Annotated in this window: 47 protein-coding genes and 3 pseudogenes (1 of these 50 only partly in view); 25 read left to right on the forward strand and 25 right to left on the reverse strand. The window is 73.2% G+C overall.

All coding sequences use genetic code 11. From position 1 onward, the window contains the following. Positions 1-115: 115 nt before the first annotated feature. Positions 116-1,069, reverse strand: a complete 954-nt coding sequence (locus ACIRQ9_RS17165) for a ScbA/BarX family gamma-butyrolactone biosynthesis protein (RefSeq protein ID WP_404173220.1) — start codon at positions 1,067-1,069, stop codon at positions 116-118. 394 nt (positions 1,070-1,463) lie between these two features. Here ACIRQ9_RS17165 and ACIRQ9_RS17170 point away from each other — a divergent pair, with 394 nt between their 5' ends. The 5 genes from ACIRQ9_RS17170 (at position 1,464) to ACIRQ9_RS17190 (ending at position 5,490) form a co-directional block, all read left to right on the forward strand. Next, a complete protein-coding gene (locus ACIRQ9_RS17170; protein ID WP_404173223.1) occupies positions 1,464-2,195 on the forward strand; it encodes an HAD family phosphatase in 732 nt (243 codons plus the stop codon). Continuing rightward, the gene (locus ACIRQ9_RS17175) at positions 2,192-2,965 is read left to right on the forward strand and encodes an SDR family NAD(P)-dependent oxidoreductase (RefSeq protein WP_404173226.1); all 774 of its coding nucleotides are present in this window, start codon (positions 2,192-2,194) and stop codon (positions 2,963-2,965) included. The genes ACIRQ9_RS17170 and ACIRQ9_RS17175 overlap by 4 nt, the downstream gene beginning before the upstream one ends. A 142-nt stretch (positions 2,966-3,107) precedes the next feature. Continuing rightward, complete coding sequence (locus ACIRQ9_RS17180; protein ID WP_351323222.1) at positions 3,108-3,773, forward strand: ScbR family autoregulator-binding transcription factor; 666 nt, start codon at positions 3,108-3,110, stop codon at positions 3,771-3,773. A gap of 160 nt (positions 3,774-3,933) precedes the next feature. After that, on the forward strand, positions 3,934-4,548 hold the full coding sequence (locus ACIRQ9_RS17185) for a ScbR family autoregulator-binding transcription factor (protein ID WP_404173230.1): 615 nt from the start codon (positions 3,934-3,936) through the stop codon (positions 4,546-4,548). 123 nt (positions 4,549-4,671) lie between these two features. After that, positions 4,672-5,490 (forward strand): BTAD domain-containing putative transcriptional regulator, encoded by an 819-nt coding sequence (locus tag ACIRQ9_RS17190; protein WP_404173233.1) that lies wholly within the window; start codon positions 4,672-4,674, stop codon positions 5,488-5,490. Here the strand turns inward: ACIRQ9_RS17190 and ACIRQ9_RS17195 are convergent. Next, positions 5,474-5,608 carry a hypothetical protein gene (locus tag ACIRQ9_RS17195; protein ID WP_404173236.1) on the reverse strand — a complete coding sequence of 45 codons (135 nt, stop codon included), beginning with the start codon at positions 5,606-5,608 and terminating at the stop codon, positions 5,474-5,476. The genes ACIRQ9_RS17190 and ACIRQ9_RS17195 overlap by 17 nt on opposite strands. A gap of 56 nt (positions 5,609-5,664) precedes the next feature. Continuing rightward, positions 5,665-6,936 carry an FAD-dependent oxidoreductase gene (locus tag ACIRQ9_RS17200; protein WP_404173239.1) on the reverse strand — a complete coding sequence of 424 codons (1,272 nt, stop codon included), beginning with the start codon at positions 6,934-6,936 and terminating at the stop codon, positions 5,665-5,667. A 554-nt stretch (positions 6,937-7,490) separates the two neighbouring features. On the opposite strand from ACIRQ9_RS17200, the gene ACIRQ9_RS17205 reads away from it, so the two are divergent. Further along, on the forward strand, positions 7,491-8,456 hold the full coding sequence (locus ACIRQ9_RS17205; RefSeq protein ID WP_404173242.1) for a DMT family transporter: 966 nt from the start codon (positions 7,491-7,493) through the stop codon (positions 8,454-8,456). 281 nt (positions 8,457-8,737) lie between these two features. Next, positions 8,738-9,595, forward strand: coding sequence for a BTAD domain-containing putative transcriptional regulator (locus ACIRQ9_RS17210; protein WP_404173245.1), 858 nt, complete (start codon positions 8,738-8,740; stop codon positions 9,593-9,595). 103 nt (positions 9,596-9,698) lie between these two features. On the opposite strand, the gene ACIRQ9_RS17215 is transcribed toward ACIRQ9_RS17210, so the two are convergent. Both ACIRQ9_RS17215 and ACIRQ9_RS17220 read right to left on the reverse strand, forming a co-directional pair. Further along, positions 9,699-11,642, reverse strand: a complete 1,944-nt coding sequence (locus ACIRQ9_RS17215; RefSeq protein ID WP_404173248.1) for a glycoside hydrolase family 5 protein — start codon at positions 11,640-11,642, stop codon at positions 9,699-9,701. Between the two features lie 56 nt (positions 11,643-11,698). Further along, entirely contained in the window at positions 11,699-12,403 is a 705-nt protein-coding gene (locus tag ACIRQ9_RS17220) for an alpha/beta fold hydrolase (protein ID WP_404173251.1), read from the reverse strand. A gap of 191 nt (positions 12,404-12,594) precedes the next feature. On the opposite strand from ACIRQ9_RS17220, the gene ACIRQ9_RS17225 reads away from it, so the two are divergent. Beyond that, positions 12,595-13,284 (forward strand): DUF6215 domain-containing protein, encoded by a 690-nt coding sequence (locus tag ACIRQ9_RS17225; RefSeq protein WP_404173253.1) that lies wholly within the window; start codon positions 12,595-12,597, stop codon positions 13,282-13,284. Positions 13,285-13,380: 96 nt separating this feature from the next. On the opposite strand, the gene ACIRQ9_RS17230 is transcribed toward ACIRQ9_RS17225, so the two are convergent. Continuing rightward, entirely contained in the window at positions 13,381-13,953 is a 573-nt protein-coding gene (locus ACIRQ9_RS17230; protein WP_404173256.1) for a hypothetical protein, read from the reverse strand. 416 nt (positions 13,954-14,369) lie between these two features. Beyond that, the gene (locus ACIRQ9_RS17235) at positions 14,370-16,403 is read right to left on the reverse strand and encodes an NAD(+) synthase (RefSeq protein ID WP_404173259.1); all 2,034 of its coding nucleotides are present in this window, start codon (positions 16,401-16,403) and stop codon (positions 14,370-14,372) included. A gap of 315 nt (positions 16,404-16,718) precedes the next feature. On the opposite strand from ACIRQ9_RS17235, the gene ACIRQ9_RS17240 reads away from it, so the two are divergent. Beyond that, positions 16,719-19,088, forward strand: a complete 2,370-nt coding sequence (locus tag ACIRQ9_RS17240; protein ID WP_404173262.1) for an ATP-binding cassette domain-containing protein — start codon at positions 16,719-16,721, stop codon at positions 19,086-19,088. Positions 19,089-19,340: 252 nt separating this feature from the next. Here the strand turns inward: ACIRQ9_RS17240 and ACIRQ9_RS17245 are convergent, their stop codons facing one another. Together ACIRQ9_RS17245 and ACIRQ9_RS17250 are read right to left on the reverse strand one after the other, a co-directional pair. Next, positions 19,341-19,778: a universal stress protein gene (locus ACIRQ9_RS17245; RefSeq protein ID WP_404173265.1), complete on the reverse strand. Its 438-nt coding sequence runs from the start codon at positions 19,776-19,778 to the stop codon at positions 19,341-19,343. 213 nt (positions 19,779-19,991) lie between these two features. Then, complete coding sequence (locus ACIRQ9_RS17250) at positions 19,992-21,218, reverse strand: glycoside hydrolase family 88 protein (RefSeq protein WP_404173268.1); 1,227 nt, start codon at positions 21,216-21,218, stop codon at positions 19,992-19,994. Between the two features lie 388 nt (positions 21,219-21,606). Between ACIRQ9_RS17250 and ACIRQ9_RS17255 the strand changes: the two genes are divergently transcribed. The 4 genes from ACIRQ9_RS17255 to ACIRQ9_RS17270 all read left to right on the forward strand — a co-directional run bounded on the left by ACIRQ9_RS17255 (position 21,607) and on the right by ACIRQ9_RS17270 (position 26,561). Further along, the gene (locus ACIRQ9_RS17255) at positions 21,607-22,032 is read left to right on the forward strand and encodes a PPOX class F420-dependent oxidoreductase (protein WP_404173273.1); all 426 of its coding nucleotides are present in this window, start codon (positions 21,607-21,609) and stop codon (positions 22,030-22,032) included. A gap of 79 nt (positions 22,033-22,111) precedes the next feature. Next, complete coding sequence (locus tag ACIRQ9_RS17260) at positions 22,112-23,035, forward strand: NADP-dependent oxidoreductase (RefSeq protein WP_404173277.1); 924 nt, start codon at positions 22,112-22,114, stop codon at positions 23,033-23,035. A gap of 171 nt (positions 23,036-23,206) precedes the next feature. Beyond that, complete coding sequence (locus ACIRQ9_RS17265; RefSeq protein WP_404173280.1) at positions 23,207-23,995, forward strand: hypothetical protein; 789 nt, start codon at positions 23,207-23,209, stop codon at positions 23,993-23,995. 169 nt (positions 23,996-24,164) lie between these two features. Next, positions 24,165-26,561 (forward strand): glycoside hydrolase family 65 protein, encoded by a 2,397-nt coding sequence (locus ACIRQ9_RS17270; protein WP_404173282.1) that lies wholly within the window; start codon positions 24,165-24,167, stop codon positions 26,559-26,561. Between the two features lie 65 nt (positions 26,562-26,626). Here ACIRQ9_RS17270 and ACIRQ9_RS17275 read toward each other — a convergent pair whose 3' ends face one another. Continuing rightward, complete coding sequence (locus ACIRQ9_RS17275; RefSeq protein ID WP_404173285.1) at positions 26,627-27,145, reverse strand: adenylate kinase; 519 nt, start codon at positions 27,143-27,145, stop codon at positions 26,627-26,629. 202 nt (positions 27,146-27,347) lie between these two features. Between ACIRQ9_RS17275 and ACIRQ9_RS17280 the strand changes: the two genes are divergently transcribed. Then, positions 27,348-27,992, forward strand: a complete 645-nt coding sequence (locus tag ACIRQ9_RS17280) for a dihydrofolate reductase family protein (protein WP_404173288.1) — start codon at positions 27,348-27,350, stop codon at positions 27,990-27,992. Positions 27,993-28,319: 327 nt separating this feature from the next. Here ACIRQ9_RS17280 and ACIRQ9_RS17285 read toward each other — a convergent pair whose 3' ends face one another. Continuing rightward, positions 28,320-29,234: an SDR family oxidoreductase gene (locus ACIRQ9_RS17285; protein ID WP_404173290.1), complete on the reverse strand. Its 915-nt coding sequence runs from the start codon at positions 29,232-29,234 to the stop codon at positions 28,320-28,322. A gap of 84 nt (positions 29,235-29,318) precedes the next feature. On the opposite strand from ACIRQ9_RS17285, the gene ACIRQ9_RS17290 reads away from it, so the two are divergent. Then, the gene (locus ACIRQ9_RS17290) at positions 29,319-29,882 is read left to right on the forward strand and encodes a TetR/AcrR family transcriptional regulator (protein WP_404173293.1); all 564 of its coding nucleotides are present in this window, start codon (positions 29,319-29,321) and stop codon (positions 29,880-29,882) included. Between the two features lie 32 nt (positions 29,883-29,914). Here the strand turns inward: ACIRQ9_RS17290 and ACIRQ9_RS17295 are convergent, their stop codons facing one another. The 3 genes and pseudogenes from ACIRQ9_RS17295 to ACIRQ9_RS17305 form a co-directional block, all read right to left on the reverse strand. Next, the gene (locus tag ACIRQ9_RS17295; protein ID WP_404173296.1) at positions 29,915-31,111 is read right to left on the reverse strand and encodes a glycoside hydrolase family 64 protein; all 1,197 of its coding nucleotides are present in this window, start codon (positions 31,109-31,111) and stop codon (positions 29,915-29,917) included. A 341-nt stretch (positions 31,112-31,452) separates the two neighbouring features. Beyond that, positions 31,453-32,097, reverse strand: coding sequence for a DUF2993 domain-containing protein (locus ACIRQ9_RS17300; protein WP_404173299.1), 645 nt, complete (start codon positions 32,095-32,097; stop codon positions 31,453-31,455). Positions 32,098-32,210: 113 nt separating this feature from the next. Next, positions 32,211-34,579 (reverse strand): annotated as a pseudogene (locus ACIRQ9_RS17305) (MMPL family transporter). A 159-nt stretch (positions 34,580-34,738) separates the two neighbouring features. On the opposite strand from ACIRQ9_RS17305, the gene ACIRQ9_RS17310 reads away from it, so the two are divergent. Together ACIRQ9_RS17310 and ACIRQ9_RS17315 are read left to right on the forward strand one after the other, a co-directional pair. Next, positions 34,739-35,428, forward strand: a complete 690-nt coding sequence (locus ACIRQ9_RS17310; protein ID WP_404173302.1) for a response regulator transcription factor — start codon at positions 34,739-34,741, stop codon at positions 35,426-35,428. Beyond that, a complete protein-coding gene (locus ACIRQ9_RS17315) occupies positions 35,425-36,825 on the forward strand; it encodes a sensor histidine kinase (RefSeq protein ID WP_404173305.1) in 1,401 nt (466 codons plus the stop codon). Before ACIRQ9_RS17310 ends, ACIRQ9_RS17315 begins: the two co-directional genes overlap by 4 nt. A gap of 139 nt (positions 36,826-36,964) precedes the next feature. On the opposite strand, the gene ACIRQ9_RS17320 is transcribed toward ACIRQ9_RS17315, so the two are convergent. After that, positions 36,965-37,501, reverse strand: a complete 537-nt coding sequence (locus ACIRQ9_RS17320; RefSeq protein WP_404173308.1) for a phosphodiester glycosidase family protein — start codon at positions 37,499-37,501, stop codon at positions 36,965-36,967. Between ACIRQ9_RS17320 and ACIRQ9_RS17325 the strand changes: the two are divergent. Beyond that, positions 37,414-37,767 (forward strand): annotated as a pseudogene (locus ACIRQ9_RS17325) (hypothetical protein); the annotation flags it as partial. The gene ACIRQ9_RS17320 and the pseudogene ACIRQ9_RS17325 overlap by 88 nt on opposite strands. Positions 37,768-37,872: 105 nt before the next feature. Here the strand turns inward: ACIRQ9_RS17325 and ACIRQ9_RS17330 are convergent. Genes ACIRQ9_RS17330 through speB form a run of 4 tightly spaced genes read right to left on the reverse strand, consistent with a single transcriptional unit; the run spans position 37,873 to position 41,465 of the window. Then, the gene (locus ACIRQ9_RS17330; RefSeq protein ID WP_404173311.1) at positions 37,873-38,277 is read right to left on the reverse strand and encodes a nuclear transport factor 2 family protein; all 405 of its coding nucleotides are present in this window, start codon (positions 38,275-38,277) and stop codon (positions 37,873-37,875) included. After that, positions 38,274-38,927: a cyclase family protein gene (locus ACIRQ9_RS17335; RefSeq protein WP_404173314.1), complete on the reverse strand. Its 654-nt coding sequence runs from the start codon at positions 38,925-38,927 to the stop codon at positions 38,274-38,276. Before ACIRQ9_RS17335 ends, ACIRQ9_RS17330 begins: the two co-directional genes overlap by 4 nt. 4 nt (positions 38,928-38,931) lie before the next feature. Further along, positions 38,932-40,500 carry a purine-cytosine permease family protein gene (locus tag ACIRQ9_RS17340; protein WP_404173317.1) on the reverse strand — a complete coding sequence of 523 codons (1,569 nt, stop codon included), beginning with the start codon at positions 40,498-40,500 and terminating at the stop codon, positions 38,932-38,934. Continuing rightward, entirely contained in the window at positions 40,497-41,465 is a 969-nt protein-coding gene (gene speB, locus ACIRQ9_RS17345) for an agmatinase (RefSeq protein WP_404173320.1), read from the reverse strand. The genes ACIRQ9_RS17340 and speB overlap by 4 nt, the downstream gene beginning before the upstream one ends. Positions 41,466-41,618: 153 nt before the next feature. On the opposite strand from speB, the gene ACIRQ9_RS17350 reads away from it, so the two are divergent. Then, complete coding sequence (locus tag ACIRQ9_RS17350) at positions 41,619-43,118, forward strand: PucR family transcriptional regulator (protein WP_404173323.1); 1,500 nt, start codon at positions 41,619-41,621, stop codon at positions 43,116-43,118. Between the two features lie 55 nt (positions 43,119-43,173). Here ACIRQ9_RS17350 and ACIRQ9_RS17355 read toward each other — a convergent pair. Continuing rightward, a pseudogene (locus ACIRQ9_RS17355) lies at positions 43,174-43,257 on the reverse strand (DNA-binding response regulator); the annotation flags it as partial. 109 nt (positions 43,258-43,366) lie between these two features. Next, a complete protein-coding gene (locus ACIRQ9_RS17360) occupies positions 43,367-43,831 on the reverse strand; it encodes a cyclic nucleotide-binding domain-containing protein (protein WP_404173326.1) in 465 nt (154 codons plus the stop codon). Positions 43,832-44,147: 316 nt separating this feature from the next. Here ACIRQ9_RS17360 and ACIRQ9_RS17365 point away from each other — a divergent pair, with 316 nt between their 5' ends. Next, positions 44,148-45,032 (forward strand): universal stress protein, encoded by an 885-nt coding sequence (locus ACIRQ9_RS17365; RefSeq protein WP_404173329.1) that lies wholly within the window; start codon positions 44,148-44,150, stop codon positions 45,030-45,032. A 17-nt stretch (positions 45,033-45,049) separates the two neighbouring features. Here ACIRQ9_RS17365 and ppk2 read toward each other — a convergent pair whose 3' ends face one another. Beyond that, positions 45,050-45,853, reverse strand: coding sequence for a polyphosphate kinase 2 (ppk2, locus tag ACIRQ9_RS17370; protein ID WP_404173332.1), 804 nt, complete (start codon positions 45,851-45,853; stop codon positions 45,050-45,052). 47 nt (positions 45,854-45,900) lie between these two features. On the opposite strand from ppk2, the gene ACIRQ9_RS17375 reads away from it, so the two are divergent. Then, positions 45,901-48,282 carry a phosphoketolase gene (locus ACIRQ9_RS17375; protein ID WP_404173335.1) on the forward strand — a complete coding sequence of 794 codons (2,382 nt, stop codon included), beginning with the start codon at positions 45,901-45,903 and terminating at the stop codon, positions 48,280-48,282. 23 nt (positions 48,283-48,305) lie between these two features. Here the strand turns inward: ACIRQ9_RS17375 and ACIRQ9_RS17380 are convergent, their stop codons facing one another. Next, entirely contained in the window at positions 48,306-48,680 is a 375-nt protein-coding gene (locus ACIRQ9_RS17380; RefSeq protein WP_404173338.1) for an STAS domain-containing protein, read from the reverse strand. 129 nt (positions 48,681-48,809) lie between these two features. Beyond that, on the reverse strand, positions 48,810-49,274 hold the full coding sequence (locus tag ACIRQ9_RS17385; protein WP_404173341.1) for a pyridoxamine 5'-phosphate oxidase family protein: 465 nt from the start codon (positions 49,272-49,274) through the stop codon (positions 48,810-48,812). A gap of 332 nt (positions 49,275-49,606) precedes the next feature. Between ACIRQ9_RS17385 and ACIRQ9_RS17390 the strand changes: the two genes are divergently transcribed. After that, positions 49,607-51,334: a GAF domain-containing protein gene (locus ACIRQ9_RS17390; RefSeq protein ID WP_404173864.1), complete on the forward strand. Its 1,728-nt coding sequence runs from the start codon at positions 49,607-49,609 to the stop codon at positions 51,332-51,334. 133 nt (positions 51,335-51,467) lie between these two features. On the opposite strand, the gene ACIRQ9_RS17395 is transcribed toward ACIRQ9_RS17390, so the two are convergent. Beyond that, complete coding sequence (locus ACIRQ9_RS17395) at positions 51,468-54,074, reverse strand: PA14 domain-containing protein (RefSeq protein ID WP_404173344.1); 2,607 nt, start codon at positions 54,072-54,074, stop codon at positions 51,468-51,470. Between the two features lie 156 nt (positions 54,075-54,230). On the opposite strand from ACIRQ9_RS17395, the gene ACIRQ9_RS17400 reads away from it, so the two are divergent. The 3 genes from ACIRQ9_RS17400 to ACIRQ9_RS17410 all read left to right on the forward strand — a co-directional run. Beyond that, entirely contained in the window at positions 54,231-55,244 is a 1,014-nt protein-coding gene (locus ACIRQ9_RS17400) for a LacI family DNA-binding transcriptional regulator (RefSeq protein WP_404173347.1), read from the forward strand. Between the two features lie 143 nt (positions 55,245-55,387). Beyond that, a complete protein-coding gene (locus tag ACIRQ9_RS17405) occupies positions 55,388-56,485 on the forward strand; it encodes an ABC transporter substrate-binding protein (protein ID WP_404173350.1) in 1,098 nt (365 codons plus the stop codon). Then, positions 56,454-56,697: the 5' end (the start) of a sugar ABC transporter ATP-binding protein gene (locus ACIRQ9_RS17410; RefSeq protein WP_404173353.1), read on the forward strand. It continues 1,307 nt past the right edge of the window; the window shows 244 of its 1,551 coding nt (coding positions 1-244); its start codon is at positions 56,454-56,456; the stop codon falls past the right edge of the window. The genes ACIRQ9_RS17405 and ACIRQ9_RS17410 overlap by 32 nt, the downstream gene beginning before the upstream one ends.

A 56,697-nucleotide genomic window follows, 5' to 3' on the forward strand; every position in this document is an offset into this window, starting at 1 on the left:
GGGGGGGGGGGGGGGGGGGCGGCGCGGGGGGGGGGGGGGGGGGCGCCCCCCGGCCCCCCCCCCCCCGCCGGCGCGGCCCCGCCCGGCCCCCCCCCCGCGGCCGTCGCGCGCCGCCTCAGCCGACGACGGGACCGCGCACGGTCGAGGTGAAGACGGTCTCGCCGCCCTGCCGGCCGACCACCCGCACGGTCACCGTCCCGTCGCCTCCCGGGACCACCTCCGCCACGTCGACCCAGCACGGGCTGTCGAGTTCGACGTAGCGGTCGAAGGTCGTGGACGTGCTCGCCGGTATCAGCGCACGGGGGGCCAGCCGGGCGCAGGCGGCCTGCCGGGCGCCCTCCAGCAGCACCATGCCGGGCAGATGGTCGCCGCCGTGGTCGAACAGGATCGGATGGGTCAGGTCCGGGGTGAGCAGCCACCGGCCGGGCGTGTCCGTCGCGGTCAGCACCACGTCCGCGGGGGAGGTGCGGCCGACCGCCGACGGCGGCATCGGACGGGCCGCGACCGCAGGGTCCGCGGAAGCCGTCTGCCGCGTCGGCCGGTTGGCCCGCAGACGCGCGTAGACGGACGGCGTGACGATCGAGTACACCCCGTCCCCGTACGCCACGGGCAGGCCGTCCCGGCGCAGCGCGAACCCGATGCCCATCCGGCGCGCCGACGCCCTGCCGCGCGGGGCGGTGTCCGGGCACGTCACGTCGAGTTCGAAGTCCGTCGGCCGGGACCCGATGCGCAGTCGCTCCAGGTCGGTGTGGCAGCTGAGGGACCACAGCACGAAGTGGTGCCCGAGCGGGACACCGTGTTCGGCGTGCGTCACGAACATGCCGGCCTGCCGGAACGTCTCCGCGGCCTGGAGCGGGTCATGGCTGGAACCGTCGGCGCTGTTGAAGAAGGTGTGGGCGCGCGGCCACTGTCCGGTGAGGGAGAACCGCAGCCCGTCGTCCTGCGCGGTGCAGCCGGTGAGGAACACCTCGGCCAGGGACGCCCGGTGGACGTACTCCTTCGGCACCGTGGTGGTCAGCCGGGGCAGTACGGGCAGAACGGCTCCGATCTCGCTGGCGGACAGGCTCATCGACAACCCCCCGTCGGAAAGCTCTTCGCTGGCTGAAGCTCTGTTCGACGCCTATAAGATACGGACCTACCGGTTTTCTCGGGTCGGCCACCAGGTAAAGGATTCGCCAAGTGTGATGAGACTCGATCCATGCATGACTCCGCTCAGTTGTGGTCTGGCCAAGTATTTTTGCGCTCAAACAAGATGAGGGTACGGCGAAAAACGGACTAACAGGCAGATGTCGGCGGCCGGTTGTCGATACATGAGCGGTGCGGCCGGCCCGGTTCAAAACCTCTGCAGCGGTCTCTTTCGGCCATCCACCCCGGGGAGTTCGCCGTCCGCCGGGCCACCCGCGCCACTGCCGGGACCGACGACCACTGCATGATGTTCGAACGGCCCGCGAGAGGAAGACCCGATGGAACCACTGCGCACCCTGCGCCTCGCCGCCGTCAACATCGACGGCGTCCTGCTCAACGACAGCTTCAGCCCCGTCCTGCACCGACTCGTCCTCAAGTACGGCGGTGCCTACACCCGGGAGCTGGAGCAGCGGCTCTTCTCCCAGTCCCGGCTCGCCGCGGCCCGGGTGCTGCTGGAGGAGACCGGCGCCGAGGTGAGCGAACAGGACGTCATCGCGGACTACTTCGCGGAACGCGAGCGCCATCTGCGCGCCCATCCCGTCCATCCGCTCGACGGCGCCGAGGAGCTTCTGCGCCGGCTGCGCGCCGCGGGCCTGGACGTCATCTGCTACGGCGGCCTCGACGAGGACCACTTCCGCCGCCATCTCGGCGTCTGGGAGCACCTGTTCACCGCCCCGCACTACATCTGCACCAACGACTTCCGCCCCGGCATCCGCGAGATCACCGAGGACCACTTCGGCCTCGGCCGGCACCAGGTCCTCTTCATCGACGACGTGGCCCGGTTCGCCGCTCACGCCAAGGAGCTGGACGTGCCCTTCGTCGGCCACCCCAGCACCTTCGAACACGGCTTCCAGCGCGAGCTGATGCGGGAGCTCGGCGTCCGCCACCTGGTCGACGGCCTCGCCCAGATCGACGAACAGCGCCTGCGCACCCTCGACGAGGAAGCCGCGCTCGACGTCTTCTGGCACGACGCCGACTCCCTCTCCGTCACCGCCGGGGTGAGCGCGTGACCGCGCCGGAGGGAGCCGCGCTGGCGGGCCGGGTGGCCCTCATCACGGGCGCCAGCAGCGGCATCGGAGCGGCGGCCGCCCGCGTGTTCGCGAGCCAGGGTGCCGTCGTCGTCCTGACCGCCCGCCGCGAGGACAAGCTGCGCGACCTCGTCGACGAACTGCGCGCCGAGGGCGCCGAGGCCAGTCACCGCACCCTGGACGTGCGGGACACGCAAGAGGTGCGCCGTACCGTCGAGTTCGTGGTGGAGCGGTACGGCCGTCTCGACGCGGCCTTCAACAACGCGGGGGTCGCGCTGCCGAAGACGCCGATGCACCTCATCGACGACGCCGACTACGAACGGGTCACCGAGACCAACGTGCGGGGCGTGTGGAACTGCCTGCGCCACGAGATCACGGCCATGCTGGAGACCGGGGGCGGCTCGATCGTCAACACCAGCAGCGTGGGCGGCCTGGTCGCCTCCTCGACGGCCGCGCCGTACATCGCCTCCAAGCACGCGGTGATCGGACTGACCAAGGCCGCCGCCGTCGAGTACGCCCCGCACCGCATCCGCGTGAACGCCATCGCCCCGGGGCTGACCCGTTCCGAGATGATCGACGACTGGTTCGCCAGGTCGCCCGAGAACGAGGCGCGGGCCTACCGTTCCGCTCCGCAGGCGCGCGCCGCCGATCCGGCGGAGGTGGCGGAGGCCGCCGCCTGGCTGTGCAGCGACCGGGCGAGCTTCGTCACGGGTGCCACACTTACCGTGGACGGCGGGCGCACGGCCTGGTGAACTGCCCGGACGGCTCCCGTGCCGGCGCCCGGCGCCGGCACGGGAGCCGTCCGGGAATCGGCCCCGCACGGCCGAAATACCGCCCCCCGATTGGGGTAAGGTACGTCACGTCCGGTTTTGTTTTGACCGAGGAGGGGTCCCCATGGCGCGTCAGGAGCGTGCGATTCGGACCCGCCGTGCTGTTGTCGAGGCCGCGGCCGCGGTCTTCGCCGAGCGCGGATACACGGCGGCGACCATCGCCGAGATCCTCGAACGGGCCGGAGTGACCAAGGGTGCCCTGTACTTCCACTTCGACTCCAAGGAAGCCCTCGCGCGCGGCGTGATCAACGCCCAGATCAGCGACGACTACTGGGTGCCGCGCGAGCTGAAGCTCCAGGAGTGGGTGGACATCGGCATGACGCTGGCCCACCGCATCCCCAAGGAGGTCATCCTCCTCGCCGGCATACGGCTGTCGGCGGACCTCCAGGGCCGTTCGCTGTTCGGCAGCGCCTGGCCGGCCTGGACCGAGGTGGTGACCGAGAAGCTGGTGGAGGCCAAGGAGCGCGGCGAGGTGCTGCCGCACGTCACGCCGCAGGAGACCGCGGAGTGCTTCCTCGGCGCCTGGATCGGGACCCAGTTCATGTCCGAGGTGGTCTCCGACTGGACGGATCTCAACGACCGCATCTCCGTGCTCTACAACCACGTACTGCCGGCCATAGCGACCCCCGCGGCCCTGATCCGGCTGGACACCGCGCCCGACCGGGGCGCCCGGGTCGTCGAGGAAGTCGAGCGCCGACGGCAGGAATCACCGGTGGCGACCGAGGCCTGACCCGCCCCGGAACCCGGACATCCCGGGCCGCCCGTACTCCTTGCTCGGACAAACCTACCAAGCGTGCTCTTTGCTAGGGTTCTCGAATCGCAATGTTGCAGGCCCAGGGGGAATCGGACCGTCCAACTCCGGATTCTCCCGGATCACCAGGGGGATCGCGATGGTCAAGCAGCTCCGGGCGGCCCGAACCCGCCAGGCCCTCGTCCATGCCGCGGCCGAGACCTTCGCCGACGACGGATACGCCCTCTCCTCGCTGCCCGCGATCAGCCGGCGGGCCGGAGTGAGCGCCGGAGCGCTGCACTTCCACTTCCCCAGCAAGGACGCCCTCGCGGTCGAGGTGGAGGGCGCCGCCCGCCGGAGCATCGAGCGCATGGTCGCCGACCGTCGGCCGTCGGCCGCCTCCGCCCTGCACCTGCTGATCACGGTCACCGGGGACCTGCTCGTCATGGCGACCACCGACGTCGTCGTCCGCGCGGGCTTCAAACTGAGCGTCGACCCCTCGCGCAAGAACGGCGCGGGGTTCGCCTGCTGGTGGCGCACCTGGGTGCGCGAGCAACTGCTGCGGGCCCAGCACCAGGGCGAGCTGGCCGAGGGGGTGTCGCCGGACCGGGTCGCCGCGGTGGTCGTGGCCGCGACGGTCGGGTTCGAGGTGCTCTGTGCCACCGACCGTGACCGGATCTCGCCCCAGCACGCCGAGCACTTCTGGTCATTGATGCTCCCTCAGCTCACGGCGCACACCGACGAGTTCGCCGGGCTCGCCCTCTCCGACTCCTGACCGGAAGTCAAGACCCGACAAAGGGCACCGAGTTCGGTTTGACAAACCGTCCATGCCGTTTTTGACTCGGGTGCCGGGGACTCGCCGCGGAGCACCCGAGGAGCCGACGGGCAGGGAGACGGCGTGGACATCGGCATACTCGGCGCGTTCGACGTGCGCGAGAGGGGCGTCTCCATCACACCGACCGCGCCCAAGCCGCGTCAGGTGCTGGCCCTGCTCGCCCTGCACGCCGACCGGGCGGTGGCCGTGGCCACGCTCACCGAGGAACTCTGGGGCCGGCGGCCGCCGCGCAGCGCGCGACCGACCCTGCAGACCTACGTCATGCACCTGCGTGAGCTGATCGCGGAGGCGTCCGCGGCGGGCGGCGACGGCGGGCGGCCGCCCAAACAGGTACTGCGCACGATGCCCGGCGGCTATCTGCTCGACAGCGCCGAAGGCACCAGTGACGTGAAGGAGTTCGAACGGATCGCCAGGACCGGGTACCGGGCGATGGACGCGGGGGACCACCGCGAGGCCGCGCGACTGCTGCGCAGCGCCCTGGACCTGTGGACCGGTCCGGCCCTGGCCGACGTCCCGGCCGGGGACTGCCTGCGCGCCGAGACCAGCGGACTGGAGGAGAGCCGGCTGTGCGCGCTGGACCGGCGCATCGAGGCCGACCTGCGGCTGGGCCGGCACCGTGAACTGATCGCCGAACTCACCGTGCTGGTCACCCGGCATCCCACCCACGAGAGCCTGTGCGGGCAGCTGATGCTCGCCCTGCACCGCTCCGGCCGGCGCGGCGAGGCCCTCGCCGCCTACCAGCGCCTGCGCACCACCCTCGTCCGTGAATTCGGCCTGGAACCCTCGGCGGTGCTCGGCCGGATACGGCAGTCGGTGCTCACGGCCGCCGAGGACGATCCGACGGCCGACGACGCCACGGGCCCGCTCACCCAGGCCGGATGAGACCCGGCGCGGCGCGCGGCCGGCGGCCCGCGAGCAGGACGGCGAGGGCCCCGGCCGTCAGCAGGCCGCCCGCCAGGAACACCGCCCGCACCCGCCCGTCGCACCTGGTCCACGACACCGTCCACGGCACCAGCTCGCGGGGTCGGTGGGGCGGCCGCAACCGCGTTCCGCCGCTCAACGGCTCCCGAGGTGCCGGGCGATCCGGACGGCCGCGAACTCCGTGCCCGCCACGAACCGCATCATCGGCCCGAACATCGGCGCCGCGAGCGAGCCGGTGAAGTACAGGCCCGGCACCGACGACTCGAACGACCCGCGCAGCGCGGGCGCCCTCGAACCCGGGACGCACGCCACCGCGCGGCGCACCGTGGGGGAGAGGAACGGCAGGGCGTCCAGGTCCAGCCGGTAACCGGTGGCAGCCAGCACATGGTCGACGGTCAGCGACTCCCGCCCGCCCCCGGGACCCGCGACCTCCAGGCGCACCGCGGACCCGGAGAGCGCCGCGCCGGTGACCCGCCGCGAGGTGAGCACGGGGACGACGCCCTCCACCCGGTCCCGCAGCCACCAGCCGCCCGAGGGGCCGAGTGCCCGCCGGAACAGCAGCAGCCGGGCCGCCGCCGGGAACCACCGCACACCGCCGGGTGCCGCGCACACCCCGGCCAGGATCCAGCCCGTGCCCAGCGGAGAGGACGGCTTGGCCAGCCGCTGGGTCCAGGGCCGGGCCAGGTCCGGGGCCATGCCCCAGAGCACCTTGCGTTCCCGCACCAGAACCTGTGCCTCGGCGCCCGCCTCGTGCAGCAGGGCGGCGCTCTCCAGCGCGGACTGGCCACCGCCGACGACCGCCACCCGCCGGCCCGCGTACACGGACAGATCGGTGTGGTGACTGGTGTGCGAGACGGGGGCCGTGGGGCCGGGACCGCCGGGGGCCAGGCGCCGCAACTCGTCCGGGACATGGGCCAGTCCGTTCAGCCCGGTCGCCACCACGACGGCCGCCGCCGCCGTCTCCTGCCCGTCGTCCGAGCGGACCGTGAAGCCAGTCCCGGAGGCGGGCCGCTCCACCGCGGTCACCCGAGCCGGCTCCACCTCGCCGACGTACCGCTTCCTGAACCACTGCCCGTACCGTACGAAGACGTCGCACGGGATCGGGGTCAGCTCGGTCAGCTCCGGCTCGCCGTGCTCGCGCCGGAAGTCCGACAGCCGGGCGCCCGGTGCGGGCGCCGACAGGTCCGTCGCGGCCGGTGTCGATTTCAGGAACATCCCGGTGGCCATGGCGTGCCGCCAACTGCCCATCACATCGCCGAAGACGCGGACCGGTGCTCCGGCCGCCCGTAAGTGGGCGGCCACCGACAGTCCGTACGGTCCGGCGCCGATCACGACGACCGGTGGCCGCCCGTGCCCGGCGCGCGCCTGCTCCGGGGCAGGCCGCCGCCCGGGAAGCGACTGCGTCATGGATTCCTCCGCTGGTCTGCTCGCCGCCCTCCCCAGGACGACGCGACACTGCGGGATGGCACGCCCGGCGTGACACGGCCGTGCTCGTCCCCCTCCGCGGGTGAGTCTGTCCCACGCGGCCGACCCGGGAAACGATATCCATACACGTTGGCCAAAACTTGGTCGAATCATACGACAAGCGGATCAGGGTGGGTCATTGACGTGCAGCGGGGAGCCTGCGACGACCACGGTGCGGGCGGGATCGGCGGCGGCGGCGCGCGCCGGGCCCGGCTCCGACGGCCGCACCGCCGTCGCGAGGCGTCGTGCCGACCGACGCCCCGCGGCCGTCCCGAGGTCCGGACGGACCACCCGCCCTCCGGACCGCCCCGCTACCATCGCCGTGTGAACACCTACTGGCACGTCGTCCTGCCGCCGCTCAGCGCCTGACGGGCGCACCCGCGACGGCTCGAACCCGCGCTCCCGGCCCTCCGCCTTGGCGGCCGCCCGGGGACCGTGTCGTGCGCCCGTTCCGAAACCGGACCGCAGACGGTATTCGACGACGGAAGTTCACGACTGTGCCGAACGACACCTCATCCCGCTCCTCCCTGCCCCGCACCGGCCGGACCCTCGCGCGTCCCCGCCCGGCCGTGCCGCTCGCCGGGCCGGTCCCGATCCTCACGGCCGCCGTGCTGTGGGGCACCACCGGGACCGCCGGCTCCTTCGCTCCCGCCGGGGCTCCCGCCGCCGCCGTCGGCGCCGCCGGCCTGGCCCTCGGAGGCCTCCTGCTGTTCCTGACCGCACCACGCGCCCGCGCCCTGCCCCGTACCTGCACCCTCCGCGAACGCGCGCTGCTCGTCCTGGGCGCCCTGGCGGTGGCCGGATACCCGCTCGCCTTCTATCCCGCCGTGGCCCGCACCGGCGTCGCCGTGGCCACCGTGGTCGCGCTCGGCGCCGCTCCCGTCCTCGCCGGCCTCCTCGGCCTGCTCACCGGCCGGTCCCGGCCCACCGTCCGCTGGGCGCTCGCCACCGCCGTGGCCGTCCTCGGCTGCGCTGTCCTCGTCCTGGGACCCCGGCTGGCCGGCGACGGCGCCCCCGTGGACGCGGCCGGCGTCCTGCTGGCGGGCCTCGCGGGGCTCTCGTACGCCTGCTACGCCCTCGTCGGCCGGCGGCTCGTCGAAGGCGAACACGCCTCGGGCGCGGTGATGGGCGCGATGTTCGCGGGGGCGGCGCTGCTCGTGCTGCCCGTGCTGCTGCGGGAGGCCGGACCGTGGCTGCCGACGGCACGCGGCGCGCTGGTCGTCCTGTACCTCGGAGCGGTCACCACCTTCCTCGGCTACCGGCTCTTCGGACACGGGCTCGGGCACACCCGCGCGCAGACCGCGACGGCCCTGACCCTGGTGGAGCCCGCGGTGGCGGCCGTGCTCGGCGTCGTGGTCCTCGGCGAACGAATGCCGGTCGTCTCCTGGTGCGGACTCGGCGTGATGGCGCCGGGGATCGTCCTGCTCACGCTTCCCGACGGTGTCCGCGGCCGACGACGGTGACCCGAGACCAGGCCAAGTAACCGACCGAATGACCTCGTTCGGACTGTTCTTCGAACGGGGAATCGGTGTGCCCCGCGGCCCGGCCGGACCGTCCGGTCGGTGTCGAGCCGGGCCGCGGATCGCCGAAAGACGCCGCACAGCGGCCACTTGGACACGTCTCGGGGTGGTGGGCGGCCCTGTGGGCCGCCCACCGCGCCCGGGTCGGCGGGTGGTCTGTTGACAGACCGGTTGTGCTGTTTTCTACTGGCGGAGTGTCAGGTGAGAGGATCAGGGAGACGCGTGTGGACATCGGGCTGCTGGGCGCGCTGGACGTGCGGGAGAACGGGGTCTCCATCGCCCCGACCGCCCCGAAGCCCCGCCAGGTGCTGGCCCTGCTGGCACTGCGCGCCGACCGGATGGTGTCCGTCAACGCCCTGGTCGAGGAACTGTGGGCCGGTGCCCCGCCGCGCAGCGCCCGCACCACCCTGCAGACCTATGTGCTCCAGCTCAGGGAACACATAGCGGCCGCGCTGCGCGGCGGATCGGGCGCGGGCGACGCGGCCGCACCGTCCGCGAAGGACGTCCTCACCACCCTTCCGGGCGGCTACCTGCTGGCCTCCGGGGGCGGCGGCAGCGACATCCGCGAGTTCGAGCGGCTGCGCGAACGGGGCTGCCGGGCCATGGACGACGAGGACTTCGCGGGGGCCTCCCGCACCCTTCGCCAGGCGCTCGACCTGTGGACCGGGCCGCCCTTCGCCGACGTCCACACCGGCGCCCATCTGGCCATGGAGGCGCGGCGGCTGGAGGAGAGCCGGCTCTGTGCCCTCGACCAGCGCATCGAGGCGGACCTGCGGCTCGGCCGGCACCGCGAACTGCTGGCCGAACTGACCGTGCTGACGAGCCGTTACCGCTCCCACGAGAACCTCCACGCCCAGTTCATGCTGGCCCTGTACCGTTCGGGCCGGCGCGGCGAGGCGCTCCACGTCTACCAGCGGCTGCGCACCCTCCTCGTCAGGGAACTCGGCCTGGAACCCTCGGCGCGGCTGCGCCGCCTGCAGCAGACCATCCTCTCGGCGACCGCGGAGGACCCCGGCGCACCCGGGCACGACCGCGACCCGGCCGTGCCGGCTCCGGGCGGCCCGCTGGCCCGCGTGCCCTGAGCCACGTCCGCGGCCGACCCCTCCACCGGCACGGGCCCGGACGCGGTGAACGTCCGGGCCCGGGACCGCCGGTGGCGTGGCACGGAGTCCGGTGCGAAGGGGGTCAGGACGGCAGCGGCGCGCACAGTACGGCGGCGGGTCCCGGTGAACTGCCCAGCCGGGTCGTGAAGGCGACTCCGGCGATGTACTCGCCGGCCGCGCACTGGCCCTTGTAGGCGCCGTAGGCGAAGTCGTCGCCGGCCGCGTCGGCGGGCCGGTTGTCGGAACGGTCGAACCACACCGTCCGTCCGGCCGCGCTCAGCGTCGTACGCGCGGGCACGCACAGCACTGCCGACACCCGCTCGCCGCGCCGGCTGTAGCCGATCACGAACCGGCCCGCGGGACACTGCAGTTTGGTGTACCCGGAGGCCCAGTCGCCGCCCGCCGGGACGTACCGCTCGTCGGTGACCACCGTCCGGTCCTGGCCCGCCGCCCGCAGGTCGCCCGCGGCCGCGTCGGTGCACAGCCCGCGACCGCCGGAGTGCGCGAGGCCGGTCAGCCGCAGCCCGTCGGGGCAGACCGCCTTGTAGGCGCCCGAGTCCCAGTCGCCGCCCGTCCGGACGCGCACGGACTCGACCGCGTCGCCGTGGTCGGTGGCCAGCATCCGCCAGGTGGTTCCCGGCGCGATGTATCCCGTGCGGCCGGCGGAGTCCATGAGGTGGTCCCAGGCCGTGGCCCGCCAGTCACCGCCGTCGAGGATGCCGTACCGGTGCCCCGCGGTGTCGTAGCGCAGCAGTGCCCAGTCGTCGTGCCCCTCCCAGCCGACCAGCGGCCAGTACGCGAAGTCGGCGTCGTGGTCGGCGAAGTAGTCGGTGATGTTGCCGAACCAGGTGCGCGCGGCGGTACCGGTCTCGCCCGCGCCGATGCCGAACTCGCTGACCCACACGGGCGCGGTGTAGTGCTTGCCCTCGGTGGTGACGTAGAAGGCCTGGTCGGCGAGGACCTGGTACAGCTGGTCGCGGGTCATGTCCTGGTAGCGGAGATCGCTGGTCTCGCCGATGCCGGTGGCGCCGCTGTGGTGGGGGCCCGTGTAGCCGTAGAAGTGCGCGGAGTACACCAGTTTGTGGGCGTCGACGAGGGTGTGGGAGAGGGTGCGGACCGGGGCGAGGGTGGGGCGGTCGTGCGGGAAGCCGTCCACCGGGATCCCGGTCCAGTTGATGCCTTCGACGACGATGAGCAGGTTCGGGTTCGCCTCGGTGAGGATCCGGTCGGCGGCGAGCTGGGCGGCCGCGTACCAGTCGTGGGCGTCGCCCAGGCCCCAGTTGGGGTCGTCCAGGACGTCACGGCGCACCTCGTTGTAGAGATCGGCGCCCACCACACGGGGGTTCGCGGCGTAGCGCCTGGCCATGAAGACCCAGTCGTCGGCCCACTGCCCGGTCGACTGGCTGCTGTTCCACCGCTCGTTGCCGTCGACGCCGCAGCACCAGCGGGAGGTGTTGGTGTGGTTGTTGAGGATGACGGCGAAGCCCGCGTCGGTCAGGGCGGTCACGACGGCGTCGTAGACCTGGAGCGGGGTCTCGCCGCGCAGCACGGGGTTGGCGGCGACCGCGGCGTCCGGCACCGGGGCCGTCGTGTGGATCATCTCGTTCGAGAACGGCAGCCGGACGCTGTTGATGCCGAGGGCCCGGAAGTCCGACATGAGCTGCGGGAGGGGGACCCGGTCCAGGCCCAGCGGGATGCCGTGGGAGTCCTGGCCGGCGTGGTGGTCGGCGGGGTCGTCGATGCTGCCGCTCCCGTTCCAGGACCCTTGGGCGCCGTCCCAGTTGGCGGCCTTCAGGCGGAACCGGTTCCCGGCGGAGTCGACGATGTAGCGGCCCCGGGTGGACAGCGGCGGCTGCCAGGTACCGGTGGCGGACGCGGCCGGTTCCGGGGTCGCGGAGCGTGGTGCGGAGGCCGCCGGGGCGGCGGAGCGTGGTGCGGCCGTCGCCGGCGCGGTGCCGGACAGGGTCAGCACCATCAACGATGCTGTCAGGTACGTGACAATTCTGGCGAACTTCGTGATCGACATCAGCCGTCCTCGGAGTGGATGCCGCGTGGGGGCGCGGCACTTTACCAAGGCACGCGTCAGCGGAGAAGCGGTTCCCCGGACCCGCAGGCCTCGGCCGTCCAGCCCTCCAGATCACGTTCCGGACGCAGCAGCCGGCGTATGGCGGCTGCCGAGGCCCGGTGCCAGTCCTGGCTCCGGCGCAGCATCGCGTGATCGCCGCCCTTGAGCAGCACCATCCCGGCCTGGGCGCCCGCCGCACGGGCCCGCCGCACGTACCCCTGCGACCCGGCCGGCTCGGTGACGCGGTCACGGTCCCCGTGCAGGACCAGGATCCGCGTCCCGGAGAGGTCCTCCACCGGATCACCGGGGGGACACCAGGGAGCCAGGGCGAGCACCCCGCGGACCGAGGGGTCGGCCGCCGCCCTCAGTGCCGCCCGGCCGCCCATCGAGTGGCCCACCAGCACCACGGACACGTCCCCGGCCAGGCCGCGCAGTTCGTCGAGGGCGCGCAGGGCGTCCTGGAGCGGGTCGGCGTCGTCGTTCCAGCCGCGGTACCGGTACCGCACCTGGCCGACCAGCACGTCGCGGGGCGAGGAGACCGACGCGGCCGCGCTCACGAAGGGGCGCATCCGCAGCGCCGCCGGCTGCCACGGGCGAGCGGGCCTGCGGCCGTTCTCCTGCCCGCCGTGCAGCACCAGCACCGCCGCCCGCGCCCGGTCCCGTGGCGCGCGGCGCACCACCAGGGCCCCGCCGCCCGCCTCGACGACCCGTCCGTCGACCACCGCGTCCACCTCCGCTTCCCCAGGCCCGGTGCGTGCTGCCGACATCAAACACCGCCCCGGGAAGCCGCTGCCACCGAGAAGGGCCGAGCGGTGCGTGCCGTCGCCGTGAACATCCGTACGGTGGACACCTGTACGGCGGACGTCGGCTACGCTCCACCCGCGCACGGCGCGCACACAGCGGGGGTGGGGACATGACCGAGGTGGCCGGGGAGCCCGAGAAGCGGGCGAGACCGGCGGTCCAGGTGATCGCGGCGGTGGCCGTGTTCCTGGCCGTGATCGGTGCCCTGTGGGCCCAGCGGGTGTTCTTCCCGCACCAGGCCACGGGCACCACGCCGGCGACCTGCTCGAAGTCGGCCGACCGGCTGCCGGCCCGCTACGTCTCCGGCGCGCGCCTGTGCGAGGCGCTGAACCGCCCCGACCTTCCGGACCTGCTGGGAACGCCCCGGGAACGGGCCGAGACCGCGAGCGGCAACGGGGAATGGATCACGATGGCCGGCGGCACGAAGATCGCCTCGCCCGACGCGACGGTGACCCTGAAGACGTACTCCGTGAAGCTGTCGGCGTCCTACGACCGCCTGTCCGTCGCCGACGTGGTCGGCCTGATGGACGGCGCGCGCAGGACGACCGTCCTCGGGCATCCGGCCGTCCTCTACTCCAGCCCCACCCTCTCCATCGGTTTCAGCCTCGGCGGCGGGAAGGCGAGCACGGGGCCGGGCGGCACGGCGCGCTGCCTGCTCGTCTCCAAGCATCCGAAGGACGACGGCCAGGGCACGTTCGAGGTCGCGCTCTGGCGGCAGGACGACGTGCTGCCCGACGACACGGCCCTGGAACGCGTCGCGGCACATGTGCTGCGGACGGTACCGGGCTGGAACGGCAGGTGAGCCTCCCCGACGGACGGTTGAAGCGGCGGCGCCGCCGCGGCGCCCCCCGTGGAGGGCCGCGACGGCGCGTCTCGTCCGGAGCCGTGGGTCACGTGCTCACGCGGGCGCCGGCAGCGACGGCAGGGCGGGCGCCGAACCGAGCAGGCCGGTGACCGCGGCCAGGATGGGGCCGAGCAGCCCGGTGACCGCGCTCACCACACCACCGAGGTCGAGAGAGGCCAGCGAGGAGAGCAGCTTGCCGACGGCGGCCTGGATCGCGTTCACCAGGTCCGAGACGGGGTCGGCCGCGCGAACCGAGCGGCCGGTGACACGGGCGTCCAGCTCCTTCAGCCGCTTCTGCAGGGCATCGCTCCACGCCTGTACCTGCTGGGCGTAGGCGGCGGCGCCGGCCTGGTCGAGGGTGGTGCCGTCGGCCGCGGCCAGCTGGGGCAGCGTGTCGAGGAAGGAGGTCAGGGCCGGGTCGAACCGCGTCGTGTCCATCGCTTCGACGCGGGCCAGCAGGGCGTCGACGTCGGGGCCGGGCAGCTGCGGCGCCGACTGCGCGGCACCGGTTCCCGATCCGTCCTGGCCGGCGTCGGCGGCGGCAGCGCCGGCGGCCGCCGGACCGAGGACCAGGGCGGCACAGACCAGGGGGGAGACCAGGAGGCCGCGGGAGGCTAGGGCGCGCATGGGGTTTTCCTTTCGGACTGCTGTCTTTCGCCCACCCTCGAAAGCCCCGCCGGGCGCCGCAACCGGTGTCCGGGCCCACGCTCCGGCCGCCCCCTGCCGCCCGGACCACCCTCACCAGCCGGTTTTCCTCGCCACTTGACCGTTTCCGGTGCCGTCGGACGGTTGGCCCGTCGGAGTGCCCACGGCCCTCGCCCGGAGCCGGGCCGCACATGCGAAGAGCCCCGCCTCCGACGGATCGGAGGCGGGGCTCTTCGGACGGAGCGCCGGGCAGGCCTTGCACCTGCATCTCCCCACAGGAAGCGGGGCGTCTTTCCTTGGACCACCGACGCATCGCGCGATCTCCGGATACGGAGTGCCGCACGCGTGACCGACCCTAGCCGGATCGTGGTGTTCACGCCAAATCAGAGGCGGCAGCGCTACGCCTCCGGGACCCGCTCCAGGTCGTGCAGCCACGCCTTGGCCGAGCCGTCCGACGGGGCGCGCCAGTCGCCGCGGGGCGAGAGGGAGCCGCCCGCCGAGACCTTCGGGCCGTTGGGCATCGCCGAGCGCTTGAACTGGGCGAAGGCGAAGAACCGGCGGCAGAAGTAGTCGAGCCAGTGCCGGATCGCGGCCAGGTCGTACTCCTTGCGGTCGGACTCGGGGAAGCCGGGCGGCCAGGCGCCCGCCTCCCGGTCGTGCCACGCGTGCCAGGCCAGGAAGGCGATCTTCGACGGCCGGAACCCGTGCCGCAGCACCTGGTAGAGGGTGAAGTCGTGCAGCGCGTACGGGCCGATCTTCGACTCCGTGGACTGCAGTTCCTCGCCCGGCACCAGCTCGGGGCTGATCTCCGTGTCGAGGATGGCGGTGAGCGTCTCCCCGGTCTCCGGGTCGAACTGCTCACTGCTGACGACCCAGCGGATCAGGTGCTGGATCAGCGTCTTCGGCACACCGGAGTTGACGTTGTAGTGGCTCATCTGGTCGCCGACACCGTAGGTGCACCAGCCCAGCGCCAGCTCCGAGAGGTCACCGGTGCCCAGCACGATGCCGCCGCGCTGGTTGGCGAGCCGGAACAGGTAGTCGGTGCGCAGACCGGCCTGCACGTTCTCGAAGGTCACGTCGTACACCGGCTCGTCGGCCGCGAACGGGTGGCCCATCTCCTTGAGCATGAGACGCGCGGTCGGCGTGATGTCCAGCTCGGCCGCGGTCACGCCGAGCGAGTTCATCAGCCGGTGGGCGTTGCCCTTGGTGTGCTCGCCGGTGGCGAAGCCGGGCAGCGTGAAGGCCAGGATGTCGGTGCGGGGGCGGCCCATCCGGTCCATCGCACGGGCCGCGACGATCAGCGCGTGCGTGGAGTCGAGGCCGCCGGACACCCCGATGACCACCTTCGGGCCGCCGATCGCGGTCAGCCGCTGCTGCAACGCCGCGACCTGGATGTTGTACGCCTCGTAGCAGTCCAGGGCGAGACGTGCGGGGTCGGCGGGCACGAACGGGAAGCGTTCGACGCGGCGGCGCAGGCCGAGGTCGGCGGCGGGCGGGTCGAGCCGGAACGGGACGGTCCTGAAGTCACCGGTACGGGCCGCGTGCGTCCGCCGGTTGTCGTCGAACGAGCCCATCCGGGCCCGCTCCTGGCGCAGCAGGTCGAGGTCCACGTCGGCCACCGCGTACTGGTCGTCCAGGGGGAACCGGTCGGTCTCGGCGAGCAGCGCGCCGTTCTCGTAGATCATGGTCTGGCCGTCCCAGGACAGGTCCGTGGACGACTCGCCGAGCCCGGCCGCCGCGTACACGTAGGCGGCCAGGCAGCGCTGCGACGCCGAGCGGCACAGCAGCTTGCGGTCCTCCGCGCGGCCGACCGTGATCGGGCTGCCCGAGAGGTTCACCAGCACGGTCGCGCCGGCCAGCGCGGCCTCCGCGCTCGGCGGCACCGGCACCCACATGTCCTCGCACACCTCGGCGTGCAGGACCAGACCCGGCACGTCCTCGGCGTCGAACAGCAGGTCCACGCCGAACGGCACGGACGCGCCGCCGACCCGGATGGTGCCGCCCCGCTCGTCGTCGCCCGAGGCGATCTGGCGGCGCTCGTAGAACTCCCGGTAGTTCGGCGGGTACGACTTCGGCGCCACCCCGAGGATCCGGCCGCGGTGCACGAACACCGCGCAGTTGTAGATCCGGTTGCGGTGGCGCAGCGGCGCACCGACGACGAGGACCGGCAGCAGCCCGGCCGAGCCGGCCGCCACCGTCGCCAGGGCGTCCTCGACCTGGTCGAGCACCACGTCCTGGAGCAGCAGGTCCTCGATCGAGTAGCCGGTCAGGCCCAGCTCGGGGAAGACGGCCACGGCGACCCCGTCCTCGGCGCAGCGGCGGGCCTGGCGCAGGACCGCCTCGGCGTTGGCGCGCGGGTCGGCGATGACGGTGTGGCCGGTGCACGCGGCGACCCGCGCGAAGCCGTGCTCATAGATCGACCAGAAGTTCAACGGGGGCTTCCTCGGGAGAGACGGACACGGTGCGGATGCCGGAGGGAAGGCGTCGCCGCGGACGGGCACCCTCTCCTTCGACGGTCCGGCGAACCTCCTGCACCAAGAAGCATAGATCGGCGGTGATCAGTGCTGACCAGGAGATTCATCTCGCCGGGCGGCCCGCCCGCCCGCCTGCCCACCGCGCATGGCAGGCGTGGGTGTCGGGCCCTTGGCCGGACCGGTCAGGAACGGAGAAGCGCTGGTGTTCCACCTCGGGCTAGCGTGGCGGCCGTCGACGGAGGTCGCGCGCAGCGGATGGAGACGGGTTTGAGCATGGCCGGTAGGACCGAGACGCACGTGGCGGACAGCCACGACCTGATCCGTGTGCACGGAGCGCGCGAGAACAACCTCAAGGACGTCAGCATCGAGATCCCGAAGCGCCGGCTGACGGTCTTCACCGGGGTCTCGGGTTCGGGCAAGAGCTCGCTGGTCTTCGACACGATCGCCGCCGAGTCGCAGCGGCTGATCAACGAGACCTACCCCGCCTTCGTCCAGGGCTTCATGCCCAACCTGGCCCGCCCCGAGGTCGACGTCCTCGACGGACTGACCACCGCGATCATCGTCGACCAGCAGCGGATGGGCGGCGACCCCCGTTCCACCGTCGGCACCGCCACCGACGCCAACGCGCTGCTGCGCATCCTCTTCAGCCGCCTCGGCACGCCGCACATCGGCTCGCCCAAGGCGTTCTCCTTCAACGTCGCCTCGATCAGCGGGGCCGGCGCCGTCACCGTCGAACGCGCGGGCCGGCAGGTCAAGGAACGGCGCAGCTTCAGCATCACCGGCGGCATGTGCCCGCGCTGCGAGGGCCGCGGCGCCGTCACGGACCTGGACCTCGGGCAGCTCTTCGACGAGACCAAGTCCCTCGACGAGGGCGCGATCACCGTCCCCGGCTACAAGGGCGGCGGCTGGAACTCCCGCCTGTACGCCGAGTCCGGTTTCTTCCCCCCGGACAAGCCGATCAAGAAGTTCACGAAGAAGGAGCTTCACGACTTCCTGTACCGCGAGGCGACCCGGATGAAGATCGCGGGCATCAACATGACCTACGAGGGGCTGGTCCCGCGCATCCAGAAGTCGATGCTCTCCAAGGACAAGGAGTCGATGCAGCCGCACATCCGCGAGTTCGTGGAGCGTGCGGTCACCTTCGCCACCTGCCCGGACTGCGACGGAACCCGGCTGAACGAGGGCGCCCGCTCCTCGAAGATCGCCGGGATCAGCATCGCCGACGCCTGCGCGATGCAGATCAGCGACCTGGCCGCGTGGGTCGAGGGCCTCGACGAGCCGTCGGTGGCGCCGCTGCTGAGAACCCTCCACGACACCCTGGCGTCGTTCGTGGAGATCGGCCTCGGCTACCTCTCCCTGGACCGGCCGGCGGGCACCCTGTCCGGCGGCGAGGCGCAGCGCACCAAGATGATCAGGCACCTCGGCTCCTCGCTCACCGACGCCACCTACGTCTTCGACGAGCCCACCACCGGCCTGCACCCGCACGACATCCAGCGCATGAACGGCCTGCTGCTCCGGCTGCGCGACAAGGGCAACACCGTGCTGGTCGTGGAGCACAAGCCGGAGGTCATCGCGATCGCCGACCACGTCGTCGACCTCGGACCCGGTGCAGGCGCGGGCGGCGGCACGGTCTGCTTCGAGGGCACCGTCGAGGGCCTGCGCACCTCCGGTACGGTCACGGGCCGCCACATCGACGACCGGGCCGCCCTCAAGGACGGCGTCCGCACGCCGACCGGGGCGCTGGAGATCCGGGGCGCGAGCACCCACAACCTCCAGGGCGTCGACGTCGACGTCCCGCTCGGGGTCCTGACCGTCATCACCGGGGTCGCGGGATCCGGCAAGAGTTCGCTGGTGCACGGCTCGATCCCGGCCGGTGCCGGGGTGGTCTCCGTGGACCAGGGCGCCATCCGCGGGTCCCGGCGCAGCAACCCGGCGACGTACACCGGACTGCTGGAGCCGATCCGCAAGGCCTTCGCCAAGGAGAACGGCGTCAAGCCGGCCCTGTTCAGCCCCAACTCCGACGGCGCCTGCCCCACCTGCAACGGCGCCGGGGTCGTCTACACCGACCTGGCGATGATGGCCGGCGTGGCCACCACCTGCGAGACCTGCGACGGAAAGCGGTTCGAGCGGTCGGTGCTCGACTACCGGCTGCACGGCCGTGACATCAGCGAGGTGCTGGCCCTGTCGGTGAACGAGGCCGTGGAGTTCTTCTCGGCCGAGGAGGCGAACGTCCCGGCCGCCCAGCGGATCGCCCGGCGGCTCCAGGACGTCGGCCTCGGCTACCTCACCGTCGGCCAGCCGCTCACCACGCTGTCCGGCGGCGAGCGCCAGCGCCTCAAGCTCGCCACGCACATGGCCGACAAGGGCGGCGTCTACGTCCTGGACGAGCCGACCGCGGGCCTCCACCTCGCCGACGTGGAGCAGCTCCTCGGCCTGCTCGACCGGCTGGTCGACTCCGGCAAGTCCGTCATCGTCGTCGAGCACCACCAGGCGGTCATGGCCCACGCCGACTGGATCATCGACCTCGGGCCGGGCGCCGGGCACGACGGCGGACGGATCGTCTTCGAGGGCACCCCGGCCGATCTGGTCGCCGCCCGCGAGACCCTCACCGCCGAGCACCTCGCCGAGTACGTCGGAGCCTGACGTCCGGAGCGCGCCGCCCGGCGCGGCACCCGTCCTCGGACGGTTCCGGCGCCGGGCGGCAGCGGTGTCCGACCATGCCGTGAGCCGCCTCCAGGAGGCCGGCCACGTCGGGCGGCGCGAGGCCCCGGGCAACCGCCGTAACCCGTTCGCGCCGCCGCCGGGCGACGGCGTCCGCCCGCGCCCGAGGGCGGCGGAGCGACGGGGCCGCCGCGGACCCGGAGGTCCGGCGACGGCCCCGGGCCAGGAACGCGGTCAGTCCTGGTCCTGGACCTCCGGGGCGAGCAGGATCGCGGTGTGGGTGCGGTGCGCGACGGCGTCGCTGACCCGCGGGTCGAACAGCGCCTGCGCGGCGCTGCGGTGGTGCGGGCTCAGCACGATGAGGTCGGCGCCGAACTCCTCGGCGGTCTCCGAGATGGCGGCCGCGACCTGCGTGGTCAGGCCCCGCAGGAGGGTGCCCTCGGCCTTGACGCCGGTGTCCCGGAGGGCGGTGAGCGCCTCGTCGAGAACGGCCTGGGCCTCGGCGTCCTCCTCCAGCGGGACGATCGCCGCGACGGACGCGGCGGAGGCGATGACGTGCACGACGCGGACCTCGGCGTTCGCGAGCTTCGCCAGGTCGCCGGCCAGCCGTACGGCGGACAGGCGCGCGGGGCTGGGATCGACGGCGACGAGGATGCGCTGGAACACGGACACGGTTCTTCCCCTTTCGGGGTGCGGAAGGTCCTCTCGGAGGTCTGGGACGCCGGTGGCCGGCGTGACGGCTCGGCGCGTCCGGCGCCGAACGAGTTCTTCCGTCCCCATGGTGTGATCATCTCACCACTCGTCGGCGGCCGGCACGGGGGTCCATGTAACACCCACTGAACTGCCGGCGGCCGGCCGGTGCCGCCCGGTCCGCCGGCGTCGCGGTCAGGCCGTGGTGAGGCCGATGGCGCGGTCCAGGGCCTCGGGATGCAGCACCCGGTTGATGCCTTCGAGCAGGTAATAGTCGGCGTAGGGGAGGGACACCTCGATGCCGTCCTCGGCGGGGCGGTTGCGGGTGCACCGGGCGACGACGGCGTCCGCCCGGCTGGAGGCCCTGGTCAGACAGGTCTCCGCGAGCGCGGTCAGCATCCGCAGCGCGGTCGTGCGGTACTTCTCCCGGCCGGTCGCGGCGGCCAGGTCGAGGAGCCCGCAGGCCGTCACGGCTCCGGCGGACGCGTCCTTGATGTCGTAGGGGTGCTGCGGCGCCCGGTAGTCCCAGACGGGCACGTGATCAGGGGTGAGCACGCCGATGGCGTAGTCGGCGAGCCGCGTCGCGGTGGTGAGGAACCGGGCGTCGGCGGTACGGCGGTAGAGGGTGGTGAAGCCGTAGATCCCCCACGCCTGCCCGCGTGACCAGCAGGAGGTCGCGCTGTAGCCCTGCACGGTGTTGGGGCCGATGGGCGCGCCGGTGGCCGGGTCGAGGTCCCAGACGTGCGGGGTGGAGCCGTCGGCGCGCGGGAAGAGACGCTGGGCCGTCTCGGCGTGCGCGACGGCGATGTCGCGGTAGGAGGGGTCGCCGGTCTGCTCGGTGGCGAAGACGAGCAGGTCGAGGTTCATCATCGTGTCGATGATGATGCGCCCGGCGTTGGCGGATTCGTCGAGCGCGCCCCAGGCGCGCAGGAACCGGCCGCGCGGGTTGTAGCGCCGGCTGAGCGAGCCGGCCGCCTGGACGGCGCCGGCGCGCCACTCGTCGTCTCCGGTCAGGCGCCAGGCGGTGACCCAGGACGGAGTGAAGAGGAAGCCGAGGTCGTGGGTGGTGGTGTCGGTGCGGCGGGGCGCGAGTTCGCGGGCGGAGTCGAGGGCGAGGGCGCGGAACCGGTCGTCCCCGGTGTGCAGCCAGCACATCCACAGTGTGCCGGGCCAGAACCCGCCGACCCAGTCGCCGTTCTGGGAGTAGGTCCACTTCTCGAACTTGGTCGAGACGGGGAAACCGGTGACGCCCGGTGCCACCGCGCGGACCTTCTCGGCCGCGTAGTCGGCGGCGGCCCTGAGGATCCGCGTGGTGGCGGCCGGCACGCGCCCGGCCTCGGCGTACGCGGGCAGCGGGGCGGCGGCGAAGGCGGCCGTGGCGCCGCCTGCGGTGGCCAGCACGGCCCGGCGGGAGATGGACATGACTGCCTGCCTCTCCAACTCGACTGTGGTGCACGGAAGTTGAAGGAGTGTGGCATGCCGGTCCGGAGCGTGTACACCCATGTGCCTGATGTTCACATGGGTGAACAAGTGCCCCCGGAGGACCCCTGCCAGTGGCTGAGTCAGTCCGGGCCGGGCCGGGTCGCCGCCGCCGTGCGGACTGCCGGCGGTGCACGGCCGCCAGGGGGGGGGGGGGGCGCGGCAGGTGCGAGTCCGCGTGGCGGTCCGCCGTCGTCGAGTGGCGGCGAGCCACCGCAGTGGCGACGATGCAGCCAGGAGCCTGACAACAGGAGCCCCTTGTCGCCCGTGATCGACCGATGCAAGCTGCCGCCCCGCCGACAGCCGGCCCACCGCCCGAGGAGGCACCCAGATGTCCAGGCCGCCGCTGCCCCCCGGGGCCCAGGAGTTCCTGCGCCGCCCCAACCCGGCCGTCATGGCCACCCTGCGCTCGGACGGAACCCCGGTGTCCGCCGCCACCTGGTACCTCTGGGTGGACGGCCGTGTCCTGATCAGCCTGGACGAAGGCCGGGTCCGCCTGAAGCACCTGCGCCGCGACCCGCGCGTGACGCTCACCGTGCTCGACGGCGCCGACTGGTACACCCATGTCACCGTCGTCGGCCGGGCGGTCGAGCTGATCGAGGACCGGGGGCTGGCCGACATCGACCGCATCGCCGTCCAGTACACGGGCAGGCCGTATCCCGACCGGGTCCGCACCCGCTTCAGCGCCTGGATCGAGGTCGACCGCTGGCACGGATGGGGCACCCACCGCGACAGCGACCAGGCCTTCACCGCCTGACCGGCGCACGGCGGACACACGACGTCCCGTGCGCGGAGCGGCTGGAGGGGCCGATCGCACAGCAGAGGGAGGAACACCGATGCAAGCCCTCACCGTCACCGACCGCGACGCCGGGACCCGCGGGTTGGCACTCACCGACCTGCCGTATCCGCACGCGGCCGAGAACGACGTCGTCGTGCGGGTGCATGCCGCCGGATTCACCCGGGGCGAGCTCGCCTGGCCCGGAACGTGGACGGACCGCGCCGGGCGCGACCGGACACCCAGCGTGCCGGGGCACGAGGTCTCCGGCGTGGTGGCGGAACTCGGCTACGGGACCACCGGACTCACGGTCGGTCAGCGCGTTTTTGGCCTGACCGACTGGGCCCGCGACGGTTCGCTGGCCGAGTACGTCGCCGTGGAGGCCCGCAACCTCGCCCCGCTGCCCGCGGACATCGACCACACGGTGGCGGCCGTGCTGCCGATCTCCGGACTGACCGCCTGGCAGGGCCTGTTCGACCACGCCCGGATCGCCACCGGGCAGACCGTCCTGGTGCACGGTGCCGCGGGAGGTGTGGGCTCGCTCGCGGTGCAGCTGGCGCGGGAGGCCGGAACCCGGGTGATCGGCACCGGCCGGGCCGCCGACCGGGACACCGTCCTCGCGCTCGGCGCGCACACGTTCCTCGACCTCGACACGGACCGGCCCGGCGACGCGGGCGAGGTCGACGTGGTGTTCGACGTGATCGGCGGTGACGTCCTGGACCGTTCCGCCGCGCTGGTCCGGGCGGGTGGCACGCTCGTCTCGATCGCGGAGCCGCCCAGGGTCCGGCCCGAGTCGGGCCGGGCGGTGTTCTTCGTCGTGGAACCCGACCGGGCCCGCCTGGCGGACCTGGCCCAGCGGCTCGGGGACGGACGGCTGCGGGTACGGGTCGGGGCGGTCCGGTCGCTGGCCGAGGCGGTCGACGCCTTCGCCCCGCGAGAGCGCGTCGCAGGCCGGACCGTCATCCGGGTCGCCGACGACGGCTGAACCCGGCCGAGGGGCGCGGTTGGACCAACGCCGTTCCGCCGTAGGGCTCACATATCCGGTACGACAGGTGGGTCATCGTCTTTCCGTCCCGGCGCGTTCCTAGCGTGGCGACGCCAGGCGGGACCGGCCACGCGGCCGTCCCGCTCTCGTCCGACCACGAAAGGAGTGGGCGTGAACGCTCGCTTCGGCAGGAAGCGCACAGGGGCACTCGGGGCGACGGCCCTGCTGGCGCTGGCCGCCTCGATCCTCCCGGGACCGGCGTCCGCCGCCCCCGCCCGCAAGACGGTGAGCGGCGACCACTGGGGCGTCATCACCCGCAACACCATCGGTTCCCCCGTCGCGGCGCTGCGCAGCGGTCCGTTCGGCCCGATCGGCGTACACGGCTCCCAGGCGGGGCCGCCCTACGGCGAGGGGAGCCTCGGGCTGGCGGTGGCGGACCGCTCCACCTCGCTGACCCCGCCCGCGGAGAAGGCATCCTTCGGCAACGAGGTCGACTTCTACGGGAACCGGGTGCTCGGCCTGGACCGGGTCGGCTTCCACGTCTTCCAGACCGGCGAGAACGTCGCGTACGGCGGCGCCGGGAACATGCCGAACCTCACGTTCGAGATCAACCCGAACCTCGCCGCGGCGCCCGGCACCACGTACGCGTCGATGGTGTGGACACCGGCCCCCTCCCCGACGGTGGGCCGGTGGAGCCCCTACCTCGACGCCACCACGACCGGTTCCTGGCACCTGACCGGCGCCGCGGGGACCGCGACCGGCTGCACCCTGAGCACCCCGTGCTCCTTCGCGGGTCTGAAGGCCGCGCTGAACGACGGCGGCCCGGAGCCGACCGCCTACTCCGTCGCGGTGGCCAAGGGCCGGGACTACATGTGGATCGGTGCCGTCGACGGCCTGCGGATCAACCGGACCGTCTACGACTTCGAGGCCGACGGGGTCAGAGCGCGCAAGATCGGCTGAGCGCGCGGCCGGCGGGGCGGCAGCGGCGGCGGACCCGCCCGGCGCCCCGCCCCTCTCGACCGAGCGGGTGCCTTCCGGCGCGCCGGGCGGCGCGTGTGGAGCGCGGGCCCCGGGCACGGCCTAGCCTCGGCGGCGACGAACCCATGGACGGCCGAGGTCTGGAGTCGCGGTGATCACCCATCCAAGTTTCACCGTGGAACCCTGGTGCCTGCGGGAGAGCGAGCTGAACCTGGACCTGCTCGCCCAGAGCGAGTCGGTGTTCGCCCTCTCCAACGGGCACATCGGATGGCGCGGCAACCTGGACGAGGGCGAACCCCACGGACTGCCCGGCGCCTACCTCAACGGCGTGTTCGAGCGGCATCCGCTGCCGTACGCGGAGGCCGGCTACGGGTATCCCGAGTCCGGCCAGACGATGATCAACATCACCGACGGCAAGATCATCCGGCTGCTGGTCGACGACCACCCGTGCGACCTGCGCTACGGGCGGCTGCTGGAGCACGAGCGGGTGCTGGACTTCCGCACCGGCGTGCTCAGCCGTACCGCCCGCTGGATGTCGCCCGGCGGCCGGACCGTGCGCATCACCTCACGGCGGCTGGTGTCCTTCACCCAGCGCGCGGTGGCCGCGATCGTGTACGAGGTCGAGCCCGAGGACGGACCGGCCACGGTGGCCGTCCAGTCGGAACTCGTCGCCAACGAACAACTGCCGAACCTCCAGGGCGATCCGCGGGTCGCCGCGGCCATCGAGTCGCCGCTGACGCCGGAGGAGAGCTTCGCCCAGGGCACCCGGCTGCGGCTGCTGCACTGCACCGACCGCAGCGCACTGCGGGTGGGAGCGGCCGCCGACCACATCGTCGAAGGCCCGGACAGCACCCGCTGGACCGCGCAGAGCGAACCCGATGTCAGCCGCCTGACGGTGACCGCCGACCTGACCCCCGGACAGCCCCTGCGGCTGTTCAAGTTCGTGGCCTACGGCTGGTCGGGCGAGCGCTCCCAGTCCGCCGTGCGCGACCAGGTGGACGGCGCGGTGGCGGCCGCGGTCAGCGCCGGCTGGGACGGCCTGGTGGCGGACCAGCGCGCCTATCTCGACGAGTTCTGGGCCGGAGCGGACGTCGAGGTGGAGGGCGACGCGCAGATCCAGCAGGCCGTGCGGTTCGCGCTCTTCCACGTGCTCCAGGCGGCCGCCCGCGGCGAGAACCGGGCGATCCCCGCCAAGGGACTGACCGGCACCGGGTACGACGGACACTCCTTCTGGGACACCGAGTCCTACGTGCTGCCGGTCCTCACGTTCACCGCGCCGGAGGCCGTCGCGTCGGCGCTGCGCTGGCGGCACCGGATGCTGCCGGCGGCGCGGGAACGCGCCCGCGAGCTGAACCTGGCGGGCGCGATGTTCCCGTGGCGGACGATCGACGGCTCGGAGTCGTCCGCCTACTGGCCGGCCGGGACCGCCGCCTTCCACATCAACGCGGACATCGCCATGGCCGGCGTCCGCTACGTCCTGGTCACCGGGGACGTGGAGTTCGAACGCAACGAGGGCCTTGACCTCCTCGTGGACACCGCCCGGCTGTGGCGCCGCCTCGGCCACCACGACGCCGACGGCGTCTTCCACATCGACGGCGTCACCGGACCCGACGAGTACAGCGCGATCGCGCGGGACAACCTGTACACCAATCTGATGGCCCGCCAGAACCTGCGGGCCGCCGCCGACGTGGCCGCCCGCTATCCGGACCGGGCCGAGGAACTCGGCGTCGACGACGAGGAGACCGCCGGCTGGCGCGAGGCCGCGGCCCGCATGGCACAGCCGTACAACGAGACCCTCGGTGTGCACGAGCAGTCGGCCGGGTTCACCACCTTCCAGCACTGGGACTTCGACGCCACCCCGCCCGAGAACTACCCCCTCCTCCTGCACTACCCCTACTTCGACCTGTACCGCAAGCAGGTGGTGAAACAGGCCGACGTGGTCCTGGCGATGCTGGAGTGCCCGTACGCCTTCACCGACGACGAGAAGGTGCGCAACTTCGCCTACTACGAGGCGCTGACCGTCCGTGACTCCTCCCTGTCGGCGTGCTGCCAGGCGGTGCTCGCGGCCGAGACCGGACACCTGCGGCTGGCCTACGCCTACCTCACCGAGGCCGCGCTGATGGACCTCGACGACCTGGAGCACAACACCCGCGACGGGCTGCACATCGCGTCCCTCGCCGGGACCTGGCTCGCGCTGGTCGGCGGCTTCGGCGGCCTGCGGCGGCACCTCGACGACGAGGGGAAGCCGGGTCTGCTCGGGTTCGCTCCCCGGCTGCCCGAGGCGCTGTCCAGGATCGCCTTCACCGTGCAGACGCGCGGGCGGCGGCTGAAGGTCGACGTCGAACGGGACCGGGCGCGCTACCGGCTGGTGGAGGGTGAACCGCTGACCGTGCTGCACTTCGGGCAGCCGGTGACCGTGACCGTCGACAAGCCCGTGGACCGGGAGGTCACGCCCTGCTCCGTGCGCCCCGAGCCCCAGCAGCCGCACGGCCGCCGTCCGGAGGGCCTGCCGAGCGAGGACGAGCCGCGCGAGGAGACACAGGACTGACCGCGGTCCGCGGGGCGGCCGGTCCTCGGCGCGGACCACGGGGCACCCCCGCCGGGCGTGCCGGGTCAGAGGCCGGTGAGCCAGGCGGTGGTGTCCTGGGGGCGGCGGAAGCGGAGGGTGCGCAGCGGCGCGAAGCGCGGGTCGTGGAGCCGGCGCTCGATCTCGCGGGCCCGGGGCGCGTACTGCGACCAGGCCCACCACGCGGGGTGGTCGCGGTGCAGCCAGCCCGCCCACGTCTCTAGGTTGCCGCCGAAGACGACCTCGCGGGTGATGGTGCGGCGCAGGGACCGGCGCAGGACGCGCGGCATGATGTGGCGTCGACGGTAGTCCAGCCAGATCACCGTGTCGGCCCGGTCCCAGAGCAGGTCCCTGACCTCGGGGTAACCGAGCGAGTCGATGATCCAGCGCCGCCCGTCGGTGAGGCGGGCGACGTCCTCGGCCAGACGGGCGTTGGTCGCCCACTGCGGACCGTTGTAGTACAGGGCGTCCATCTCGTGGTACGGCACACCCAGGCGGCCGCTCAGCGCGCGCGCCAGCGTGGACTTGCCCGCGCCGGTCACACCCACCACCAAGATCCGTTCCACCTCCGCACCCTACCTGGCGGCCGACGGCACCCCTACCCGGTGGTCCGGCGGCCGCGGCGGACCCCGCCCGTGCCGCCGCGGCTCGCCGCCGGGCCGGGAACGAAGTTTTCGGGGTGATGTCGATCCGGCCGCGTCCCGTTCGACATCAGGGTGTGCGGCGGCCTGCCGCACGACGACGTGACAGGACCTGACGAGGAGACACGTGGAACAACTACTGAAGGTCATGAACTTCTGCGTTTCGAGCGACGGGGTCGCCGCCGGCGAGCACCAGACCCTGGAGCGCCCCTTCGGCCTCGACGGCGCCGAGAGACTGTTCTCCTGGGCGGGCGCCACGGCGAGCTGGCCCATGCGCGCGGATCCCGGCGGGAGCCGGGGCCTGGACGACTACTTCACCCGCGACTTCGCCCGCAACATCGGCGCCGAGATCATGGGCCGCAACAAGTTCGGGCCCCAGCGCGGGCCGTGGCCGGACCTCGAATGGCAGGGCTGGTGGGAGGAGGAGCCGCCGTTCCACACGCCGGTGTTCGTCATGACCCACCACGGGCGTCCGTCGCTCACGCTGTCCGACACCACGTTCCACTTCGTCGACGGCGACGCGGCCACGGTCCTCGCCCAGGCGCGGGAGGCCGCGCAGGGCAAGGACGTCCGGCTCGGCGGCGGAGTCTCCACGATCCGGCAGTTCCTGGAAGCCGACCTGGTCGACACCCTGCACGTGGCCGTCTCGCCGGTGAAATTCGGAACCGGTCTGCGGCTCTGGGAGTCCCCGGAGGAACTCCTCGACCGCTTCCACCTGGAGGTCGTACCCAGCCGGAGCGGCGTGACGCACCACCTGTTCTGGCGCAGGTGACACGAGGCCCGCACGGGTGGGCCGTGACCGGGTGGAGGGCGTCCGGCGGCCGGACGCTCTCCGGGGCGGCGCCGTACTCCGACGGCTGAGAGCGCCCTGCCCGGCGCGGCCGGGGAAACCCGTCGCCGGGTCCCTCCGTCGGAAGCCGAGCGGACCGTCGGTGCGTTCCCGTACGGGCGCGCCGCCGACCCGCGCCGGGCCGTCGCCCCGGCCGTGCCGGGCCCCTCAGGCGAACCGGCACGGTGAGGGTGAGGACCTCACCTTCCTCATCGCCTGCCGGGAATCACCGGTCGCCTGTCCCCGCGCCGAGGGCGGCCGGCGTTCGGTTCAGGCCGCGGGGCCGAAGTAGTGGCCCTTGTCCAGGTCCTCCAGGAGCCCCGGGTGGGAGGGCCGCCAGTCGAGCAGTTCGCGGGTGGCCGTGCTGGAGGCCGGGCTGTCCATGCCGATGAGGCCGCCCAGCCAGGTGAAGTGCGCGGGAGCGTCGGCGGGCGGGACGGAGACGACCGGCACGCCCAGATGGCGGCCGATCACCTCGGCGACGTCACGGATCGCGATGCCCTCCTCGCCCGCGCCGTGCAGGACCGAACCGGCCGGTGCCTTCTCCACGGCCAGCCGGAACAGCCGGCCGATGTCGAGGCGGTGCGCGGCGGGCCACCGGTTCGCGCCGTCGCCGACGTAACCGGAGGCGCCCCGCTCCCGGGCGATCCCGACCAGCGCCGCCATGAATCCCCTGTCGCCCTCGCCGTGGCAGGTGGGCGCGAGCCGTACCACCGAGGAGCGCACGCCACGCGAGGCCCGTTCCAGGACCGCCATCGCGGTGGCCTGCCGCTCGGAGACCGGTGAGTCGTCCAGCGCCGGCATGTCCCGCTCGGTGGCCGTCCGTCCCGGGGCCAGGCCGAGCAGCCCCGAGGCGAGCACGAAGGGCCGGTCCGAACCGGCCAGCACCTCGCCGAACGCGTCCGCCGCCCGGCGGTCCGCCTCGGCCGCCCCGCGGAAGTCGCCGCTGAAGGCGATGTCGTGCTTGAAAGCCAGATGGATCACGCCGTCGGACGCGGCGGCCGCCGCGCGCAGCACGTCGAGATCGTCGACGGTGCCCCGGACGACCTCGGCCCCGGCGCCGGTGAGCGCCGCCGCGGAGGCGTCCGAGCGGGCCAGACCGACCACCTGGTGCCCGGCGTCGAGCAGTTCGGGCACGACGGCGGAACCGAGCCAGCCGGAGGCACCCGTCACAAAAACACGCATGGGAGAACCCTCAAAGTCGATGACAGTGACTGACATCGACCGTAGCACTCGATGTCAGTCACTGTCATCACGTAGGATTCCGCCATGGGCAGATGGGAGCCGAACGCGCGCGAGCGCCTGGCGGAAGCGGCGTTGCAGCTCTACGGGGAGCAGGGGTACGAGCGGACGACCGTCGCGCAGATCGCCCGGCAGGCGGGCCTCACCGAACGGACCTTCTTCCGGCACTACGCCGACAAGCGCGAGGTCCTCTTCGCGGGCTCCCCGCTGCAGGACCTGTTCGTGACCGCCGTCGCGCAGGCGCCGCCCGCCGCGCCACTGCCCGACGTGCTCGGTGCCGGACTGGAGGCGGCGGCCACGCTGTTCGCCGGCCGTCACGCGTACGTCCTGCGCCGCCAGGCCGTGGTCGCCGCCCACGCCGAACTCAGGGAACGCGAACTGATCAAGCTCGCCACGCTGGTGGCGGCCCTGGCCGAGGCGCTGCGCGGTCGCGGTCTGCCGGAGCCCACCGCGACCCTGGCGGCCGAGGCCGCGGTGGCCGTCTTCAAGGTCGGCTTCGCGCGGTGGATCACGGCGGCCGAGGAGACCGACATGGTGCCTCTGCTGCGCGAACTGCTGGACGAACTCGGCAGGATCACCGCAAGTACCTGAGGGTCCGCGGTCGGGACACGGTCAGAACGCGGTCAGAAAGCGGTCAGCGTCAGCGTGAAGCCCGTCGGCGCCGTGTCCTGGACGTAGGAGGCGAAGTCCGCCACGTCGTCGAAGGCGAACCCGTAGGCCTTGCCGTCCTCGGTCGCCGCGTGGATCGCCTGCGCGTAGTGGTTGGTCGTGCCGCCCTGGTAGAAGGAGGCGGAGTCGGTGGCCGGCTGGTCGGTGGCGGTGAGCAGCGTCGACCGGTTGAAGCCGGCGCCGAGCACCGCCGCGACGGGTCCGGTGGTGCCGTCGTTGGGCGCGGCCAGGGCGCCGTCGCAGAACAGCACGTCGCGGGTGGACGGCCTCGCGAAGGACACCGGCGCGGGCCCGTCGAAGACGAACCGGTCGGCTCGCACCCGTCCGGTGAACGTCCCCGCGTTCGTGGTGATCCTGAGATCCCTGCCGGTGAAGGTGGTCCACACCTCGTCGATGTACGGGTCGAAGTAGCTCGGCGAGAAGAGGCCCGCGTCCAGACCGTGCCCCGGCGCGATGATCCGGGTGTCGTCCACGACCAGCTTCGCGAACTCCTCGACCCCGCGCACGGCCGCGAAGGCCGCCGCCCGGCCGCCCGGCCGCAGTGTCCCCGTCGTCTGGTCCTTCTCGCCGGTGAGCCGGATGCTCATCGGCACGCTGAACATGTCGACCATCGTGGTGTTGCAGAACATCCCGGACGCGTTGTGCGTGAACTCGGCGCAGTCGTGCAGCACTTCGTGGCTGGGGTCCGACTCGACCCACCCGGCCGGGTACTGGAGGGCCGGGTTGCCCGCGCCGTCGGTCACGGCCTTGAACTTGAGCTTGTCACCGAGCGCCACGTAGATGCGGCCTGACATGTAGGGCAGGGACAGCGCGGTGTCGCCGCTGCCTGAGAGCGGGATGGCGTAGTCGGTGAAACCGTCGGCGCCGTTGTCGGACAGCGCGACCGGCGCGAGCTGCCCGTCGGGCGTGAGCCGGACCTGCTTGCCGTCCAGGTTGCCGACGACGTACAGGTGCACGGACGCGTTGTCGAACGACCCGGTGCGGTTGACGACGGTGACGGGGAGCGCGCCGGAGGCGGCCGCGGTGCCGCCCGTGGCCTGGTCCGCGAGCGCGTGCGGGGCGACGGCCGCGACCGCCGGAGCCGCGACGGCCACGCCCCCGAGGGCGATGAGCATCTTGCGGCGGGTGAGGTCGCGCTGGTGACGGGGCATGTGCGGGGCTCCTCGGGTGTGGGGGCGGGGTACCGGAGGGTGCGGTCCGTCTGAGGGCACGGACACGCGCGCCGGTCGTCGGGGAACCTCCCGTGAGAGCGCTCTCACGATCGCGTCGCGCCCCACCGGTGAGCCCCGACCATAGCCCCGCCGGTTGCTCCCGCCAACCGGAACGTGAAGTGCCCAAATGGCCCTGAGCTGCGTGTACTTGATGAAGTGCAGGCAGTCCAGGGACGCTTAAGGCGTCTTTAAAACGCTGTTAAGCAAGGAAGCCGGGGAGCGGCCCTGCCGTGAACGCGCCGCGTGCCCGCCCGGCTTCGGGCGGTGCGCCACGCGGCTCCTCAGTCCGCGGTCCTGCCGAGGACCACGTCGTCGGCGCGGACCGTGCCCACCAGTCCCGCCGAGGTGACCTCCAGCGCGGTCACCTCCACCGGGCCGGGGCCGGGCTGCCGCGCCGACCGCTCGCGCAACGCCTCCTCGACAGCGGTGGCGACCCCCGCGGGCGCGGGCCGCCCCAGGACGCGGGCGTCCACGAGCTCGAACGCCGTCCGGCCGTCCTGGAGCGACGGCCGGACCGTGACCGTGCCCAGGCCGCCCCCCACCGAGATCACCAGGGTGCCGTGCGCCGGGTCGGCGGTGACCCCGGAGACAGCCGGGCCCCGCGCGTCCCGCTCCAGGGACCGTGCGACGGCGTCGGCCGGCACCGTGATCTCGCCGCGCAGCCGTCCGACGCGCGGCGCGCCGCGCACCACCACGTCCGTCAGCCGGAGGTCCACCGAGGCCCCGTCGATCCGGCCGATCCGGGCGTCCGAGCCCGTGACCCGCACCCGGTCGAACCGGCCCCGGGCCAGCCCCAGCAGCGCGGACCCGCCTAGATGCACCTGGTTGACGCCGATCCGGGCCCGCAGCCGGCCGGAGATCCGCCCGTCGACCACCCCGCGCGCGACGAGTTCCCCGGTGGTGGCGAGCAGCGCCGCCACGGCCACGGCGGACACCAGGAGCCGTCGGCCGCGCGGACGCCGGCGCGGCCCGGGTGCAGGGGACCGCCCCGGGTTCGCCCCGCGGACGGGCCGTGAGGCCGTACCGCCCGTGCGAGCCGTCACCGGATCACCGGCCCCGACGGCACGGCAGCGTCCGTGCGCTCCGCCGGGCCCCGCGAACCCTCCGGATCCAGGCGTGGCAGCAGCCGGTCCAGCCATCGCGGGATCCACCAGTTCGCCTCGCCGAGCAGGTACATGGCGGCCGGTACCAGCAACAGCCGTACCACGGTGGCGTCCAGGACCACGCTGACGCCCAGCCCCAGCGCCAGCATCTTGATGACGACACTGGTCGACAGCAGGAAGGCGAGGAACACGCTGGTCATGATCAGCGCGGCACAGGTGATGACCCGCGCGGTACCGGCCAGCCCGACGGCCACACTGCGGTGGTGTCGCGCGTCTCCAGCCAGGTCTCCCGCACCCGGGACAGCAGGAAGATCTCGTAGTCCATGGACAGACCGAAGACGATCGCGAACATCATCATCGGCACGTACGACTCCACCGGTACGGCCTCGTCGATGCCGAACAGCCGTGTGCCCCAGCCCCATGGGAAGACCGCGACCACCACACCGAAGGAGGCGGTGATCGACAGCAGGTTCAGCACCGCGGCCTTGAGTGCCACCAGCGGGCTGCGGAACACCGCGAGGAGCAGCACGAAGGCGGCCGCGACGACGACACCGACGACCACGGGCAGCCGGTCGGCCAGGATGTCCCGGAAGTCCTGCTGGGCGGCGGTGGTTCCGGTCAGGTAGCCGGTGGCGCCCTCGGCGGACAGGACGCCGGGCAGCACGTCGTCCTCCAGCCGGTGCACCAGGGCGGTGGTCGCCCGCGCCTGCGGCCCGGTGTCCGGCGTGACCGTCGACACGAGCAGCGCGCCGTCCGCGGTGGCCGTCGGCGGCGTGACGGCGGCCACCCCGGGGGTGGCGGTGAGCGCGTCGCGCAGGGCGCGGGCCAGCGCGTCGCGCCGCGCGCCGGTCGTGCGGTGGTCCTTGTCGAGGGTGACGACCACGGTCAGCGGTCCGTCGGCACCCGGCCCGAAGCCCTCCGCGACCAGGTCGTAGGCGCGCCGCTCGGTGTACGACACCGGCGAGGCACCCGCGTCGACGTGCCCGAGCCGCAGCGCGGCGGCGGGCGCGCCGAGCACGCCCAGCACCACGAGGCCCAGCAGCAGGAACGTCCACGGGCGCCGGCGGACCGTCGCGGCCCAACGGTGCCATATGTCGTCGCTGTCATCGGGTTCGTCCACAGGGCTGCGGACGTGCCAGCGGTCGATCCGCCGCCCGGCAAGCCCCAGCAGCGCCGGGGTCAGCGTGAGCGCGGCCAGCGCGCCGACCAGCACGGTGGTGCCGGCGGCGACACCGAGCATGCCGATGAAATCCACCCCGGAGGCGAAGAGTCCGGCGAGTGCCGCGGTGACGGTCAGCGCGGCCACCAGCACGGCCCGCCCGCTGGTGGCGACGGTCCGCGCCGCCGCCTCGACGGGCCCCTCGGCGGAGTGCAGCAGCTTGCGGTGCCGGGTGACGAGGAACAGGGAGTAGTCCAGGCCGACGCCCAGCCCCATCATCGTCGCCAGCGTCGGCGAGGCCGCCGCGAACGCGTATCCGGCCGCCAGCAGCCCGAGGACACTCAGCCCGGCGAGCAGCCCGACGACCGCGGTGAGCAGCGGGAAACCGGCCGCCGCCACGCTCCCGAAGCCGAGCAGGAGGACCAGCACCGCCGTTCCGATGCCGATGGCCTCCGACGCCCGGTCCGCCGCGGCCGGGCGGGCCAGCTGGCCGAGCGGGCCGCCGTACTCCACGGTGACGTCGTCGGCCCGCAGCGCGCGCACGGCGGTGTCGACCCGGCCGACGTACGTCTTCGCGAACTGCGCGGGGTTCTCCCGGAACCGGACGGTGTAGTAGCCGGTGCCGCCGTCGTCCGTGACCGCGCCCGCCGTGTCGAGCGGTGTCGCGACCGAGATCACGTTGGGCAGCGTGGCGAGCCGCCGCCCGGTCGCCGCCAGCGTGTCGCGGTGCGTGGCGAGCGGTCCGGCGTCGGAGCGCACGACGATCTGCGCGGCCACTCCGCGCGAGCCCGCCGCGCCGTGGGCGTTCAGCAGGTCGGAGCCGGTGCGGGACGGGGTGCCGGACAGGTCGAAGTCGTCGGCGTAGGAGCCGCCCCAGGCGCGGTCGGCGGCCACCGCGGCGAGCAGCACGAGGAGCCACACACCGATCACCCGCCAGGGGCGGCGGGCGCAGGCACGGCCCAGGCCGTACAGCAGGCCGCGCCCGGGCGGCCCGGCGTCCTTCACGGGTGTCACGGTGGTCGGGGTGAGTCGCATGCCTGCTTCCCGAGGTCGAGGAGGGGCGCCGGCCGCGACCGGGCCGTGGAGCGGCGCACGCCGACCCCGCACCCGGCCGCGGGCAGGCCGCCCTGGAGTGGGCCCGATCATCACCCGCCGAGCACGAGAGGATCATTGGCCCGGTGTTAGGGGACTGTTAGGGCGCTCCGGCGGACCCGGCCGGGGCGGCGGCCCGCCGTCCGCGCTGCTTAGGATCGCTGCGGGCCCGGACGTGCGGGTCAGGCGACCGAGCGGCGGACGGAGGCGGGCATGAACACCGGCGGCGGACTCGTGCTGATCGTCGAGGACGATCCGAACATCGCCGCACTCCAGGAGCTGTACCTGGCCCGCAACGGCTTCGACACCCGCGTGGAGACCGACGGCCTGCGCGGCTTCGAGGCCGTCGTCCGCCTCCGCCCGGTGGCCGTGGTGCTCGACGTGGCCCTGCCCGGACTGGACGGCGTGACCTTCTGCCGGCGGCTGCGGGACCGCGACGACTGGACCCCCGTCCTGATGGTCACCGCGCGCGCCGACGAGGCGGACCGCATCCTCGGCCTGGAACTCGGCGCCGACGACTACATCACGAAACCCTTCTCCCCGGGCGAGCTCGTCGCCCGGGTGAACACCGTGCTGCGCCGCGGGAAGGGCGCGCCCGGCGGCCGTACGCACGTGGCCGGCGCCCTGCGCGTCGACACGGCCCGCCGCACCGTGCACCGGGACGGCACGGAGATCGAACTGACCGCGACCGAGTTCAACCTGCTCGTCCACCTCCTGGACCGGCGCGGTCGTGTCTTCACCCGGCGCGAGCTGCTGGCGCGGGTGTGGGGCGAGGAGTCGGCGTACCGCGATCCGCGCGTGGTCGACGTCTACGTGTCCCAGCTGCGCGGCAAACTCGGCGAGGCGAGCCCGATCCGCACGGTGCGCGGGGTGGGGTACGGCGCCACGGACCCGGCCGGATGACCAGGTCCCGCGCCACCGGCCGGACACGCCGCAGGACGGGCCTGGCCGGCGAACTCGTCCTGCTGGCCGGAGCCGTGACCACGGTCGCCGTCCTGCTGACCGGCCTGGTCGCCTGGCACACCCTGCGGGGCACCGCCGAGGCCCAGGAACGCGACCAGCTCGCCCGGCAGGCCAGGGTGCTCAGCCGGGTGCCCGCCCTGTCGGCCCTCCTGTACGAGGGGGAGCAGCGGATCGCGGGCGCCAACGGCGTCGAGATCGCCGTCGTCGACGCGGCGGGTGTCGTCAGCGGTCCCGCGGCACCCGCGCTCGGCACCCCGCAACGGGACGTGCTGCTGTCCGGCAGGACCCTGGCGTCGACCGGTGAACTCCAGGGCACCGAGGTGCTCGTCGAGGGCGTCCCGGCCCGCCGGGGCGGCGCGGTGGTTCTCACCAGGCCGCTCACCGACGTCGACGCGGCGGCCGCCCGGATGCGCCGGGACCTGCTCCTCCCGCTCGGCGCGGGACTGGCGGGCGCGGTCGCGGCCGGCGTCCTGCTGGCCCGGCGCCTGGCCCGGCCGCTCGGGCACGCCGTGAACGTCGCCGCCCGGCTCGCCGCGGGACAACGAGGCGTGACCGATCCCGACCCGGCGGCGGCGCCCGGACCCGCCGAGGCGGTCGAACTCGGCCGCGCCCTCGGCGTCCTCGACGCGGCGCTGGCGCACGGGGAGCGCCGGCAGCGGGACTTCCTGCTGTCCGTGTCGCACGAGATCCGCACCCCGCTGACCAGCGTCCTCGGCTACGCGGAAGCCCTCGCCGACGACGTGGTGCCGGCCGCGCGGCTGCCCGGGGCGGCGCGCGTCCTGCAGGCCGAGGCCCGGCGCCTCGACCGCTTCCTCGCCGACCTCCTCGACCTGGCGGCGCTCGAAGCCGACGACTTCCGGCTCGACCTGACCGACACCGACCTCGATGTGCTCGTGGGCGAGGCCGCGGCGGTCTGGCGGGAGCGGTGCGCGCGGCACGACGTGGAGTTCCGGCTGGAGCGTGCCGGGCGGCCCGTGCCGGTGCGCACCGACGGCTTCCGGGTCCGGCAGCTGACGGACTGCCTGCTCGCCAACGCCCTGCGGCTCACTCCGGCGGGCGCTCCCGTCGTGCTCGCCCTCCGGGTGCGCGACGACGGCGCCGAGATCGAAGTGCGCGACGGAGGGCCGGGCCTGACGCAGGACGACCTGCCCGTGGTGTTCGAACGCGGTGCCCTGCACGAGCGGTACCGGGGGCTGCGTCCGGTCGGCACCGGTCTCGGCCTCGCCATCGCGCACCGCCTGGCGACCCGGCTGGACGGCACCCTGACCGCCCGGGCCCGGGGCCCGGAGGGCGGCGCGGTGTTCACGCTCGGCCTGCCGACGGCCGGGAAGCCGTGACCGGACCGGCTCCGCCGGGTCTTGCGCGGGACCCGGAGCCCCTCGAAGGGCCCGTCCGCTCACGGACGGGCCCTTCTCCGTGCCGGTCGCACCCGCCATGGCGGTGGCACGGCACAGCGGCCGCGCCGCGCGCGGGCGGTCAGCCGCGTCCGGTGCGCGGCAGGACCTGGACCGTCTCGCCGACGGCACGCTCGCCGGTGGCGTCCGACGCGACGTTGACGAGGCTGCCGTCGACGGCCATGGCGCTGGAGCCGCCGCCGTCCAGGCTGAGCGCCTGCACCGCGCCGAGCGAGCGCATGAACCGGGCGGCCTCGGCGAGCGTGCAGCCCTCGCTGACACCGGGCTGCCGGCCGTCGACGGTGACCGGGAGCAGCCGGCCGCGAGCGTCGACGCCCGCCGGGGTGCGCGGCTGGCGCACGTGGGACCAGGCGAAACCGAAGGAGAGGTCGAGCGGGTCGAGGGTGCCCTCGGTGGCGGCGTCGATGTGGATCCGCCCGTCTTCGACCAGGGTCGGGGCCGCGCTGACGACGCTGTCGTCGGGACCGAGCCGGACCTGGTCGCCCGAGGCGTCCCGGACCGTCTTCCGCAGTGTCGGCCGGCTGCCCGCCCCGGCGTGCCCGGCGAGCCGGGCGGCCGCGCTCCCGGTGCCCTGGAGGACCGAGCCGCCGGCGGGCATGGAGCCGCCCCGGTCACCGCGGCAGACGACGACTCCGCGCCGTCGAGGACCACCTGGACACCCGCGCCCGTCGGCAGCGGCGCCCTGAACGCGGAGGTGAATCTCACCAGGTCGTCCGCGAGGGAGCAACCGCCTACCGCAGGCTGTACTCCTCGCAGCGGCGCCGGCCGGCGGGAGAACGCCTGCTCCGCGCCCAGGAGCTGGGCCAGATCCGTACCGGCACCGACGTGCAGATCCTCGTCGACCAGCTCTGGGGAGCCGTCTGCCACCGCCTGCTCATCCCCGACGAGCCCGTCACCGACGACTTCGCCGCGGGGCTCGTCGGCAACCTGCTGTACGGAGTCGGCCCGAGGTGGTCCGCCGCCGGTGGGTCAGGCGGTCGCGGCGGCGGAGTCCGGCGACAGGTGCTCGTGGACGGCCCGCCAGCCGCCGCCGGTGCGGTGGAAGACGACGGTCTCGCGCTCGCGGACCGTCTCCTCCCCGGCGTGCGTGGCCACCCGGGTGGTCACCGCGTGCGTGAACACGGCGGTGTCGCCGAGGAGCTGCACCCGCCGGTCAGCCGACTCGCAGGCCAGGACCCGGAAGCCGTCCTCCTCGCTCCATTTCCGCCACAGGGCCCGGTACTCGTCGGTGGAGTCCAGCCGCCGGTCGGCGGTGTGGAAGACGAAGCTGGCGTCGGCCGAGAAGGCGTCGAAGTAGTCCTCCGTACGGCCTCCGGCGAACGCGGCGACGAGGGCGTCGGCCGCCGCGAGGACGGCGTCGTGGTCGTTCGTCATGGCTGCGGCTCCGTGATCTTGGCGACGGCGCGTACGGGTGCGCCGTCCGCGCCGGGCAGGTGCAGGGGAAAGAGGCTGACGTGCACGTCGTGGCCGGCCCGCCGGGCGTCGAGGACCTCGGCCAGGTTGGTGAGGTTCTCGGCGATGACGGCGTCGGCGCGGCACAGCACGCGGTGCGCGGGCAGCGTCTCGCCGGGAGTGGGATCGACGCTCAGCGCGTCGATGCCGACGGTGCGCACACCACGGGCGACCAGCAGCTCGGCCGCCTCCTCGGTGAGGTACGGGTGGCCGTGGTAGGCGTCGGTGCCCCAGTGCGCGGACCAGCCGGTCGCGATCAGCACGATCCGGCCCTCCGGGACGCCGGCGAACCGGTCCGCGCCGATCGCCGTCCGGGGCGCCAGGCCCCGGACGTCCACGACGTGCGCGGCGCCGTCGAAGCGGTCCAGCGGCAGCTGGTCCAGCGCGGACAGCCCGTCCTCGATGTGGGAGGGGGCGTCCACGTGGGTGCCGGACTGCGAACCCATCCGCACGTGGAGGACGTTGACGCCGTCCTCGGCGGCGGTGAGCGCGGGACGGATGTCCACCTCCGGGTCACCGGGGTAGACGGGCATGCCGGTGCGCAGCGGCACGGACAGGTCGATCAGGCGCATCCGCTCACACCTCCGCCGGCTCGGGGGCGGCGACCGGCGCGCCGTCGGCCGAGGTGATCGGCGGCACCGGAGTGTCGACGGCGCGCACCAGCCGCGGGCCCTCGGGACCGAAGACGGCGCGCGGCTCCGGGAAGAGCCACAGCAGCGCCAGGTAGCTCACCGCGGCCAGGCCGAGACCGACCGGCAGTGAGATGTCCACGCCGCCCGCGAGGTCGCCCAGGGTGCCGACGAACTGACCGGGCAGGTTGACGAACTGCACGGCCAGCAGGGCCGAGGCCAGCCAGGCGGCCATGCCGCGCCAGTTCCAGCCGTGCGTGAACCAGTACCGTCCGCCCCGCTGGCGGCGGTTGAAGACCTGCAGCGAGTCCGGGTCGTACCAGCCGCGGCGGGTGAGGAAGCCCAGGGTCATGATGACCATCCACGGCGCGGTGCAGACGATGATCAGCGTCGCGAAGGTGGAGATGGACTGGGTGAGGTTCGCGGCGAACCGGCCGACGAAGATGAAGGAGATCGACAGGACGCCGATGAACACGGTGGCCTGCACCCGGCCGAACCGCGGGAACACGCTGGCGAAGTCCAGGCCGGTGCCGTAGAGCGAGGTGGTGCCGGTGGACATGCCGCCGATCAGCGCCAGCAGGCACACCGGCAGGAAGTACCAGGAGGGCGAGACCGCCAGCAGACCGCCGACGTAGTCCGGGGCGCTCGGGTCGAGGAAGTTCCCCGCCTTCGCGGCGATGATCGAGGCGGTCGCCAGGCCGAAGAAGAACGGCAGGATCGTCGCGATCTGGGAGAGGAAGGCCGCGCCCATCACCCGGCGGCGCGGGGTGTCGGCGGGGATGTAGCGCGCCCAGTCGCCGAGGAAGGCACCGAAGGAGACCGGGTTGGAGAGCACGATCAGCGCCGAGCCGATGAACGCCGGCCAGAAGCCGGGCGTGCTCAGCGAGTGGAAGCTGCCCTGGTAGCCGGCGTCGAAGTCGCCGCCGAACGCGAAGAGGCCGAGGACGAAGAGCAGCGAGGCGGCGGCGACCGCGATCTTGTTCACGAAGAGCATGAACCGGAAGCCGTAGACGCACACCGTCAGCACGAGTGCCGCGAACAGCCCGTACGCGAGCGCGTACACCCCCTCGTTGGTCGGCAGGTGGAACATCCGGTGCGCGCCGCCCACGAGGGCGTCGCCGGAGGACCACACGGAGATCGAGAAGAACGCGACCGCGGTCAGCAGGGAGAGGAAGGAGCCGACGACCCGGCCGTGCACGCCGAGGTGCGCGGACGAGGAGACCGAGTTGTTGGTGCCGTTCAGCGGGCCGAACACGGCCAGCGGCGCGAGGATCAGCGCGCCCACGGCCAGGCCGAGGCCGGTGGCCGCCAGGCCCTGCCAGAAGGACAGGCCGAAGAGGATGGGGAAGGCGCCGAGGACGCAGGTGGCGAAGGTGTTCGCACCGCCGAAGGCGACCCGGAACAGGTCCAGCGGGCGGGCGGTGCGGTCGGCGTCGGGGATGCGCTCGACGCCGTAGGTCTCGATCTCGGTCAGCGCCGGGGCGTCGTGCTGCTCGCCGTGGGGGCTGGTGGTCATCTGCGCTCCTCGCGGGGGACGGCGGGGTCCAGGGTCAACAGGCTGATCAGGTCGTAGGCGACATGCGACGCGGCGAAGGAGGTGATGTCCGCGTGGTCGTAGGCGGGAGCCACCTCGACGATGTCGCCGCCGACCAGATGGAGTCCCGCCAGGCCGCGAAGGATCTCCAGCAGCTCGCGCGAGGTCATGCCGCCGGCCTCGGGGGTGCCCGTGCCGGGAGCGTGTGCGGGGTCCAGGACGTCGATGTCCACGGACACGTAGAGCGGTCGGTCGCCGATGCGCTGCCGCAGGGCGTCCACGGTCTCGTCGACGCCGCGCCGCAGCACGTCGGAGGAGGTGACGATGCCGAACCCGAGGCGGCGGTCCTCCTCCAGGTCCCGCCTGCCGTACAGGGGGCCGCGGGTGCCGACGTGGCTGAGCGCCTCGGTGTCGACGATGCCCTCCTCGACGGCGCGGCGGAACGGCGTGCCGTGGGTGTACTCGGCGCCGAAGTAGGTGTCCCAGGTGTCCAGGTGCGCGTCGAAGTGGAGCACCGCGACCGGGCCGTGCCGCTCGGCGACCGCGCGCAGCAGCGGCAGCGCGATGGTGTGGTCGCCGCCGACGGTGACCAGCTTCGTACCGTCCGCCTGGAGGCGTGAGGCCTCCGCCTGGACGGTCTCGATCGCCTCGTTGATGTCGAACGGGTTCACCGGGATGTCGCCGGCGTCGGCGACCTGGGCCGTCGCGAACGGCGACACGTCCAGCGCCGGGTTGTACGGGCGCAGCAGCCGGGACGCCTCGCGCACGGCGGCCGGGGCGAACCGGGCGCCGGGCCGGTAGGAGACGCCGGTGTCGAAGGGAACGCCGACGACGGCGATGTCCGCGCGCTCCACCTCGTCCAGCCGCGGCAGCCGGGCGAAGGTCGCGGGGCCCGCGTAGCGCGGCACGCGGGAGGAGTCCACGGGTCCACGTGGCTCGGTCGTCATCCGGCACCTTCCTGTCGAACCCGGTCGGGGACGCCGGGGGTGAACGGATCCCGTACGCGGAGTGAACGGTTCCGGTAGCGGGGGATGGCTCAGTCTGCGAAGCGGCGGCCCGCGTGGTCAATTGTCGAGTCCACGAAGAACTACAGTCTCCTTGTGTCCGACCACAAAGGCCGCCCCGAGGCCACCGCCCCGTCCGTCCTCACCGTGCGCGATCTGCTGTCCTTCCCCGCGTTGCAGATGCGACTGCTCGCGGGAGCCTCAGGCCTGGGCCGTGCGGTCTCCTGGGCGCACGTCAGTGAACTGGAGGACCCCACTCCGTGGCTGGCGGGATCGGAGGTCCTCATGACCGTCGGACTCGCCGTGCCCCGGGCGGGCGAGGCCCAGCGGCGCTACCTGGAGCGGCTCGACGACGCGGGCGTGGCCGCGCTGGTCCTCAGCACCCGGCTGCGCACCCCCGCGCTGCGCCAGGCCTTCCTCGCCGCGGCGGAGGAGCGCGGCTTCCCGGTGCTTGAGGTCCCGCTGACCGTTCCCTTCGTCACCATCGCACAGGAGGTCGCCGCCGCCGTCAGCGAGAAGTCCGCCGATCGGCTCGGCGCCCAGCTCCAGGTCTTCGGAGCCCTGCGCTGGATGGCCGAGGAGAACCTCGACATCCCCGCGCTCTTCGACCGCCTGGAACAGCTCAGCGGCTACCGGATCCTCCTGTGCACCACCCAGGGCCGCCCCCTGCTGCCCGGCGTCGCCGCGCCGGAGGACCTCTCGGTGCTCCCCGCGGACCCGGACGCCCCGCCGACCGTGCCGGGCGGCTTCGTCCTCCCGGTGCTCGGCCCGGGCGGCGCGGCCGGCTGGCTGGTCGCCCTGGAGCGGTCCGGCGCCCGCCCCGCCGGACTGGCCGTCGTGCAGCACCTGGCCACCGTCGCCGCCCTGCGGCTCGCCATGCTCCGCCAGGAACGCGAGGTGCTCCGCCGCGAGGGCGCCGAGACCCTGGCCGAGATGCTCCAGGACACCCTGGACCCGGCCGGCGCCCAGCGCCGTCTGGCCCACCACGGTCTGGACGCGCAGCGGCCGGTCGTGCTCGCCGTGGTCCGCGGCACCCCGGACGAGCAGTTGGGCCTCGCCCTCTCCGACCACCCGCACCTGACCCTGCGCCGCGGCGAGGACCGGCTGGTGCTCGCCGAACCCGGCTTCACCGAGGCCCTGGCCGACCTGCCCGGCGCGGTGTGCGGAGTCAGCCGGCCCTTCGCCGTCGGCGAGCCGCTGCGGGTCGCCCGGCAGGAGGCGGAGTGGGCGGCGGGCCGGGCCGCGGAGGCCGGCCGGCCCTTCGTCCACTACGGCGAGGACGCCACCGGGCGCTGGCTGCCCGAGGACCGCCGGCTGCTGGCCGCCCTCGTCGAGCAGGTCCTCGGCGAGGTCCTGCGCTACGACCGGGCGCACGGGTCGCAGCTGCTGGTCTCCGTCCGCACCTGGATGGAACGCGACCGGCGCACCGAGGACGCCGCCGCGGCCCTGCACATCCACCCCAACACCCTCGGCTACCGGCTGCGCCGCTTCGGCGAGGTGACCGGCCGTGACCTGACCACGACCGCCGCCTTCACCGAGGTCTGGTTCGCGGTGCGCGCGGCGGCCGAACTGGGCGTGGCGGCCGAGGGACCGTAGCGCGAGAGCCGCGGCCCGGCGCGGTCACCTCACCGAACGTTCGCCGCTCGCCGGCGATGCCGCGTCGTACGACCTCGTGGTCGTCGAGCAGGAAGACGCGGACCGGGTCCCGTTCCGTGAACGTGCGTGTCGCGGCCATGACGACCGCCTGCTCCGCGGTGGCGGACAGGCCGCGGGTCCGCGCGTCACGACGATCATCGCGCGCCGGATCCGGACGCAGCAGGCCGACCGGCCCTCCCCAGGGGTGCTCAGACGTGGGTACCGGCGCCGTACGGCGCGTACAGGTCGAGCAGCCGGGTGCGCGCGCAGCACAGCCGGTGGGCCAGGACGTCACCCACCCACCGGGCGACGGCGCTGCCGAGGGCCGGATCCTCCTCGCACATCGCGCGGACGGCCGGGGCGTCGAACTCGTAGGCCCGCACCGGGGTCGTCGCCTCCGCGCCCAAGTGCCACACGTGCGGGCTGAACAGCCACGACCAGCCGACCAGTTCGTTGTGCCGGAGGGTCTCGATGACGGCCGCCCGACGGCCGGGCACGTGCAGGTCGAGGTCGACCGAGCCGGTGCGGACGATCCAGAACCGGTCGGCCCGGCCGCCCTCCTCGAACAGCCGGGTGCCCTGCGCGACGGACACCTCACGCGCGGCGGTCATGAGCCGCTCCCGGTGTCCGGCCGGCAGCGCGCGGAGGATGCCGGGCGCGGAGGTGGTGACCATGGCGTGCCTCCCGTGGGCTGCGGACATCGCACGGACAGCGTCCCGCCCGGGTCCTCTCCCGGCCATGGGCCACCCGGTCCTCCGGCGGGGCCGACCGGCCCCGTGCCCCTGCGCTCCCGACGCCCCCGGCCACGAGCGGACCGTCCGACGCCGGCCGGGGCCGGAGCACGCCACCGCCGGGGAGCGGCAGGGGCCGTCGGGCCCTCGCCCGGGACCACCGGCCCCTGCCCCGGGCCGCTTCCGCACCCCACGATGGCACCGGCCCCCGCGCGCGGACCGCCTGCCTGAGGGACCCTCACCATAGGAGGTGCAGATCATGGAGACGCGTCCGGTCCTGCCGATCGTGGTCGGCGTCGACGGGTCCGAGCCGAGCCTGCGCGCCGTCGGCTGGGCGGCGGACGAGGCCGTGCTGCGCGGGCTGCCGCTGCGTCTGGTGTACGCCTCGCTCTGGGAGCGGTACGAGGGCACCCGTCCCGCCGACGACCCGGACCGGCCGTCCGAGGAGATCATGGCCGAGGCCGTCGTGCACACCGCGGCCCGCAACGCCCGGCACCGGCAGCCCGAGGTGACGGTGTCCACCGGCGTGGTCGCCGAGGAGCCCGAGTACGCGCTGGTCCGCGAGAGCCGGGCGGCCGCCCTCCTGGTGACGGGCACCCGGGGCCGCAGCGGTCTCGCCGAGGCCCTGCTCGGCTCCGTGAGCCTCGCGCTCGCCGGCCGCGCGCACTGCCCGGTGGCCGTCGTGCGCGGCAGCCCCGAGGACCGGGCCGTGGCGCCGTCGCCGGGCCGGATCGTCGTGGGCGTCGGCGAGGACGCCGAGCAGTCGCGGGCCGTGCGCTTCGCCTGCGAGGAGGCGCGACGGCGCGGGGTGCCCCTGGACGCCGTACGGGCCTGGCGCAGCCCCGTGTACGAGACCACCGATCTCCCCAGGACCTCCGGAGAACTGGCCCGGCTGCACGAACAGGAGGCCGCGCGGGCGCTGGAGGCTGCGCTCCGCGACGTTCCCGCGGGCGTCGAGACACACCCCCGCACGGTCGAGGGCCGCGCGCGCTCCGTGCTCGCCGCCGCCTCCCGCGACGCCGCTCTCCTGGTCGTCGGCGCCCGACGCCGTCCCCGGACCTTCGGCCTCCGTCTCGGCCGGGTCGCCCACAGCGTCCTGCACCACTCGGTCTGCCCGGTCGTCGTCGTGCCCGAGCCGGAGTGACGGCGATGACCGGACGCTCAGAGGGTCGCCGCGTGGTCGGGCACGTAGCTCTGCAGATCGCGTGGCGTGCGCTGGTAGCCGGTCGACGGCGGCCGCTCGGGCAGCTCCAGCACCTGCGGCGGCACTTCGGTGTACGGCACCGACGACAGCAGGTGGGCGATCATGTTCAGCCGGGCCCGGCGCTTGTCGTCGCTCTCCACGGTGAACCAGGGCGCCTCGGAGATGTCGGTGTGCACCAGCATCTCGTCCTTGGCCCGGGAGTACGCCTCCCAGTGGGTGATCGACTCCAGGTCCATCGGCGACAGCTTCCAGCGCCGCAGCGGATCCTCCAGCCGCTTGCGGAACCGCTCCTGCTGCTCGGTGTCGCTCACCGAGAACCAGTACTTGCGCAGCAGGACGCCCGCCTCGACCAGCATCCGCTCGAAGATCGGGCACTGCCGCAGGAAGAGCTGGTGCTCCTCCTTCGTACAGAAGCCCATCACGTGCTCGACCCCGGCCCGGTTGTACCAGGACCGGTCGAAGAGCACGATCTCCCCGGCGGCCGGCAGATGCTCCACGTACCGCTGGAAGTACCACTGGGTGCGCTGGCGCTCGGTCGGCTTCGGCAGCGCCGCGATCCGGGCGACCCGCGGATTGAGGTGCTCGGTCACCCGTTTGATCGTGCCGCCCTTGCCGGCCGCGTCCCGGCCCTCGAAGACCACCACGAGCCGCGCGCCCGTCGCCCGCACCCACTCCTGCATCTTGACCAACTCGGTCTGCAGACGCAGCAGTTCCTTCTCGTACGTCTTGCGCGGCAGCTCCGCCGCCCGCTTGCCGGCCATGCCGCCTCCACCGCCCGATGACCTCTACGACTCCCGGAGTTTCCCCCATGTCCAAGGTCGACCACCAGGACGTCACCGTACTGTCCGACGACGAGCTGCGCACCCTGGACGCGCACTGGCGCGCCGCGAACTACCTCGCCGCGGCCCAGATCTACCTGATGGCCAACCCGCTGCTCACCGAGCCGCTGCGACCGGAGCACATCAAACCGCGGCTGCTCGGCCACTGGGGCACCTCACCCGGCCTGAACCTGGTCCACACCCATCTGAACCGGGTGATCAAGGCCCGCGGACTGGACGCGCTGTGCGTGTGGGGACCGGGACACGGCGGCCCGTCCGTGCTGGCCAACTCCTGGCTGGAAGGCAGCTACAGCGAGACCTACCCGGACGTGACAAGGGACGTGGCCGGGATGGAGCGGCTGTTCCGCCAGTTCTCCTTCCCGGGCGGCGTGCCCAGCCACGTGGCCCCGGAGACGCCGGGCTCCATCCACGAGGGCGGCGAACTCGGCTACTCCCTGGCGCACGCCTACGGCGCCGCCTTCGACAACCCCGGCCTGCTGGTCGCCTGCGTGATCGGCGACGGCGAGGCGGAGACCGGGCCGCTGGCCACCGCCTGGCACTCGAACAAGTTCCTCGACCCGGTCCGGGACGGCGCCGTCCTGCCGATCCTCCACCTCAACGGCTACAAGATCGCCAACCCGGCGGTCCTCGCCCGCATCCCCGAGGCCGAACTCGACGCCCTGCTGCGGGGCTACGGGCACGAGCCGATCCACGTCACGGGCGACGACCCCGCACAGGTCCACCGGGCCATGGCCGCCGCGCTCGACGACGCCCTGGACCGCATCGCGCTCGCGCAGCGCACGGCCCGCGAGGGCGACGACAGCCGCCGCGTGCACTGGCCGATGATCGTGCTGCGCACGCCCAAGGGCTGGACCGGTCCCGCCGAGGTGGACGGCGAACCCGTGGCGGGCACCTGGCGCGCCCACCAGGTCCCGCTGCCCGGCGTCCGCGAGAATCCCGCCCACCTGAGGCAGTTGGAGGAGTGGCTGCGCTCCTACCGCCCCGAGGAACTGTTCGACCAAGGCGGCCGGCCGGTCGCCGACGTGCTCGCCTGCGTCCCCGACGGCTCCCGCCGCCTGGGCGCCACCGCGCACGCCAACGGCGGCCTCCTCGTCCGCGAGCTGCCCATCGCCGACCTCGACGGGTTCGCCGTCCCGGTGGAGAAGCCCGGCACCACCCTGCACGAACCGACCCGCGTCCTCGGCGACCTGCTGGAACAGATCATGCGGGACACCCGCACCCGCCGGGACTTCCGTCTGGTGGGCCCGGACGAGACCGCGTCCAACCGGCTCCAGGCCGTCTTCGGCGCCAGCGGCAAGGCCTGGCAGGCCGAACGCCTCCCGGTCGACGAACACCTCGACCGACACGGCCGGGTGCTGGAGATCCTCTCCGAACACACCTGCCAGGGCTGGCTGGAGGGCTACCTCCTCACCGGGCGGCACGGCCTCTTCTCCTGCTACGAGGCGTTCGTGCACATCGTCGACTCGATGGTCAACCAGCACATCAAATGGCTGCGGACGTCACGCCGGCTGCCGTGGCGGGCGCCCATCGCCTCCCTCAACTACCTGCTCACCTCGCACGTATGGCGCCAGGACCACAACGGCTTCTCCCACCAGGACCCCGGCTTCGTCGACCACGTCCTCAACAAGAGCCCCGAGGTCGTCCGCGTCTACCTCCCACCGGACGCCAACACCCTCCTGTCGGTCGCCGACCACGTCCTGCGCAGCCGGGACTACGTCAACGTCGTGGTGGCCGGCAAGCAGCCCTGCTTCGACTGGCTTTCCATGGACCAGGCCCGCGCCCACTGCGCCCGCGGCGCCGGCATCTGGGACTGGGCGGGCACGGAGAACGGCGGCGCACCCGACGTCGTCCTCGCCTGCGCAGGCGACGTCCCCACCCAGGAGATCCTGGCCGCCGCCCAGCTGCTGCGCCGCCACCTGCCCCAGCTCGCCGTGCGCGTCGTCAACGTCGTCGACATGACCCGGCTGCTGCCGCGCGAGGAACACCCGCACGGGATGACCGACTTCGAGTACGACGGCCTCTTCACCTCCGACAGACCGGTGATCTTCGCCTACCACGGCTATCCCTGGCTGATCCACCGCCTCGCCTACCGGCGCGCCGGCCACCGGCACCTGCACGTGCGCGGCTACAAGGAGGCGGGCACCACCACCACTCCGTTCGACATGGTCGTCCGCAACGACCTGGACCGCTACCGCCTGGTCATGGACGTCATCGACCGTGTCCCCGGCCTCGCGGTCCGCGCCGCCGCCGTGCGCCAGCGGATGGCCGACGCCCGCACCCGCCACCACGCCTGGATCCGTGAGCACGGCACCGACCTGCCCGAGGTCGCCGACTGGAGCTGGGACGCCTGAACACCCGGGCCGGCGCGGCCCGTTCAGACCCGGCTCACGGGCTCAGGGGCGAGCGGTTCGGGCAGGTGGGCCTGGACCTCGAACACGTCGCCCAGACCGGCGGCGTGCAGGATCCTGCGGAAGCGTCCGCTGTCGGTGACCAGCAGGAGCCTGCCGTGCCGCGCCCGGACCCGGTTCAGGGCGCGGCACAGCACGCTCAGCCCCGCGCAGTCGATGAAGCTCACCCGGCTCAGGTCCAGGACGAGATCGGGGCACGGACCCGCGGTGCGCGCGTCGAGACGGGACATCAGCGGGATCGACGTCTTCAGGTCGATCTCGCCGTGCAGCGTCATCACGGTCGTCCCGTCGAGGGTGCGGACGGCGGAAGACGGCACGGGCGACGTGGGGTTCTCGGACATGGAGCGATCCAAGCGCCGCCCCCGGACGGCGCGGAAGGGCCGAACGGCCCCCGGCCCCCGGGGCCGGCCGGCCCGCCGGCCAGGGACCGTTCGGGCCGCCCCACCGCGTCCCGGCCGTCCGGGTCCGGCTCAGACCTCGCCCAAGCCGCTGTCCGCGCTCCGCAGGACCCCGGTGACCAGATCCGGGCGGACACGGATCGCCTGGTCCGTCGCCGGATCCCCCCAGGGACGCAACATCGCCCGGTAGCGGCCGAGTTCGACGGGGTCGGTCACCAGGCGGGCGTAACCCGTCACCACCACGCTCCAGCCCAGGCGGGTGTCCGGGTCGATGCTGTCGGCCTCGTAGGCGACGACGGCGCCGAGCCCCTCGCCCTGCCGGACGTACGCGCTCACGTCGGCGCCCGCGTGGGTGCGGACGACGATCTCACCCCCGTCCAGGACGTGGTCGACCGGACGGACGGCGGGCAGGGCCTGCCGGGTGAAGACGATCCTGCCCAGGGACACGCTGCCCAGCAGGCGCAGCGCCGTGGCGGCGTCGAGGTCGACGCGGCGGTGCCGGCCCGCGGCGACGGGCCGGTCGTGGTCGTGGATCATGACGGCTTCCGGAGGGCTGGCGGACTGCTCGCGGTCGGCGGGCAGGCGTGCGGAGCGACACCGCGGGGGATGGGTGCCGCGCCTGGGGCCACTGTCTCCCGGTCGCCGGGCCTTTCCCAGGGCCGATCGGCCCCGGCACGGATCCGTACGGACCCGGGACCGGCCGGAACCGGATCCCGTCCGGGCGCGGCGCACCGTGCTCCGCCCCGCCGGGCAGGCGCACCGGCGCCCGGCACGTCCGAATCCGTACCGTCGCCCGCCTTCGGCCGGTAACGTGACAAATGACTGGAGCGGCCGGTGTCACCCCGCCCGAAGTGCCCGAGGAGAACCAGGTGGGAAGCCCCGAGGAGCCCCAGCAGGCTCGCGTACGCCTGCCGCAGCTCAGGCTGGACGAGCTGCTGGAGGAACTGCAGGCGCGTCTTGACGCGGCCCGCGGCACCCGGGACCGCGTGCACAGCCTGCTGGAGGCGGTCCTCTCGGTCGGCCGGGAACTGGACCTGGAGCAGGCCCTGCACAGCATCGTGGAGGCCGCCGCGGTCCTCGTCGACGCCGAGTACGCGGCCCTCGGCGTGATCGGCCCGGACGGCAAGCGGCTGTCCGCCTTCCACACCATCGGAGTCACCGACGAGCAGATCGCCCGGATCGGGCCGTATCCGGAGGGCCACGGCATCCTCGGCGAGCTGATCCGCCGCCCCGAGCCGCTGCGCCTCGCGAAGCTCTCCGAGCACCCCGCCTCCTACGGCTTCCCGGTCGACCACCCGCCCATGGACACCTTCCTCGGCGTGCCCATCCGGGTCCGCGACCAGGTCTTCGGAAACCTGTACCTCACCGAGAAGCACGGCGGAGCGCAGTTCGACGAGGAGGACGAGTCGGTCCTCTCCACCCTGGCGGTGGCCGCGGGCGTCGCCATCGACAACGCCCGGCTCTACGAGGAGTCCCGGCTGCGGGAACGCTGGCTGCGGGCGAACGCGGAGATCACCCACAACCTGATGTCGGGCCGCGAGCCCGCCGAGGTGCTCGGCCAGATCGCCGGACGGGCCGGTGAGATCACCGGATCCGCGCTGGCCGCGGTCGGCCTGCCCATGGCCGGGACCGGGTCGCTCGCGGTGGAGATCGCCGTCGGAATGGACGCCGAGGCGCACCGAGGTCTCGTCCTGCCGCCGGAGGGCACCCTGATGGGGCGCGCGTTCGCCTCGGCCGCCCCCGCCGTCTCCGCGGACGTCTGCCACGACCCGCACGTCTCGCCGGAGCCGCCCCGCTTCCAGGGCCTGGGGCCCGCCGTGGCGGTTCCCATCGGGACCGGCGAGGGCGGGGTGCGAGGCGTGCTGCTGCTGGCGCGGGAGTCCGGCCGGCCGACGTTCACCCCGACCGAGACCGAGACCCTCCAGGCCTTCGCCGCCCAGGCCGCCGTCGCGATGGAACTGGCCCAGCGGCGGCAGGACGCCGAGGAGGTCGCGGTGCTCAAGGACCGCGACCGGATCGCCCGCGACCTGCACGACCTGGCGATCCAGCGGCTGTTCGCCACCGGCATGACCCTGCAGAGCGCGGGCCGGTTCGTCGAGCACCCCGAGGCCGCCGAGCGGGTGGCGCGCGCCGTGGACGACCTGGACGAGACCATCAGGATCATCAGGTCGACGATCTTCGGGCTGCGCATCCGCGACGGCGACGCCGGGACGGGGCTGCGGGCCCGCGCGGTGCGGGTGGCCGGGGAGGCGGCCCCGGTGCTCGGTTTCGCCCCCGGCGTGCGCATGGAGGGGCTTCTCGACACCGACGTGTCCAGGGAGATCGCAGACCACGCCGTGGCCGTGCTCTCCGAGGCCCTCACCAACATCGCCCGGCACGCCCGTGCCGACCGGGCCGACGTCATCCTGGCCACCGACGGCCGCGAACTGCGCCTGACGGTCAGGGACAACGGCACCGGCATCCCGCCCGCCGGCCGCCGCAGCGGCCTGCGCAACATGGCGGAGCGCGCCGAGCAGCTCGGCGGACGGCTGGACTGGGACTGCCCCCGCGACGGCGGGACCACGCTGGTGTGGCGGGTCCCGGTGACGCGGGACTGACTCCTCCGGGCGGCCGGGGGAGTCGGGAGCGTGGTCCGCCGCCGTTCGGGCGACGGCGGACCACGCTCCTCTCACGGGCGGCGCAGGACAGGCGGCGCGGCGCGGGGAGGCGTCCGCCGGTTCCGGCCGGGCGTCAGGAGGCGCACCCGGCCGGCGTGGCCCGCGAGGCGTCGGAGATCAACGCCCGCTGAGCCGTCCTGAGCCGTTGGACATCCGGCTTGACGACCTTCCTGTCGTACGTCAGCAGGCCGTTGAGCTCACCCTCGACGTCCGAGATCTGGGTGTACACCGCGCCGTTGCCGCCCTTGCAGGCCAGCGCGTGGACCTCGCCCAGCTTGGCCAGGTAGTCGTCGGTGTAGGCCGCCGGGTCGACGTCGACGTACGACTGCTGCACCGACCAGGCGTGACCGGGCACGGCCAGACCGAGGCCGCCGTACTCGCCGGCGACCAGGGCCCGCCGGCCGTCGGGGTGCGGTGGCAGGGCCGGACTGGGATAGCCGTGTTCGTCCATGATGTCGCCGGTGCCGCCGTCCTCGCCGAGGTTGAGCCCGGACATGGAGTTGACCAGCCGGGTCGGGTCCCAGGCCTTGGCCTGGTCGGCGACGCGGGCCATGTCGTACTGGCCCCAGCCCTCGTTGAAGGTGACCCACATGACGACCGACGGGCTGCTGTAGTGCTCGTCGATCATCTGCTTCATCTCGCGCTCGTACTCGGCGCGGGCCTGGGTGGACGGGTTCACTCCCGCGGTCATCGCCGGCATGTCCTGCCACACCATCAGGCCGAGCCGGTCGGCCCAGTAGAACCAGCGGTCGGGCTCCACCTTGATGTGCTTGCGCACCGCGTTGAAGCCCATGCTCTTGTGCATCTTCAGGTCGTACGCGAGCGCCTCGTCGGTCGGCGCGGTGTACAGGCCGTCCGGCCAGAATCCCTGGTCGAGGGTGGCCATCATGAAGACCGGCTTCCCGTTGAGCAGGGTGCGCGGAACACCGTTCACCTTCTCGACCTTCACCGACCGCATCCCGAAGTAGCTGCCTACCCGGTCGGCCCCGACGCTCACCTTCAGGTCGTAGAGGAACGGGTCGTCGGGCGACCACAGCCGCGGATCGCGGATGCGCAGGGTCAGGGGCGCCCCGCTGCGGCCGGTGACGGTGGCCACCGCGCGCTTGCCTCGGTAGGCCGTCGCCGTGACCGGCAGGCCGTCGCGGACGCCCTGCGGTTCCACGGTCAGGGTGCCGGCGTCGACGTCGGGGGTGAGCTTGAGCTGGTCGACGTGATCGGCGGCGACCGGTTCCATCCACACCGTCTGCCAGATGCCGGAGGTCGGCGTGTACCAGATGCCGCTGGGGTCCAGGCGCTGCTTGCCGACCGGCGGGTTCTCGCCGTCGGCGGCGTCGGTCGGGTCCCAGACGCCGACGATCAGCTCCTGGGTGCGGCCGGGCTTCAGGGCGTCGGTGATGTCGGCGCTGAACTTGTCGTACCCGCCCTGGTGTTCGGCCACCTCGGTGCCGTTGACGTACACCGTGGCCCGCCAGTCGACCGCCCCGAAGTTCAGCTGCAGCCGCTTGCCGGAGCCGATCTTCCAACCGGCCGGGACGGTGAAGGTGCGCCGGTACCACATCCGGTCCTCGTGCCGTTCGAGCCCGGACAGCTGCGACTCGACCGGATACGGGACGAGGATCTTCTCGCCGAGCTTCCTGCCCACCGGAGGCCGCTCTCCCGCGGTGGCGGCGGCGAACTGCCAGGTGCCGTTGAGGTTCCGCCAGGAGTCACGGGTGAGTTGGGGCCTCGGGTACTCCGGATGCGCGTTGTGCGGACCGACCTTGTCCGCCCACCGGGTGCGCAACTCGTACGTCGACTTGTTGGCCCCGCTGCTCCAGAAGGAGCCGACAACGTTGCCATCCGGACGGGTCAGACCGCCCTGGCCGTCGTAGCGCACGTCGGCGAGACCCGAGGCGGTGCCGGTCCTGTTGCCGACGACCGGCTCCTTCAGCGTGATCAGCAGCTTCCGGGGGTCGGCGGAATCCCGGCGGGCACTGCCGAGGGGCCAGGTGGCGCCGCCGATCACGGCGTCGAAGTGCTCGGCGAGCCCGGCGGGCGGCGCGCCGAGCGGTCGCGCGAATTCGAGGGCCAGCGTGCGGCCGCTCGCCAGGACGGCGGTGGAGACGGCTCCGTCGTAGTCGTAGCCGTCGGGCAGCCGGAACGCCGACTGCGGTACGGCGGTCTTGGTGCCGCCGGGCGGGGTCCAGCGCAGGTGGAGGTTGGACCCGCCGTAGTGCTCGAAGTACTCGACCTTGATGTCGTAGGCGGTGCCCGCGGTCAACTCGACGGGCTGGGCGGTCTGTTCACGGTCCCAGTCGTCCACCCAGTGGTCGATGACCAACTGGCCGCCGACCCACAGCCGGAACCCGTTGTCCCCGATCACGGAGAACGTGGTGGGCCCGGTCTTCTCCGGCACGACCTTCCCGGTCCAGCGGACGCTGACGTCGTCCGACTGGCCGGTGGCGAAGTTCAGGCGCGGCTCCAGCGTGTCGAAGTCGAGGTTCGGATCGAACCCGGTCGCCTTGAGCTTGTCGAAGTCGAAGGCGCCGGGGGCGGACTGGGTGTAGTACTCGCCCTTGAGCCCGTGGACTTCCACGGGGTCGTCCGCCGCGGTGGCGGCGGGTGCCGCGGTCAGGCCGGTGAGGCCCAGTGCCGCGGCGACCAGCAGGGCGAGGCGTGGTCCGAGAGGTCTGATGCGCACGAATCCTCCTTGGGTGAGGAAGGGTGGCGGCTCGTTGCTTCAGTCTGTACAACGTTGGAAGGAACGGCAGTTGGCATGAGAGCACGGCTCTCGGCCTCTGTCCAGGGGCATGACAATCCCCGGGGACGAGGCACTCATCGACGCTGAGGAGATCCCTTGCGGGTCAGCCTGAGGGACGTGGCGGAACGCGCGGGCGTTTCGATCAAGACCGTGTCCAACGTGGTGAACAACTATCCGCACGTCACCCCGGCCATGCGCGCCAGGGTGCAGGCGGCGATCGACGAGCTCGGCTACCGGCCCAACCTGACCGCGCGACATCTGCGCAAGGGCCGGACGGGGATCATCGCGCTCGCCGTCCCCGAACTCGGCAACCCGTACTTCGCGGAGCTGGCCGGCGCCGTGATCGACGCGGCCGCGGAGCACGAGTTCACCGTCCTGCTCGACCACACGCGGGGCGAGCGCGAGCAGGAGATCCTGGTCAGCCAGGGTTTCCGCGGCGGCGTGATCGACGGGCTGATCCTCAGCCCGCTGACCCTGGAGGCCGAGGACCTGCGGGGCAGGTCGGGAGAGGTCCCGCTGGTGCTGCTCGGCGAACGCGAGTACGGCCTGCCCTTCGACCACATCGCGATCGACAACGTGGCGGCGGCCCGGTGCGCGGTGCGCCATCTGCTGGGCCGCGGCCGCACCCGGATCGCCTACCTCGGCGTGCGCACCGACTCCGTGAACGAGCCCGCCCACCTGCGGCTGGACGGCTGGCGCACGGAACTCGCGGCGGCCGGGGTGCCGGCGCCGGACAGCCTGGTGGTGCCGGTCGGCGGCTGGGACCGCGACGACGGGGCGCGCGCGATGGCCGAGCTGCTGGACTCCGGCGTGCGTCCGGACGCCGTGTTCGCCTTCAACGACCTGATCGCGATCGGGGCGATGCGGGTGCTGCACGAGCGGGGTCTGCGGGTGCCGTGGGACGTGGCGGTGGTGGGCTTCGACGACATCGCGGAAGGGCGTTTCGGGGCCGTCACCCTGACGACGGTCTCGCCGGACAAGCAGGCCATCGCGAAGATGGCCGTCGGCTCGCTGCTGCGCAGCCTGTCGGGCCGGGAGGAGCCCGGCGGACGCGAACTGACCGCGAAGTTCGAACTCGTCGAGCGGGAGAGCACCCTGGGCCGGCGGTGACGAGATTTCGGACGGAAGGCTTTACACGGCCCTTCCAACGATGTAAAAACCTCCCCTGAACGACGAGCACGCTGAGTTGACGCAAGAGCAAGCCTCCCCGAGAGCGCTCTCAGCTCCGGGGCCGTGCCGTTTGGGGACCCCTGATGAAGCCCACCGCACTTGCCCGTCGCACCTCCGCACGAACCCTTCTCGCCGCCGGCCTGGTGGCGGGCCTCGCGCTCGCGACCGGATGCACCAAGTCCGAGGACGACGCGAGTTCCACGCCCCCCGCCTCGACACAGGACGGCGCCGGACAGGTGGTCGCCTCACCCGGCACCGCCTCCGGCCCGACCTGCACCATCGGCGCCTACGGCGGTCGCAAGACCGACCTGAAGTCCGCCACCGTCGGCTTCTCCCAGTCCGAGAAGGAGGCCAACCCCTTTCGGATCGCGGAGACCGCCTCCATCAAGGCCGAGGCCAAGGCGCAGGGCGTCAAACTGCTCACCGCCAACGCCCAGTCGCAGTTCTCCAAGCAGATCAGCGACGTCCAGGACCTCATTGCCAAGGGCGCGGACCTCCTGGTCATCGCCCCGCTCAACTCCGACGGCTGGGAACCGGTGCTGCGCACCGCGGCCGCCAGGCACATCCCGATCGTGACCATCGACCGCAAGATCAACGCGACCGCCTGCAAGGACTACGTGAGCTTCATCGGCTCCGACTTCGTCGAGCAGGGCAAGCGGGCCGCGGACCAGATGATCGCCGCGACCGGCGGCAAGGGCGAGATCGCCATCCTCCTCGGCGCGGCCGGCAACAACGTGACCACCGAGCGCACCAAGGGCTTCGAGGACCGCGTCAAGGAGAAGGCGCCCGGCCTGAAGATCGTGTTCCGCCAGACCGGCGAATTCGCCCGTGAGAAGGGCCAGTCGGTCACCGAGAACCTCATCCAGTCCAAGCCCGGCATCACCGGGATCTACGCCGAGAACGACGAGATGGGCCTCGGCGCGGTCAACGCCCTCAAGGGTGCCGGCAAGAAGCCCGGGGACGTCAAGATCGTGACCATCGACGGAACCCGCAACGCCGTCCAGGGCATCGTGGACGGCTGGATCTCCGCGGTGATCGAGTCCAACCCACGGTTCGGGCCGCTCGCCTTCCAGACCCTCGACACCTTCACCAAGGGCGAGAAGGTCGGGCAGGACATCGTCATCAAGGACAGCGCCTACGACAAGAGCAATGCCCAGGCGGACCTCGGCAAGGCCTACTGACGTGCTCTCGGTCAGCCGGCTGTCCAAGACCTTTCCCGGCGTGCGCGCGCTGTCCGACGTGGACTTCACCGCGCGCGCCGGGCAGGTGCACGCGCTCGTCGGCGAGAACGGAGCCGGCAAGTCGACGCTCATCAAGGTGCTCACCGGCGTGTACCGGCCCGACCACGGCGAGGTGACCTACGACGGCGGCCCCGTCCGCTTCACCACCCCGC

Source organism: Streptomyces sp. NPDC101237, from assembly GCF_044767465.1.
In the GTDB taxonomy this organism is placed as follows: Bacteria; Actinomycetota; Actinomycetes; order Streptomycetales; family Streptomycetaceae; genus Streptomyces; species Streptomyces gramineus.

What these genes read in the sequence shown, in the direction of transcription:
- ACIRQ9_RS17165 (WP_404173220.1), bottom strand. Translation starts at nt 1,069, where the DNA reads ATGAGCCTGTCCGCCAGCGAGATCGGAGCCGTTCTGCCCGTACTGCCC.
- ACIRQ9_RS17170 (WP_404173223.1), top strand. Translation starts at nt 1,464, where the DNA reads ATGGAACCACTGCGCACCCTGCGCCTCGCCGCCGTCAACATCGACGGC.
- ACIRQ9_RS17180 (WP_351323222.1), top strand. Translation starts at nt 3,108, where the DNA reads ATGGCGCGTCAGGAGCGTGCGATTCGGACCCGCCGTGCTGTTGTCGAG.
- ACIRQ9_RS17185 (WP_404173230.1), top strand. Translation starts at nt 3,934, where the DNA reads ATGGTCAAGCAGCTCCGGGCGGCCCGAACCCGCCAGGCCCTCGTCCAT.
- ACIRQ9_RS17200 (WP_404173239.1), bottom strand. Translation starts at nt 6,936, where the DNA reads ATGACGCAGTCGCTTCCCGGGCGGCGGCCTGCCCCGGAGCAGGCGCGC.
- ACIRQ9_RS17215 (WP_404173248.1), bottom strand. Translation starts at nt 11,642, where the DNA reads ATGTCGATCACGAAGTTCGCCAGAATTGTCACGTACCTGACAGCATCG.
- ACIRQ9_RS17225 (WP_404173253.1), top strand. Translation starts at nt 12,595, where the DNA reads ATGACCGAGGTGGCCGGGGAGCCCGAGAAGCGGGCGAGACCGGCGGTC.
- ACIRQ9_RS17230 (WP_404173256.1), bottom strand. Translation starts at nt 13,953, where the DNA reads ATGCGCGCCCTAGCCTCCCGCGGCCTCCTGGTCTCCCCCCTGGTCTGT.
- ACIRQ9_RS17240 (WP_404173262.1), top strand. Translation starts at nt 16,719, where the DNA reads ATGGCCGGTAGGACCGAGACGCACGTGGCGGACAGCCACGACCTGATC.
- ACIRQ9_RS17250 (WP_404173268.1), bottom strand. Translation starts at nt 21,218, where the DNA reads ATGTCCATCTCCCGCCGGGCCGTGCTGGCCACCGCAGGCGGCGCCACG.
- ACIRQ9_RS17255 (WP_404173273.1), top strand. Translation starts at nt 21,607, where the DNA reads ATGTCCAGGCCGCCGCTGCCCCCCGGGGCCCAGGAGTTCCTGCGCCGC.
- ACIRQ9_RS17260 (WP_404173277.1), top strand. Translation starts at nt 22,112, where the DNA reads ATGCAAGCCCTCACCGTCACCGACCGCGACGCCGGGACCCGCGGGTTG.
- ACIRQ9_RS17285 (WP_404173290.1), bottom strand. Translation starts at nt 29,234, where the DNA reads ATGCGTGTTTTTGTGACGGGTGCCTCCGGCTGGCTCGGTTCCGCCGTC.
- ACIRQ9_RS17290 (WP_404173293.1), top strand. Translation starts at nt 29,319, where the DNA reads ATGGGCAGATGGGAGCCGAACGCGCGCGAGCGCCTGGCGGAAGCGGCG.
- ACIRQ9_RS17295 (WP_404173296.1), bottom strand. Translation starts at nt 31,111, where the DNA reads ATGCCCCGTCACCAGCGCGACCTCACCCGCCGCAAGATGCTCATCGCC.
- ACIRQ9_RS17310 (WP_404173302.1), top strand. Translation starts at nt 34,739, where the DNA reads ATGAACACCGGCGGCGGACTCGTGCTGATCGTCGAGGACGATCCGAAC.
- ACIRQ9_RS17315 (WP_404173305.1), top strand. Translation starts at nt 35,425, where the DNA reads ATGACCAGGTCCCGCGCCACCGGCCGGACACGCCGCAGGACGGGCCTG.
- ACIRQ9_RS17320 (WP_404173308.1), bottom strand. Translation starts at nt 37,501, where the DNA reads ATGCCCGCCGGCGGCTCGGTCCTCCAGGGCACCGGGAGCGCGGCCGCC.
- ACIRQ9_RS17330 (WP_404173311.1), bottom strand. Translation starts at nt 38,277, where the DNA reads ATGACGAACGACCACGACGCCGTCCTCGCGGCGGCCGACGCCCTCGTC.
- ACIRQ9_RS17335 (WP_404173314.1), bottom strand. Translation starts at nt 38,927, where the DNA reads ATGCGCCTGATCGACCTGTCCGTGCCGCTGCGCACCGGCATGCCCGTC.
- ACIRQ9_RS17340 (WP_404173317.1), bottom strand. Translation starts at nt 40,500, where the DNA reads ATGACCACCAGCCCCCACGGCGAGCAGCACGACGCCCCGGCGCTGACC.
- speB (WP_404173320.1), bottom strand. Translation starts at nt 41,465, where the DNA reads ATGACGACCGAGCCACGTGGACCCGTGGACTCCTCCCGCGTGCCGCGC.
- ACIRQ9_RS17360 (WP_404173326.1), bottom strand. Translation starts at nt 43,831, where the DNA reads ATGGTCACCACCTCCGCGCCCGGCATCCTCCGCGCGCTGCCGGCCGGA.
- ACIRQ9_RS17365 (WP_404173329.1), top strand. Translation starts at nt 44,148, where the DNA reads ATGGAGACGCGTCCGGTCCTGCCGATCGTGGTCGGCGTCGACGGGTCC.
- ppk2 (WP_404173332.1), bottom strand. Translation starts at nt 45,853, where the DNA reads ATGGCCGGCAAGCGGGCGGCGGAGCTGCCGCGCAAGACGTACGAGAAG.
- ACIRQ9_RS17375 (WP_404173335.1), top strand. Translation starts at nt 45,901, where the DNA reads ATGTCCAAGGTCGACCACCAGGACGTCACCGTACTGTCCGACGACGAG.
- ACIRQ9_RS17380 (WP_404173338.1), bottom strand. Translation starts at nt 48,680, where the DNA reads ATGTCCGAGAACCCCACGTCGCCCGTGCCGTCTTCCGCCGTCCGCACC.
- ACIRQ9_RS17385 (WP_404173341.1), bottom strand. Translation starts at nt 49,274, where the DNA reads ATGATCCACGACCACGACCGGCCCGTCGCCGCGGGCCGGCACCGCCGC.
- ACIRQ9_RS17405 (WP_404173350.1), top strand. Translation starts at nt 55,388, where the DNA reads ATGAAGCCCACCGCACTTGCCCGTCGCACCTCCGCACGAACCCTTCTC.